This window comes from Micromonospora sp. NPDC049114 (genome assembly GCF_040648635.1).
Taxonomy (GTDB): domain Bacteria; phylum Actinomycetota; class Actinomycetes; order Mycobacteriales; family Micromonosporaceae; genus Micromonospora.
The window spans coordinates 693,812-751,482 of the sequence record NZ_JBEZEA010000002.1 but is presented as its reverse complement, the minus strand read 5'-3'; the positions used below and the strand labels follow the sequence as shown (position 1 = coordinate 751,482).

Sequence of the window (57,671 nt, the reverse complement as noted above, 5' to 3'; positions counted from 1 at the left end):
TCCTGGCCGCCTCGGCGGCGCCGACCCCGCTCTACGGGATCTACCAGGAGCGCTGGCACTTCTCGCCGGTCACGACCACCGCGGTGTTCGCGGTCTACGCGCTCGCGGTGCTGGCGTCGCTGCTCATCTTCGGCAAGCTCTCCGACCACGTGGGCCGGCGTCCCGTCCTGGCCGTCGCGATCGCCGTGCAGATCCTCTCGCTGCTGGTCTTCATCATCGCCAACGGCGTGCCCGCCCTGGTGGTCGCCCGCCTCGTGCAGGGGCTCGCGGCGGGTGCCGCCACGGGGGCGGTCGGCGCGGCGATGCTGGACATCAACCGTGTGCGCGGGACGCTCGCGAACTCGATCGCGCCCGGTCTCGGCACCGGCAGTGGCGCTCTGCTCTCGGCGCTGCTCATCCGCTACCTGCCCGCGCCGACCCGGCTGGTGTACGTCGTCCTCGTTGCGGTCCTGCTGATCCAGGCCGTCGGGGTCGCCCTGATGCCGGAGACCGTCACACCGATGCCGGGTGCTCGGCGCAGTCTGCGACCCGAGATCAGGCTGCCGCGCCCCGTACGCGGGCCGGTGCTGGTCGTCGCTCCGGTGCTGTTCGCGGTCTGGGCGCTGGCCGGCTTCTTCGGCGCGCTCGGCCCGGCGCTCGTCCACAGTCTGATGGAGCCGTCGATCGTGGTCGCCGGCCTGGTCCTCTTCGTCTTCGCGCTCTTCGGGTCGGTCGCCGTCCTGGTGCTGCGCAACACCGCGGCGCGGACCGTGATCCTGACCGGGATCGTCGCCCTCATCCTGGGCATGGTCGTCACGGTGCTCTCGGTCATGGCCGAGTCCGTTCCCGGGTTCTTCGTCGGCCTCGCGCTGGGCGGCGTCGGCTTCGGCGGTGGGTTCCAGGGCAGTCTCAAGACGATCATGCCGCTGGTCGAGGCGCACGAACGCGCCAGCGTCCTGTCGCTGCTCTACGTCGTCTGCTACGTCGGCTTCGGCCTTCCCACCGTGATCGCCGGCTTCCTCGTCGTCTACGCCGGCGGTCTGCCGCAGACGGCCGACGAGTACTCGGTCGCCGTCATCCTCCTCGCCCTCGTCGCCCTGCTCGGGGTGCGCAGAGCGGCACGGGTGGCACCCGGCTGATGCGGGAAACGCCGCAACCGCCGCCGGCACAGGACGTAGCGTGGTGATCGCCGACGGCGGTGCCCGCACGCGATCCAGGAGGCCGAGATGAGCCCGAAGGCTGGCGACGCGAGCGCCGCGTCGAATGTCGCAGGCCTCGACGTCAAGGTCGAGGTGATCGTCATCGGAGTCTCGGACGCCGACCGCGCGAAGCGGTTCTACCAGGGCCTCGGGTGGCGACTCGACCAGACGCCGCCGGGCATCGTCCAGTTCACGCCGCACGGCTCCGCGTGCTCGGTGCAGTTCGGCGCTCAGCTCACGTCGGCGACGCCGGGTTCGGCGACGGCGTACCTGGTCGTGTCGGACATCGAGGCGGCCCGCGACGCGCTCGCCTCGGCCGGTGTCGACGTGGGCGGCGTCTTCCACGTGACGCCGGACGGGCCGGCCGACGGCCCGGACCCCGAGCGGCGCAGCTACGTCTCGCGTGCCACGTTCCGCGACCCGGACGGCAACACCTGGCTGATGCAGGAGATCACGAACCGGCTGCCGGGGCGCGTCGAGGGCGACCTGACGTCGTACGGGTCCGCGAGCGAGTTGGCGAGCGCGCTGCGGCGCGCGGCCGCCGCCCACGGCGAGCACGAGAAGCGCACCGGCGAGTGGGACGACAACTGGCCCGACTGGTACGCGACGTACATGGTGAGCGAGCAGTCGGGGGCCACGCCGCCCGAGTGAGCGGTGCCGGCGCACCACCCCACCGTCCGCCGGATCCGGCGCGGCGGTGCTGTTGCGTGCCCACCTCCACCGGCCGTCGACAAGAATCATCAGATGTATTGGCGAGTCGTGTGGACGGCACGTGTGTCCACCGTGGCCGCCTGCCCCCGCCACCGTTCCGGGCGAGTCCGAACTCTCCTGATTAGGGTCGGGTCGCCGCCCGTGATCCTCCGGGCTATCGACCGTTGCCTATTGCGTGACACCGGAGTAATCTTCCCGAAACACATCGGACGTTTGACCGTCCGAGGGTCTGCCGACGGCCTGCGCAGCGAGGCCGGTGCCACCGCGCGGATCCACTATCGGGGGTCGTCGTTGTCGCGCGTGGGTGGCCGTACCGGTCACCGTTTGGAGGATCGATGTCAGACCTGACCCGGCGGCAGGCCCTCAAGATCGGCGCGGCCGGCGCGGGTGGCGCCCTGCTCCCGCTGCCCTGGACGGCCACCGCCCAAGCTGACTCCGTCGCGCCGCCGCAGGTGCTGGCGGCCAACGACCTCGCCCTCTGGTACGACGAGGGCGCCGGCACCGACTGGCTGCGGGCCCTGCCGATCGGCAACGGCCGGCTCGGCGCGATGGTGTTCGGCAACGTCGACACCGAGCGACTCCAGCTCAACGAGGACACCGTGTGGGCCGGCGGCCCGCACGACCCCAGCAACACCCGAGGCGCCGCCGCGCTGGCGGAGATCCGGCGACTGGTCAACGCCAACCAGTGGACCCAGGCCCAGGACCTCATCAACCAGACCATGATGGGCAACCCCGGCGGGCAGTTGGCGTACCAGACCGTCGGCAACCTCCGGCTGGCCTTTGGTTCGGCAAGCGGGGCGTCCCAGCACAACCGCACGCTGGACCTCACCACCGCCACGGCCACGACGTCGTACGTCCTGGGCGGCATCCGCTACCAGCGTGAGGTCTTCGCCAGCGCGCCGGACCAGGTCATCGCGATGCGACTGACCGCCGACCGCAGCAATTCGATCAGCTTCACCGCCACCTTCGACAGCCCCCAACGTACGACGGTGTCCAGCCCGGACGGCACGACGATCGGCCTCGACGGCGTCTCCGGCAGTCAGGAGGGCGTCACCGGGCAGGTCCGCTTCCTCGCCCTGGCCAACGCCACCGTCAGCGGGGGCACCGTGTCCAGCTCCGGCGGCACCCTGCGGGTCACCAACGCGACGAGCGTGACACTGCTCATCTCGATCGGCTCCAGCTACGTCAACTACCGCAACGTCGGTGGCGACTACGGGGGCATCGCCCGCCAGCGCCTCAGCGCGGCGCGCGCCTACAGCTACGACCAGCTGCGCAGCCGGCACGTCGCCGACTACCAGTCGCTGTTCGGGCGGGTGACCCTCGACCTCGGCCGCACCTCCGCCGCCGACCAGACGACCGACGTCCGCATCGCGCAACACAACAGCGTCAACGACCCGCAGTTCTCCGCGCTGCTGTTCCAGTTCGGCAGGTACCTGCTGATCTCGTCGTCGCGGCCCGGCACCCAGCCGGCGAACCTCCAGGGCATCTGGAACGACTCGCTCACCCCCTCCTGGGACTCGAAGTACACGATCAACGCCAACCTGCCGATGAACTACTGGCCGGCCAACACGACCAACCTGGCCGAGTGCCACAACCCGGTGTTCGACATGGTCCGCGACCTGTCGGTGGCCGGCGCGCGCACCGCCCAGGTGCAGTACGGCGCCGGCGGCTGGGTCACCCACCACAACACCGACGCGTGGCGGGCGACCGCCGTCGTGGACGGCGCGTTCTGGGGCATGTGGCAGACCGGCGGCGCCTGGCTGTCCACGCTGATCTGGGACCACTACCTGTTCAACGGTGACGTCGAGTTCCTGCGGACGAACTACCCGGCCATGAAGGGCGCCGCGCAGTTCTTCCTCGACACCCTGGTGACCGAGCCGACCCTCGGCTATCTGGTGACCAACCCGTCGAACTCGCCGGAGCTGAGCCACCACGCGAACGCCAGCGTGTGCGCGGGCCCGACCATGGACAACCAGATCCTGCGCGACCTCTTCGACGGCGTCGCCCGGGCCAGCGAGATCCTCAACGTGGACAGCACCTTCCGGGCCCAGGTCCGCGCCACCCGGGACCGGCTCGCGCCGATGAAGATCGGCTCGCGGGGCAACATCATGGAGTGGCTGTACGACTGGGTGGAGACCGAGCCCAACCACCGGCACATCTCGCACCTCTACGGGCTCGCGCCCAGCAACCAGATCACCAAGCGCGGCACCCCGCAGTTGTTCGAGGCCGCCCGCCGTACGCTGGCGCTGCGCGGCGACGACGGCACCGGTTGGTCGCTGGCCTGGAAAATCAACTTCTGGGCGCGGATGGAGGAGGGCAAGCGGGCCCACGACCTGATCCGCTACCTCGCCACCACCGCCCGGCTCGCCCCCAACATGTTCGACCTGCATCCGCCCTTCCAGATCGACGGCAACTTCGGCGCCACCGCCGGCATCGCCGAGATGCTGCTCCAGAGCCACATCGGCGAGCTGCACATCCTGCCCGCGCTGCCGCCGGCCTGGCCCAGCGGCCGGGTGACCGGCCTGCGCGCCCGCGGTGGGCACACGGTCAGCATCACGTGGGCGAGCGGCGCGGCCACCGAGGTGCTGGTGCGACCGGACCGTGCCGGCACCGTCCGCCTGCGGTCGCGGTTCCTGACCGGCACCGTCAGCGTCGTCGACACCGCCGACGGGACGTCACCGCGGGTCACCCGGATCGAGTCCGACCTGGTCGAGGTGACCGTGCAGGCGGGACGCACCTACCGGGTCAGCAGCACGGGTGTCGCCACGCCGACGCTGGAGCAGAGCTTCACCAACGCCGGCATCAGCAACGACAGCAACACCAACGTCGCGAACTTCGACGGCAACGGCGCGAGTCTCTCCGCGCAGGCCCTGGCGCAGGCCGGCGCCAGCCCGGGCGGCACGGTGAGCCGCAACGGTGTGAACTTCCGCTGGCCCAACGTCAGCCCCGGTACGGCCGACAACGCCATCGCCTCGGGCCAGACCATCGGCGTCAGCGGCACCGGCAGCACGCTCGGCTTCCTCGTGACCGGCACCTACGGCGCCGTGTCGGGAACCGGCACCGTCGTGTACGCCGACGGCACCCGCCAGACGTTCACGTTGAGCACGCCCGACTGGTACGGCGGGCCGCAGTCCGGGGCGACCGCCGCGATCGTGTCCGCCTACCAGAACCGGCCCAACAACGCCCGCCAGGCCACGGCGGCCTGCATCTACTACGTGGGCGTCGCGTTGCAGAGCAAGGCGGTGACCCAGGTCGTGCTGCCCAACATCAGCGCACGGCCCGCGGCGAACGTGCCGACCATGCACGTCTTCGCCATCGCCATCGGGTCCTGACACCGGGCTCGCGCCGCGCCGCCGGGACGGCACGGTCACCGGCGGCGCGGCGTGATCAGTCCCGACTCGTACGCCCACACGACCAGCTGGGCCCGGTCACGGCAGTGCAGCTTCGTCATCGCCCGGTTCACGTGGGTCTTGGCGGTCAACGGGCTGATCACCATCCGCACGGCGATCTCGTCGTTGGTCATCCCTCGGGCGACGAGCTCGACGATCTCCTGTTCGCGGGCGGTCAGCACGTCCCGGCCCGCCCCCGGTACGGCCGGCGGTGGGCCGGCCACGAACTCGCTGATCAGCGTACGGGTCACGGTCGGGGCGAGCAGCGCGTCGCCGCGCGCCACGACGGCGACGGCCTGCAGCAGGTCGGCGGGGTCGGCGTCCTTGAGCAGGAAACCGCTGGCGCCCGCTCGCAGGGCGGCGAAGACGTAGGAGTCGAGCCCGTAGTTGGTGAGGATGAGGATCCGGATCGCGGCCAGGTCGGGATCCACGGCGATGCGTCGGGTCGCCTCGATGCCGTCGAGCCCCGGCATCTGCACGTCCATCAGTACGACGTCGGGGCGCAGGCGTCGCGCGAGGTGCACGGCCGACGTGCCGTCGGTGGCCTCGCCGACGACCTCCAGGTCGTCCTCGGCCTCCAACAGCGCCCGGAAACCGGCTCGCATCAGCGCCTGGTCGTCGGCGAGCAGGACCCGGATCATGCCGGCTCGTCCAGGGGGAACGTGGCCCGCACCGTGAACCCGTGGTCGTCGCGGGCGGCGGCCTCCAGTGTGCCGCCCAGTCCGGTGACCCGTTCCCGCATACCGCGCAGTCCCACCCCCGGTGTCGGGGGTCGTGCCGGCGACGCCCGCCCGTCGTCGGTGACCGCCACGGTCAGCCCGGCCGGGGCGTACTCGACGTGAATGTGCGCGGACGCCGGGCCGGCATGGCGGGCCACATTGGTCAGGGCCTCCTGCACGACCCGGTAGCCGGCCTGGTCGACCTCGTCGGGCAGGCTCCGGGGCCGACCGCTGACGGTGACCTGGACCGGCACGCCGACCGCCCGGGTCCGCTCGGCGAGTTCGTCCACCCGGGCCAGCCCGACCCGGTCGTCGTCGGGCGCGCGCAGGATGTCGAGGGTGGTGCGTAGTTCCCGCATCGCGGCGCCACTGGCCTCCTGGATCGCCAGCAGCGTGGCCGACGGTTCCTCGCCGTGCTTACGGGCCAGGTGCACGGCGATCCCCGCCTGCACCTTGATCACCGAGATGCTGTGGGTCAGGGAGTCGTGCAGGTCGCGGGCGATGCGCAGCCGCTCCTCCCCGGCCCGCCGCAACGCCATCTCCTCGCGGGTGCGCTCGGCCTCGATGGCCCGCTGTTCGACCTGCTCCAGGTACGCCCGGCGTTGCCGACCGACGAGCCCGGCGACGTTGGCCGCCACGAACCATCCCAGCAGCAGGGCCGTCCGCTCGACGATCAGCTGGTTGGGGCGGTCGGCGGGCGCCACCGAGAAGTCGCGGGCCAGAAAGCCACCGAGGAAGGCGAGGCTGGCCACGGCGGCGGCCGCCCGGCGACCCCGCCAGGCGGCGAGGTAGACCACACCGAGAACGGGGAACGCGGCGGACACCCCGGAATGCACCCGGACGTGCACGGCCAGCATGGCGGCGGTCACCACGCCCAGCGCGACCACCGGGTACCGCCGGCACACCGCGAGGGCCGCCGCCATGGCCAGGACCAGGGCGACGTCGAGGGCCCCGACCGTCGCGGCGTCGGGCGCGAGCGCGGCGTTGCCGAGCAGCAGGCCGCCGAGGGCGAGACCACTGAGGGCGTACGGCAGGTCGCGGCGCATGGTCGCACTGTAGAACGGCAGTCGTCCGGGGAGCATCCCGCGCACGCGGTAGATCAGCCGTACCACGGACGCGGTATCGCGCCGGAGCAAGTGTCTGCGGCGGCACGACGTTTTCCCAGCCCGCCGCGGCGAGCATCGACCTCATGACATACCGCTTCTTCACCCCCGTTCCCACGAAGGCGGTCACCGGCCGCACCGCGGAGGTCTACCAGCAGTCGCGTGAGGACTTCCTCGGGCCACTGCCCACCTTCCAGGTGCTCTCGGCCGTGCCGGAGGTGCTGGCCGCGACCTGGTCACTGCTGCGCGAGGCCCTGCTCGCCGGGGACGCGTCCCGGGTCGAGCGCGAACTCGTCGCGGCGGCCGTGTCCCGAGCCAACCGCTGTCAGTTCTGCATCGACGCCCACGTGCTGCTGCTGCACGCCCTGGGCGAGCACTCGCTGGCCGAGGTGGTCGCCCGGGGCGGGACGCCAGCCGACCCGAGGCACGCCGAACTCGCCCGCTGGGCCCAGGCCAGCCGCAGCCCCCGGGCCGCCGACTGGCGCAGCCCGTACGGCCCGGAGGTCACCGGCACCCTGCTCGCCTTCCACTTCATCAACCGGATCGTCTCGGCGCTGCTCGACCCCGACCTGCTCCCCGGCGGCCTGCAACGCGCACCGCTGGTGCGTTCGGTCGGGGGTCGCCTGTACGCCAGGGCCGCCCGGGAGCCGAGGGAACCCGGACGCAGCCTGCCGCTCCTCGATGCCGGTCCGACGCCGCCGCCGGCCTGGGCGGGGGACAGCCCCGTCGGTCTCGCCTACGCCTCGTTGCGAACCGCCGCCACCCGGGGCGGGGACCTGCTGGGCGACGTGGCCCGCCAGACCGTGACGGCAACCGTGCGCTGGGAGGACGGGCGGTTCCCGGCCCGGCCCGCCGACTGGGCCGTCGACCTCGTCCGGGACGTGCCGGGACGGGACCGCATCGGAACCCGGATCGCGTTGCTGGCGGCGTTCGCGCCCAGCTCGATAAGCGTGGGGGACGTCGCCCTCTGGCGGCTGTCGCACCCCGCCGACGCCGACCTCGTCCGGCTGGTCGCGTACGGCGCGATCACCGCCACCGACCACGTCGCCCAGGCCCTGGCCTCGGCGCACCTCTAGGAGCCCACCATGCGTAAGGCATTCGTCGTCAGCGCCGCACTCCTGCTCGTCGCGTTCGCCGTCCAGTTCGTCTTCGCCGCCGTCGGCGCGTTCACGAAGCCCGGGGGCGACGGCGCGTACGCCCTGCACAGCGCCAACGGCATGGCGGTGATCCCCGTCCTCACAGTGCTCACCGCCCTGTTCGCCGCGTTGGCGAGGGCGCCGGGCCGACTCGTCGGACTGGCGATCCTGCCGTTGGGCCTCGTCGTCGTGCAGGCGCTGCTCGCCATGCTCGCCAACGGCTCCACCGACGCCGCCGGCGTCAGCACCGTGCTCGGCCTGACCATCGGTGGGTTGCACGCGATCAACGGCATCGTCGCGGTGCACGTCGTGGTCGGCGTCCTGCGGGGAGCGCGGAGGCTGGGCGGTCCGGCGCCGGTGGGCGACATCCGCGCGGCCGTCCGGGAGCAGGAGCTGGCATGACCACCGGCTCGCTGCTCGTGGCGGACCTCGTGCTCGCCGTTCTCACCGCCGCCGGATGGCTGGGCGGCGGCGCCGCGGCGGCCGCCCGACGCCGTCCGCTCGCCCTCGGGCTGGCCGCCCTCGCGCTGCTCGCCACGCTCGGCCGTGCCCTCACGGTGATCGCGCTCGCCCGCGCCGGCTGGTGGTTCGCCGCGGAGAAGGTCCTCGTCGCCGCGCCCCTGTCGCTCGCCGCGGTGATCGTCGCCGGGCCGCGGCTGCTGCGGGCCGCGGGCGACATCAGGTCCGTCGCGGTCCCGCTCCTCTTCGCCGGGTACGCCGTGAGCGGCGCCCTGCTCGTGACGATCCTGCACGGCTATCCGGCGTCGCCGTCGACGGGGTTGCTCGCGGTCGCCGGGATCGGCTCGGCGACGGCGGTCACGTGGCGCTTTCTCGACGCGCGCCCGTCCCGGACGGTGTCCCGCGCGGCCACCGTGACGACGGTCGCTGCCCTGCTGGCCGGAACCGGGCTGGCCGTCGCACCGGACACCGCGACCGCCGTACCGCATGATCATGGCTATCCGCAGATCCGGACCACCGACGAACCCACTCGGCGGTTCACCCTGACGGCCGGGACGGCCACGGTGAACGTGGGTGGCCGCGACGTAGCGGCATGGGCGTTCAACGCGCAGGTACCCGGGCCGGAGTTGACCGCCACCGTCGGCGACGTCGTGGAGGTGACGCTGCGCAACCGGGACATCGGGCGGGGCGTCACACTGCACTGGCACGGGTACGACGTGCCGAACAGTCAGGACGGGGTGCCCGGCGTGACGCAGGCAGCGGTGCTGCCCGGCCAGGAGTTCGTCTACCGGTTCCGTGCCGATCAGGCCGGGACGTACTGGTACCACACCCACGCGGTGTCCGACGTCGGTGTGCGGATGGGCCTCTACGGCGTCCTGGTGGTGCGCCCGGGGCCGACGACCGGCCTCGACGTCACCGTGCCGGTGCACACCCTGGCGGGTCGTCCACTTCCCGCGGCGAGAGTGGAGCGGGTCGAGGCCGGTGTGCCGGTACGGCTGCGTCTGATCAACACCGACAACACGACGCACCGCTACGCCCTGGCCGGGACCGCCTTCCAGGTGGCCGCGATCGACGGCTTCGATCTGCGGGGTCCGACGCCGCTCGTGGACACCGCGGTGCTGATCCCGGCCGGGGGCCGCTACGACCTGGTGTTCACCGCGCAGGCCACCCCGGTGGCGCTGTTCGTCGACGGACGGGTGGTCTGGTCCACCGGGGAGGTGTCGACGGCGACCGGCGGGTGGCCCGTCCTGGACCCGCTCACCTACGGCGTGCCGGCTCCGGCGCCGTGGACCGGGTTCGACCGGGAGTTCACCCTCGTCCTCGATCGTGGTCTCGACCTGCACGGACTGCTCCCGCGATACGCCCACACCGTGAACGGCGCGGCCGATCCGGACATCCCGCCGCAGGTCGTGCACCGCGGCGACGTCGTCCGCTTCACGATCGTCAACCGGTCGCAGACCGTGCACCCGTGGCATCTGCACGGCCACCACGTCCTCGTGCTGTCCCGTACCGGCTCGCCGGCGATCGGAAGTCCGCTGTGGCTGGACTCGTTCGACGTCCGGCCGGGTGAGGTGTGGGAGGTGGCGTTCCGGGCCGACAACCCGGGGATGTGGGCCAACCACTGCCACAACCTGGGGCACGCCGACGCCGGGATGACGCTGCACCTGATGTACTCGTGATCTCCCGTGCGGTTCCCGGTTTCGGCCCCACCCTGGCGGGAACCCCGTCGCCGCCCGTGCAGCGGAGGCAGGCGACGAGGAGGCGGCTATGACGCTGGCCAACCCGGCTCCGGACTATTTCGAGCCCGAAGACGGCATGTTCCTGGCGACCCTGCTCATCGTCCGGGACATCGATCGGTCGCGCGAATACTACGAGCGCGTGTTCGGGGCGACGTGCGTCCACGACGCGAACCCGCTGATCATGAAGTTCTTCAACAGCTACATCATTATCAACGTCGAGGGCGGCCCGACTGACGACAAGCCGACGGTCCAGGCCAAGGCCCCGACGGACTCCAACACCCTGAGCTGCGCGATGAACGTCCGCGTCCGGGACATCCGCACGCTCTACGCCGAATGGAAGGCCCGGGGCGCGGATTTCCTCACCGAGCCGAAGGACCACGGCACCGAGATCCGTTGTTACCTCCGCGACCCCGACGGCTATCTGGTGGAGATCGGCCAGGGGCTCTAGTCGCGAGTCCCATCGCCGGCCGCCGGATCGGACAGGCGCAGCACCCGGCCCCGTCGCGTGGCGGCGGGGCCGGGTGTCGGTGCGCGGAGTCGGTCGGGATCAGCTGGTTCCGCAGGTGACAGTCGGCCAGTTCCAGTTGCCGTTGGCCATGACCGTTATGCCGAAGTTGTTGCCGTTGCCGTTCGGCCTGGCGGTGACGGTTCCGCTGGTGCCGCTGACGGAGGCGTTCCAGCTGTTCTGAATGCTCTGGCCGCCGCCGAGACCGAGTCGGACGACCCAGTTGTTGGTGCCGCTGACCGCGACGTTGAGATTGAAGCGGTCGCCCCACTGCTGACCGGCGGAGAGCGTCGCGTTGCAGGTGCCGTTCCCGGGGTTACCGGTGGTGGGTCCGGAGGTGGGCCCGGAGGTCGGGTTGCCGCCGCCGCCCTCCTGGACGGTGACGTCGGAGCTGCCGCTGCTCTGGTAACCCTCGGTGGCCATGATCTGGTAGCTGTGGTTGGTGCCGAGGTTCAGGCCGGCGCGGGCCCAGGCGTCGAAGTGGTTGGCGGTGGTGATGGTGCCACTCGAGCGCTTGTTCTGACGGACGCTCCAGTACTGGTAGAACGTCTGGTTTCCGTCGATCGACGGAGCGTTGACCCGCTGGCTGCGCAGGATGTCGTAGGTGCCGCCGTCAGTGGTCACCGTGCCCAGTCGCTGGGCGCCGCTGCTCGGGTTGTAGCTGCCGAAGTTCTCCACCACGTAGTACTCGATGAGCGGGTTGCGCGTCCATCCGTACAGGGCGAGGTAGGTGTTGTTGTTCCCCGGGTTGTAGTTGGCCGAGTAGCTGACCGTCCGCCGCGAGCCGGTGGCCCAGCCCTTGCCGCCGACCCAGTTGTTGGTGCTGCGGTCCCAGCTGCTGGAGTACCGGCCGTTTTCGCGCAGCGTCATGCTGGCGTTGCCGCCGTCCTTCCAGAAGGAGAAGTAGTAGCCGTTGTGCGTGCCGGTCAGGCTCGAGGTGAGCGTCCGGTCGGCCTCGGCGTACGCGTTGGTCGCCGTCACCGTGCCGGCGACGGCCAGGACGGCGGCGCACGCGGCGCCCAGGAGAAGCCGGATGCGGCCGCGCCTCCCTCGCCTGGTGGGGGTGTGGCTGGTGTCGGTCATGTGGGTGGTTCCTCCTCGTAACGGCCACGGCGTGGTGCCGCGTGGTGGTGGTTGGCCGGTCGTCCTGCACGACGACCGGAGGAGTGGGCCGTGGTGGCTGGTGCTGACGGTGATTGAACGTCGTCGATGGCGACCGTATTAACCCGGTCGTCGACTTGTCAACAATTTCCGGAAACGCCGTGGCAACGTCGCGCTGGCCTCCCGCAGCGGAGGGGGCGCGCGTCGAGGCAGGTCAGTAGTCAATCAGAGTTCGGTATCGTCATACGAATGTCGGCGCTGGCGACGGCCGCCCCGGTCGGAAGCCCCCGAAATTTCCGAAGACTTTCCGGACCTTGGCCAGCGGGAGCGCGGGAAGTGGGTCCCGGAGAGGTTGCCGCCACTTCCGCGTGCCGGATCGGGTGAAACTTGATCCGTTCCAAAAAAGTGAGCTAGTGTTCGTCGGGTGATGCCCGACTTCGAGGCGCAACTGCGAGCCGCCTCGCTGCGCGTGACCCGGCCCCGGCTGGCGGTGCTCGCGGCCCTGCGCGACCACCCCCACGTCGGCACCGACGCGGTGATCGCGCTGGTGCGGGCGGAGCATCCCACCGTGTCCCACCAGGCCGTGTACGACGTACTGCGTGTGCTCACCGACGCCGGCCTGGTCCGCCGGATCCAGCCCGCCGGTGCCACCGCCCGCTACGAGTCCCGGATCGCGGACAACCACCACCATGTCGTGTGCCGCTCCTGCGGCGCCATCGCCGACGTCGAGTGCGCCGTCGGTCACGCACCCTGTCTCACCGCCTCGAACGACCACGGCTTCGTGGTCGACGAGGCGGAGGTCGTCTACTGGGGCACCTGCCCCGGTTGCGCGACCGCCCGCACCTCCCAGTGATCCGCCAGTTCGGAAGGAAGTACATGAGCGACACCCAGGACAACCGCCCCGCCAGCGCGCAGGGCGTGGACGAGAAGGCCGCAGCAGGCTGCCCGGTCGCGCACGACTCGGTGACCGCGCACGGCAGCGAGAGCGAGAACCCGGCGATCGACTCGCCGACCCCGAAGACCGGTGGTCGTCCGCGCACCAACCGGGACTGGTGGCCCAACCAGCTCGACCTCTCGGTCCTGCACGCCCACTCGTCCAAGGGCAACCCGCTGGGTGCGAACTTCTCCTACGCCAAGGAGTTCGCCAAGCTCGACGTCGAGGCCCTCAAGCGCGACATCGTCGAGGTCCTCACCACCTCGCAGGACTGGTGGCCGGCCGACTTCGGCCACTACGGCGGTCTGATGATCCGGATGAGCTGGCACGCCGCCGGCACCTACCGCATCGAGGACGGCCGCGGTGGCGCCGGCGACGGCGGTCAGCGTTTCGCCCCGCTCAACAGCTGGCCGGACAACGCCAACCTGGACAAGGCCCGCCGGCTGCTCTGGCCGGTCAAGCAGAAGTACGGCCAGAAGATCTCCTGGGCCGACCTGATCGTGCTCGCCGGCAACGTCGCCCTGGAGTCGATGGGCTTCAAGACCTTCGGCTTCGGCTTCGGTCGCGAGGACGTGTGGGAGCCCGAGGAGATCTTCTGGGGTCCGGAGGACACCTGGCTCGGCGACGAGCGGTACTCCTCGGAGAAGGAGATGGCGGCCGGCGTCGGTTCGACCGAGATGGGCCTCATCTACGTCAACCCGGAGGGCCCCCGCGGCAACGCGGACCCGATGGCGGCGGCGCACTTCATCCGGGAGACCTTCCGTCGGATGGCGATGAACGACGAGGAGACCGTCGCCCTCATCGCCGGCGGCCACACCTTCGGCAAGGCCCACGGCGCCGGTGTCGCCGACGGGCACGTCGGCGCGGAGCCCGAGGGCGCCCCGCTGGAGGCGCAGGGCCTCGGTTGGCTGAGCACCCACGGCAGTGGCAAGGGCGCCGACACGATCACCAGCGGTCTCGAGGTGACGTGGACCGACGTCCCGACGCAGTGGAGCAACCGCTTCTTCGAGATCCTCTTCGGCTACGAGTGGGAACTCACCACCAGCCCGGGCGGGGCGAAGCAGTGGGTCGCCAAGGACGCCGAGGCGATCATCCCGGACCCCTTCGATCCGGCGAAGAAGCACAAGCCGACGATGCTCACGACCGACCTGTCGCTGCGCGTCGACCCGGCGTACGAGAAGATCTCGCGTCGCTTCCTGGAGAACCCCGACCAGTTCGCGCTGGCCTTCGCCAAGGCGTGGTACAAGCTGCTGCACCGCGACATGGGCCCGATCGAGCGCTTCCTCGGACCGTGGGTGGCCGAGCCGCAGCTCTGGCAGGACCCGGTGCCGGCCGTCGACCACGAGCTGGTGGGTGACGCCGACATCGCCGCGCTCAAGGCGAAGGTTCTCGAGTCCGGTCTCACGATCGATCAGCTGGTCTCCACCGCCTGGGCGTCCGCCGCGAGCTTCCGGTACACCGACAAGCGCGGTGGCGCCAACGGCGCGCGGATCCGCCTCGAGCCGCAGCGCAACTGGGAGGTCAACCAGCCCGAGCAGCTCGCGTCGGTGCTGAGCACTCTGGAGGGCATCCAGCAGGAGTTCAACGCCGCAGGTGGGGCGAAGATCTCGCTGGCCGACCTGATCGTGCTGGCCGGCTCGGCCGCGGTCGAGAAGGCGTCGCGCGACGCGGGTGTCGAGGTGACCGTGCCGTTCCGGCCGGGCCGCACCGACGCCACCCAGGAGCAGACCGACGTCGAGTCCTTCCGGGTCATGGAGCCGCGCGCCGACGGGTTCCGCAACTACCTGCGCCCGGGTGAGAAGACCCAGCCGGAGGTGCTGCTCGTCGACCGTGCCTACATGCTGAACCTGACCGCGCCCGAGATGACCGTCCTCGTCGGCGGTCTGCGGTCGCTCGGCGCCAACACCGGCGGCAGCCAGCACGGCGTCCTCACCGACCGGCCCGGTGTGCTCACCAACGACTTCTTCGCCAACCTGCTCTCCCCGGGCACCCGGTGGAGCGCGTCGAAGTCCGACGAGCACGTGTACGAGATCCGGGACCTGGCCACCGACGAGGTGAAGTGGACCGCCACCGCGGTCGACCTCATCTTCGGCTCCAACTCCCAGCTGCGGGCCCTCGCCGAGGTCTACGCCAGCCAGGACGCGCGCGACAAGTTCGTGCAGGACTTCGTCGCGGCCTGGACGAAGGTCATGGAGCTCGACCGGTTCGACCTCGCCTGATCCTGCGTCACCGACGAGCCCCGGCCGATCCGTCAGCGATCGACCGGGGCTCGTCCGCGTCCTGCCGCCGACCGCCTGACGTCCGTCAGTCCAGCCCGGACAGGTACTCGCTGCGTCGCTGCGGCTCGAACTTCTCGATCGCGTACCGCAGCATGACGCGCGGCATGACCCGGTGGTGCCGGGCCAGGAACTCCTCCTCGGCCGCCCGGTCGCGGTTGCCCACCTCGCGCAGCATCCAGCCCACCGCCTTGCGGACCAGATCGTGCGGGTCGTGCAGGAGCCGTTCACCCAGGCGAAACGTCCAGTCGAAGTCACCGACCCTGATGAAGGCGAAGGTCGCCATGATGGCGATGCGCCGGTCCCACACCAGGTCCGACGCGGCCAGGCGATCCAGGACGCTCCGGTCCTTGTCGATCAGCCACGGCCCGAGGATGTACGGGGCGGACGAGTCCACCAGGTCCCAGTTGTTGACGCGGTCCGTGTTGTCCAGCAGGAGACGGACGACGCGGCCCCGTTCCTCCTCGTCGCCCCGGCTGAACTTGCGGACCAGAACGAACAGCGACGTCAACCTCTCCTCGTGCACGTCGCCCGTCAGCAGCTCCGCCGTGTCGGTCAGGGAGAGATCGCGCCAGTACCGGGCGGCGATCCGCCGCTGGTCTGGTACGGAAACGCCGATCGCGCGGTCGCCCTCGCCGTAGCCGCCGGGGACCAGCTGGAGGAGCCGGCTCGATCCGGCCGCCCGGGCCGGGTCGGCGAGGCGCGCGAGGTCGTGGCGGACGTCGGCGGGCGTGGCCATGTCTGGGCAACCTACCGGGCGCGTCCGACAGTTCGGTCGTGTTCGGTGGCGTTCCGTCCGCGGCGCGCGGTGCGAGAGGCCGGTGAGTGTCCGACCAGTTTGGGATGCTGGGGCCGTCTCTCTGCCGACAGCACCTGATCTGAAGGAGCACTGCGATGGCGAAGGTCATCTCCACGCTGTTCATCTCGGCCGACGGCGTGGCCGAGATCGACCCCGACTGGCACTTCCCGTACTTCGACGACAACATGGGCCGCGCCGTCACCGAGGACTACGACACGTCCGACGTGCTGCTCATCGGCCGGGTGACCTACGACAGCTTCGCCGGAGCCTGGCCCGACCGGGAGGCGGCGGGTGGCGAGGACGCCGGGTTTGCCAAGCAGCTCGGGGACGTGCGCAAGGTCGTCGTGTCCCGCCAGCCGCTGGAGTTCTCCTGGCGCAACTCGGAGCTCGTCGACGGCGATCTCCCGGCGGCCGTCGCCGCGCTCAAGGCCGACGCCGGAATCAAGGGCATCCTCATTCCCGGGTCGATCTCCGTGGTGCAGCAGCTCCTCGCCGCCGGGCTGGTCGACGAGCTGCGCCTGCTGGTGCACCCTGTGGCGGCGCGCAAGGGCCGCAGGCTGTTCGACGACGGTGACACCCCGTACCACCTGCGGGTGACGGCGACCGAGGTGTTCCCGACGGGCGTGCTCCGCGTGATCTACGCGCCGACCGACGCGCCCGGCGCGGTCGGCTACGACGAGGTCAAGGACCAGGTGCCCGCAGGAAACTAGGCGACCCGGCCGCCCACCTGGTCGGCCGCCCGACGCCTGGTCCGAGCCGGCCCCGTCGCTGCGCGCGACGGGGCCGGCCCGATCTCGTCCGGGCTCGGACAGCTCAGCCCTGGTGGAGGTCCGCGATCAGGCGATCGTGCAGGTCGCGCCGTTGAGTGTGAACGAGCTCGGTCGGGCGGTGTTGCCGGTGTGCGTGGCCTGGAAGCCGATCGTGACCGATCCGTTCGGCGGGATGCTGGCGTTGTAGGCGACGTTCCGGGCCGTCACCTGGCCGGACGTGGGGGAGTAGGTCGCGTTCCAGCCCGAGGTGATGCTCTGCCCGCCGGGCAGGGTGAACACGAGCGACCAGCCGTTGACGGCGCTGGCACCGGTGTTGGTGATGGTGAAGTTCTCGGTCAGGCCGGTGTTCCAGGCGTTGACGGCGACGCTCACCCGGCACGCGCCGGAACCCGGCGGCGGCGTGGTCGGGTTCGGGGGCGGCGTGGTCGGGTTGGGTGGCGGCGTCGTGGGGTTCGGGGGCGGCGTGGTCGGGTTGGGTGGCGGCGTGGTCGGGTTTGGCGGCGGTGTGGTCGGGTTCGGCGGGGCGGTCAGGCCGAAGAAGGCGACGGCGGCAGCGGCCATGCCGGCGGAGGGCAGGCTGTGCCCGGCCCCCTGGATGCTGTACGCCTCGACCTGAACGGTCCCGCTCGCGTCGGCGTACCGACGCCGGTTCCAGCCGGATTGCGGTGTGTCGGTGGAGGTGGGTGTCTGGCTGAGCCCGAACACGTTGGTCCACTGCTCGATCGTCTCCTGCAGCAGCGAGTACGGCACGAGGGTGTCGCTGGTGCCGTGCCACAACTGCACACGCGGGCGGGGGCCGGAGTAGCCGGGGTACGCCTGACGGACCGCGTCACCCCACTGTTGCGGGGTGCGGTTCATGTTCCCGCCGGTGCACTGGCTGCTCCCCGGTGGATAGTCCGCCGCGTTGGCGAAGCAGTTGTAGGGGACTCCCATGAACGCCGCGCCGGCCTTGAACACGTCGGGATACAGCGCCAGCATGTGGTTGGTCATCATGCCGCCGGACGAGCTGCCGGTGGCGTACACCCGGTCGGGGTCGCCGCCGTACTGCTGCTGGGCGTAGCGGATCATCGAGATGATCGACACGGGGTCGCTGCCGCCGCCGCGGCGCTTGGCGGCGTCCGACCAGGTGTCGAAGCAGTTGCCGAACCCGGCCTGCTGGGTCGCGGTCGGGTAGATCACGATGAAGCCGTACCGGTCGGCCTGGGCGGCGAACTCGCTGCCGGAGTAGAAGCCGGGGCCCGATCCTCCGCAGCCGTGCATGGCGACCACGATCGCGGGCCTGGTCGGGCGGGTGTCGGGCACGTAGACGTGCATGCGCATTCCGCCGGGGTTGTCGCCGAAGCTGGTCACCTCGGTGAGGGATGCGGCGTACGCGGGCTGGAGGGCGGGTGCCACCAGGCCGGCCGCTGCCAGCGACGTGACCAGGCCGAGCAGCAGTTTTCTTCGGATCTTCACGGGGACGACTCCTTCGATCACCTGTGCGGGTTGCGTGTGGTCGCGCGGCGGTCACGGGTGCGCCCGACTGCCCGTGGTGATCGCGCCTCGCCCACTACGTGTGCTTGCCCTGTGCCCGGCTCTGTGCGGCGTCGCGTTGCAGATAGTGTTCCTCGCGGTCGTCGAAGTGTCAATCGACGTACCTCAATTGCACGAGTGGTGGTGACCGCCGCGGCGGTCCCGGCGGCACGGACCGTCCGTCTACAGTCGGTGCACCGTCCCTGAGTCGAGCCGGGAGCGCCTGTGGCAAGCCCCTTCACCATCGAGGAGATCTATCCCGACGACGGGGACGACCCGCCGCGGCTGCCCCGGCGACAGGCCGGCAGCTCGCCGCAGGATCTCGCGGTGACCCTGCTGGCCGACTACACCCTGCGCAACCGCGCGCGGATCCCGTCCGCCGCCCTCGTCGCGCTGCTCGCCGAGGCCGGGGTGAGCACTGCCGGCGCTCGCGCCGCGATCAGCCGCCTGGCCCGTCGGGGTGTGCTGGAGGGCAGCCGGGAGGGGCGGCGCAGCTCCTACCGGATCAGCCGCGCCGCCGCCGCGAACCTGTCCAGCGGCGGCAGATGGATCCTGGCCGCCACCACCGAGGTCACGACGTGGGACGGATGCTGGACCATCGTCGCCTTCTCCCTGCCGCAGGATCACAGCACCCAGCGACGGGCCCTGCGGGGCCAGCTCCGCTGGCTCGGGTACGCGCCGTTGTACGACGGTCTGTGGATCTCGCCGTACGAACTGAGCGCGCAGGGCAGGGCCCAGCTCACCCGATTCACCCTCGGCGCCGTCACGGTGTTTCGCGGGCGGCAGGCCGCGCTCGACGTGATCGGCCAGCGCGCTCCCATCGACGCCTGGGACATCGAGGCGATCGGACGGCACTACGAGGAGTTCCTGCGGCGCTGGACGCCCCTGGTGCCGGTGCTGCGATCCGGAGCCGTCGACGGCGCGGCGGCGGTACGGGCGCGTACCGAGGTCATGGACACCTTCCGGCGGTTTCCCACCCTCGACCCCCGGTTGCCGCTGGAGCTGCTGCCGCCCGGCTGGCTCCGACGGCCGGCCCGGGAGCTGTTCGAAGCCGTCTACGACGGCCTCGCCGAACCGGCCGCGCGCCACGTCCGGTCGGTCGTCGCGCGGTTCGCCGACGGCGCGCAGCCCGGCATCCAGGCGCACACCACCGCCGACCTGCTCGCCGGTGTCTGCGGCGCGGACCCGGCTCCGGACCGGGGCGGCACGTCGGCGCCGGTCGAGAGCTGCGCGACCTGAACGGGGGCTGACGGGGTCTCCCCGCCGGCGGCCAGGTGTGTACCTTGTGGAGAACGCGCAGCACTGGGGAGGCCGGATGACGTCACGCGGTGCAGACCTTTCGGCGACCGACCGGATCGACACCTCGGTCGCGCACCCTGCCCGCCGGTACAACTACCTGTTGGGTGGCAAGGACAACTTCGCCGCCGACCGGGAGTCCGGCGACGCGCTCGCGGCCGCGATGCCCACCATCCGGCTCTCCGCCGTGGAGAACCGGATGTTCCTGCAACGCGCGGTGCGCTTCCTGGCGCGGCACGGCGTCCGGCAGTTCCTGGACATCGGGACCGGCATCCCGACCGCCGACAACACCCACGAGGTTGCCCAGGGCATCGACCCGTCGGCACGGGTGGTGTACGTCGACAACGACCCGATCGTCCTGGCCCACGCCCGCGCGCTGTTGTCCAGCACGCCCGAGGGGCGGACGGCCTACCTCGACGCCGACCTGCGCGAGCCGGAGACGATCCTCGCCCACCCCGATCTGCGCACGACACTGGACCTGACCCGGCCCGTCGCGCTGATGTTGGTGGCCATCCTGCACTTCATCCGCGACGACGAGGACCCCAAGGGCATCCTCGATCGGCTCATCGCGGCGCTGCCGTCCGGCAGCTACGTGGTCGCCTCGCACGTGACCTGGGAATACCTGCCGCCCGCCGTCACCGCCCAGCTCGAAGCCAACAACCGCGACGGCCGGTTCCAGGCCCGGAGCACCGAGCAGTTCGCGGCCCTTCTCGACGGGCTGGAGCTCGTCGAGCCGGGCATCGTGTCGGTGGCGCGCTGGCACGCCGACGACGCGCCGCAGCCGCGCCCGTCCGTAGAGGACGTGTCGTTCAACGCCGCCGTCGCCCGGGTCCGGTGACGACGACCGGCGCCGCGGTCGCTCAGCGAGTCTTCTTCGTCGGCCGCTTGCGGGGCGGCGTCAGCAGGTCGGCGATCGCCGCGATCGCCGACGGCACGATGCGGTAATACGCCCACACGCCGCGCTTCTCGCGCTCGATCAGACCGGCCTCGGTGAGAATCCGCAGGTGATGGCTCACGGTCGGCTGAGAGAGGTTGAGCGGCGCGGTGAGGTCGGTGACCGAGGCCTCGCCCTCCGGGGCGGCCTGGATCAGGCTGAGCAGCCGCAGGCGTGCCGGATCGGCGAACGCCTTCAGCACCCCCGCGAGCCGCTCGGCATCCGCGCGTTTGATCGGCTCACCGGCAAGCGGCGAAATGGCAGGCATGGCAGTCTCGGCAGTTCCCACGACAGCCATCGTTCCACCAACCTGGGGAACAGAGCGGCGGAACCGGACAAATCCCCGAGCGGATGCTGTGCTCATCACGACACCATCGACGCGTGTCGTGGCCGACGCGCCCTCGGTGGGCTCACCGGAGGACGTACGGCTGACGTCCTCCGTCGAACCGGGGCCGCGTGGGCCAGCCGTCAGGGCAGGTTGATCGTGTACTCGGCGGTCTGGACCTTCCCGTCGACCTGGAAGTCGAAGAAGGCCCGGTACCGGCCGCCGCTGGGGACGGTCAGCCAGAACGCGACAGCGCCGTCGACCAGCTCCTGCTCCGGGTGGACGTGCACGTACCCCAGGTCACCCTCGCGAACGACGACCAGGTGCCCGTACGCGCCCAGGTATCGCTGCGGCTGGACCGGCCCGGCGGCGTCGGTGCGCGTGAGCTGGAATCGCACCGGCGCGGTCACCCCGGCGGTGGGCGTCCCGGTCATCGACACCGTGAACGGTCCGGCCGTCGCCTGCGCCTGGGTCGGTGGCAACGCGGCCGGGGCGTACGCGCCCGGCACGTGGTGGTCGACGCCCAGCACGAGGGGCACCTGTCGACCGTCGGGGGCGTTGACGGAGAAGTCGGCGAAGACGCGGTAGCCACCCGGTCGGGCCAGTGTCAGGGGGATGCTCCAGGTGCCGTCGGACGCCATCGTCGGGTGCAGGTGCTGGTAGCCGCCGAGGTCGCGCCCCACCACGATCAGGTGCAACGGCTTCTCGTGCACGACGGCGAAACGCGTCGCCGGCTGCCGGTCGGTCCCGACGATCCGGAACCGGTAGTCCGCGCGTACGCCGGGCGGCTGGGTCCGCTCCAGGGGCTGCAACGTGTAACCGCCCGCACTGACCGTCGTCCCGGTCGCCAGCGTCTCACCCGCGCCGACGTCCCCCGGATGCGAGTGCGGCCCCGTCCCGGGCGCGTGGTCGTGCCCGTTCCCGGCCGACAGGGCCTCCCCGGCGCCGGTCGGCGCCCCGCCGGCGGCCCCGGGCCGACGAGCGTTCCCGGCAGTGGACGCGTCGCCGGCGCCGATGCGGGCGAGCCCGAAGCCGGCCAGCAGAGCCACCATGAGCCCGCCGACGAGCAGCGCCAGGTGGGTGTTGGTCAGTCGTGACCCGCGTGCCCCGGTGCCGTCCTGCGCCTCGGGCCGCGACCGTTCGGCGGGCGACGCGTCCTCGGGCGTGGCCAGGGCCTGCGCGGACGGCGCCGGCGCGGACTCGACCACTACCGGACCTCGCGCGCTGGAGCGCGCGCCGCTTCTCTGCGCCGGGGGTACGGCGGCGCTGCGCTGCCTGCCACCTGCCGCGCGACCGCCGCCCGTGGTCGCCGGGCTCCTGCCGGCGGTCGCCGCGTTCCTGCCGGCGGTCGCCGTGCTCTTGGCGCCGACGGGCTTGCGTGCCGAGGGGGCGACGCGACCGCCCCGGCCGGCGGGAGCCTTCGACGTGCGGACCCGGCCAGGCGATCCACCCGCGGGCGACGAACGACGACGCCAGAGGACGAATCCCGCCACCGCAGCCAGGACCGCGACCGCCCCACCGACCCCGAGCAGCGCGCCCGGGCCGCTTCGCTCCTGCGGGCGTGCGGCGGGCGCCGCAGGCGTCGTGCCGAGCGAGCCGGCGGGCGCCGCCGAGGCCACCGGCTGCTGCCCCGTGGAGGCGTGCTGGTCGATGGCCGCCAGCAGCGCGGGGTCGGGCTGCTGGGTCGGCGGTTGCCAACCCTGCGGAGCCTTGGTCGCCCGGCCGGTGTAGCGGAACGTCATCGTGCCGCGCACCGCGTCACCGTCGGAGGCCACCGACAGGTAGCTCACCGAGTACTGGCCGGCGGCGGGAAGGTGCGCGACCGACACCACCGCCGGAAAGCCTGTCGTGTACTCGCGTGGCTGGAACTGGCCGTCGACCAGGAAGTACTCCCGCACCGGCTTGGTCAGCGGCTTCGGCTCCCCGTACGTCCAGCCGTTGTCGACGCGGACGCCGTTCGGCGCGGTGACCGTGAAGTAGGCGTTGGCGCCGACCTTCTCCGTGAAGTACAGCGCCACCGACGTCAACGGCCCCGGCACCGTGGCGCCGCTCTCGGGAGTGGACATCGCGAACGTCCCGTGAGCTGCGGCGGGCTGAGCGGATGCGAGAAGGGTGACCGCCGTGGCGAGGGCGAGCGCGAGCACGCCCGCGACCAGCCGGCCGAGACTCTGGGGGAGACGACGCATCTGAATATCCTCACCGGGGTGAGGCTTTCTTCACAAGGAGCTGATCTTTTTTCGCCGACGGCAAAAGTTGCGCTCGCTCCGGTCGGCACACTCCGCCGGTGGCCACGACCGTCGCCGCGCGCCACGACCCCGGGCCACGCCCACGCCCACGCGTGGCCCGGGGCCGTCGCTTCAGCAGGTCGCGGGTGGAATGCTCTGCTCGTACTGGAAGACGTTGTGCGGGTCGTACTTCGCCTTGACCTTGCGCAGTCGGTAGAAGTTGGACCCCCAGTAGGCCGACTCCCACTCGGCCATCCCGATGTTCGGCACGTTGACGTAGGCGCCGTCGACGTACGGCCGCAGGGCCTGGCTGAACTCGGCGATCCAGGTCTGGGCGATCGGGGTGAGGGCGTCGCCGCTGTCCGGCTCCCCGCGCGTGCCCCAGCCGACGCCCGGCTCGGAGTAGAAGAGCGCGTCGCGGTGCGGGAACGCGGACCCGCCACGGGGCTCGTGCGCCTGGGCCCCGCGGCCGAACGCCTGGAGGAAGAAGTTGCTGTCGTCCGTGGGTGCCTTGTCCATGAAGGCCCGGACCACACCTATCGCCTTCTTCGGGAACGGCCGGTTGGAGAACTGCGAGAAGAACTTCCAGTTGGCGGGCTCGTCCTCGGTCGGGATCTGGAAGCCCGCGTAGATCTCGCCCCAGCCCCCGGTCTGTACGGTGACCTCGGGGCTGCCGATCGAGAGGATCGGCTCCAGCAACTCCCTCGCCTCGGCCTCCGGACCGTCGGCGAGCACCGCGAACAGCAGGATCTGGGACTTGTGGATCTCGACCTGGGTCCCGAGGCGGTAGTCGGTGAACGGAGCGATGCGCTGCCAGGTGTCGAAGATTTCCTCCAGGTCGCCCAGGCCGTCCCAGGTCGCCTGGACGTAGGCGACGCTGTGCAGCGGCGTCACCCGGTAGGTGAGTGAGGTGACGATCCCGAAGTTCCCGTTGCCCGCGCCGCGCAGGGCCCAGAGCAGGTCCTCGTGGTTGTGCAGGTCCACCTCGATCGCCTTCGCGCCGTTGGTGCCCCACGCGACCACGATCTCCGCCCCGATCAGGCTGTCGCAGGCCATCCCGAGGTAGCGGGTGAGGAAGCCGAGACCGCCGCCGAGGGTCGCGCCGGACAGGCCCACGCTGCCCTCCGTCCCGGTGGTCACCGCGAGGTCGTGCTCACCGAGCGCGGTGACCGCCTCCAGTTGGTTGAGCCCGGCGCCCACCCGCGCGGTGCGGCTTGCGTAGTCGATGTCTGTCGACTTCAGCTCGCTCACGTCGATCACGATGCCGTTGTCGACGTTCGACCAGCCCTCCAGGCTGTGCCGGCCACTGCGCACCCGCAGCGCGACGTCGTTCTGCCGCGCCCAGGTCAGGGCGTTGACCACGTCCTGGGTGTTCTGGGCGAAGACGATGACCAGCGGGTAGCGGACGAACAGCTCGTCCCAGCCGAGGCTCGCGTTCGCGTAGCCGGGATCCTGCGGGCGGACGATGCGGCCGGTCAGCTCCGCCGGCGGGCACTCCGCGGTGGAAGACGGACCCGGGCCGCCGTCGGCCGCGAACCCCGGGGTGCCGGCGGCCACGATGCCGGGAAAGACCGCGGCCCCCGCGCCGACGGCCGCCGTCGCCTTGAGTACTTCGCGACGAGATAGGTCGCGCATGGTCCGATCCTCTCGATGTGGGTTCCGCCAGCGATCGACCAGAGTGGTTCTGGCCCGGTGGCACGCAACTCACGCTATTACGGGAGAGTTATTCGGAGATGGGCGTTTTTGTCCGGAAACCCGGTCGGGTGATCGGGACGGGTCGGTTCGTGGTGTGCGGGACGGCTCGGTCCTGCGTGACGTCAGTCGACGCCACGCAGGACCGTCGCGGCGTCAGCCGGCCGTACAGGAGCGGATCTGCGGTCGGGCGCTGCTGTTGCCGTTGAACATCGTGGTGAAGCCGAACGTGTTGCCGCTGCCGTTGGGGCGCACGGTCATGACGTAGCCGCTGCTGTCCCAGGTGGCGTTGCCGTTCCAGATGGTGGAGACCTTCTGCGGCGCGGTGAGGGCGACCACCACCGTCCAGGTGCTGGTGCCGCTGACGGTGACCGAGGTGTTGTACCGGTCACCCCAGACGTTCGGCGTCGTCGCCGTCGCCGTGCAACTGCCGCCGGACGGGGGCGGGGTCGTGCTGCTGGGCGGGGGAGTCGTGCTGCCCGGCGGCGGGGTCGCGCCATCGGGTGCGACCGCGCGACCGGTGGACGGCGAGATCATGCCGGGGCAGAGATTGCGGCTGGTCAGGTTGGCCACGATCTGGCCGATGGCGTCCCGGGTGTTCTGGATCCCGTCGTGCATGAGGATGACCTGGCCGGCCTGGAGACGGCTGGCGTTCGACACGATCTGGCTGACGCTCGCGCCGTTCCAGTCCTGTGAGTCGACGTCCCAGATCACCTGCCGCATCCCGAGCGACGAGGCGACCGACTGGAGGGTCGAGTTGGTCTCCCCGTACGGCGGCCGGAACAGCTGCGGCCGGCTGCCGGTCGCGGACTGGATCGCCGAACTCGTCTGGGACAGGTCGGACTGCATCTGGGACTGGCTCATCGACGTCATGTGGGCGTGGCTCCAGCTGTGGTTGCCGACCCACATGCCGGCGGCCACCTGTGCCTGCGCCGCCGACCTGTTGTTCTGCGCGTTCTGCCCGATGTTGAACATCGTGGCCCGTACGCCGTTGGCGCGCAGCACGTTCAGCAGGGCGCTGGTGCTGCCGGTCGGACCGTCGTCGAAGGTGAGCCCGACGTAGCCGTTGCAGGTGGCGGCGCTCGACGGGGTCGCGGTGGCCACGACGACGACGCCGCATGTCGCGACGGCGGTGGCGAGGATGGACAGCACCGCACGGAGTCGCCTCGACCGTACGAGCGTGCCAGCGGAGACAGTGCTCATCTGTGCCCCTTCTACCGGGTCGGACGCGCCCCGGTGTGTGTGGGCGGCACGGTCCGGTCCGGACGTGTGGGTGGTGGGTGGGGAGATCGACCGAAGCTCGCCGGAAGCCGGATCGCATCGACCAGAATGGATCGGAGTATTGCAGCGGGAATTCCGACGCGTCAACAATTTCCGGAACCCCGGCCGGAGCCGTCCGGAGCCGCTCTCGTGCTCGACGTGACCCGGGAGCAGCCGGGATGTCGGCGCAAGGGCAACCAGGTGCTCGCAAAGGCCGGACCTTTCGGCCTCGATTCAGGGAGCACTCGATCGCGTGATCCGGAAATCTCCCGGAACTCTCGCCGGAGATCCGACCAATCGATGACGGACGTCGCCGAGGCATCTGTTGTCGACTGATTGATCAGGGCTCTGGCCAGGTTCGACAGGCCGTTCAGCGGGCGACGCTCGTCAGGTGATTCCGCAATGTTTCCGATAAACGTTGACAGTGCGCTGACGTGCTACCAATACTTCCGCCATCGACAGACCTTGACGGATGTCGATTCGGGTCGCTCGCGGCGACCTGGTCTGCCGGGCGGCGACGGCAGCCGGCCGCACCTTGGCCAACGGTCTCACGCAGGGCGAGCTGACCGCCGGCCGGATCGCCCCGCACGGCGGGCTGGGGCGGTCCGGCCGCCGGGTCGGATCACCGCCGGCGCCCCGCGCGCCTGTCCCGACCGGCGGCGGCGACCCCGTTGATCGGTTTGTCCCCGATCGAACGACATCGTTTGACATGTGCCGCGAATCCATCTTTGATGGTCGATGTTGCTTCTCGTCGGTCCGGTCGGGCGCTGGGTCGTCCGGCGTGGGGTCGGGCCGTTCGATGCCCCGACCCTGGAGGACGGATGCGAAACTTCGCCCGAGTCAGACCACGACGGCTGGTGCCGGCGTTCGCCGTGGCGGTGCTGCTGGCCGCGGCGGTCGGTGTGCCGGCGTCGGCGGCGGGCCCGTCGACAGTCGTCGGTGTGGCGTCCGGTCGGTGCCTGGACGTGGTGGGCAACTCACGGACACCCGGCGCCGGCATCAACATCTACGACTGCGTCGGCCAGGCCAACCAGGCCTGGACGTTCACCGCGGCCGGCGAGTTGCGGGCGTACGACGCGACGATGTGCCTCGACGTGGTCGGCCAGGACACCAGCGCGCCGGCCGCGCTGCAGATCTACGGCTGCACCGGCGGTGCCAACCAGCGCTGGCGGATCAACGCCGACGGGAGCATCGTCGGTGTCCAGTCCGGGCTCTGCCTGGACGTGACCGGCGGCGGCACCGCCAACGGCACGACTGTCGGCCTCTGGACCTGCAACGGGCAGGCCAACCAGCGCTGGACGTCATCGCTGGGCAGCACCGACAGTCAGCCGCCCACGCCCCCGGGCAACCCCCGGGTGAGCGGGCTGACCTGCAACTCGGTGACGTTCGCGTGGAACGCCTCGACGGACAACGTCGCGGTGGCGTTCTACGACATCTACCACGACGGCCAGCTCATGACCTCGGTGAGCGGCGGCACCCTGTCGGCCAGCCTCACCGTCGTCCCCGGAGCGACCTGGGGCCTGTACGTCAACGCGCGCGACGCCGCCGGCAACGTGTCGCAGGCCAGTGCCACCGTGACGATCACGCCGCCGCCCTGCCAGGCCGACACCGTGCCGCCGAGCACGCCGACGCAGCTCACCGGCACCGCGTCGGGGACCACTGTGACCCTGCGGTGGACCGCATCGAGCGACAACGTCGGGGTCCGGGCGTACGACGTCTACCGCAATGGCGTGAAGATCGGCACTGTCACGGGCGCCCCGCCGGCCACCACCTTCACCGACAGCGGCCTGGCGGCGAACACCACGTACCAGTACCAGGTCCTCGCTCGCGACGGGCAGGACAACGCCTCGGCGCGCAGCGCCTCCGTCGCGGTGAGCACCGGCGGCGCCTGCGCCAACCCGGTGTGCACGGTGCGGCAGGTCACCACCGACACCGACGTCCCGTGGGGCCTGGTGACGCTGCCGGACGGCACCGTCCTCTACAACCGCCGCGACGCGCACGACATCATCCACCTCAACCCCACCACGGGGACGAAGACCACAGTGGGCACCGTGCCGAACGTGCAGAGCACCGACGGTGAAGGTGGTCTGCTGGGCCTCGCGATCTCGTCGAGCTTCGCCAGCGACCGGTGGCTCTACATCATGCACACCTCGCCGAGCGACAACCGGATCGTCCGGATCAAGATGGAGAACGACCGGCTCACCACCGCCAGCGAACAGGTCCTGCTCAGCGGGATCCGGCGCAACAAGTACCACAACGGCGGTCGGCTGCGCTTCGGCCCGGACGGCAAGCTGTACGCCAGCACCGGCGACGCGCAGAACGGCGCGTACGCCCAGGACCGCTCCAGCCTCGAGGGCAAGATCCTGCGCCTCAACCCGGACGGCGGCGTGCCCTCGGACAACCCGTTCGGCAACTACGTGTGGAGCTACGGTCACCGCAATCCGCAGGGGCTCGCGTTCGACTCGCAGGGCCGCCTGTGGGAGCAGGAGTTCGGCAACTCGATCATGGATGAGACCAACCTGATCACGCGGGGCGGCAACTACGGCTGGCCGGCCTGCGAGGGCACCAGCGGCACCTGCGGCACGGCCGGCTACATCGCGCCGGCCCGCACCTACCCGACCGCCGAGGGCTCCTGCTCCGGCATCGCGATCGTGCGCGACGCGCTCTACGTCGCCTGCGCCCGCGGTACGCGGATGTACCGCGCCGTGATCAGCGGCAGCAGCCTGACGAACGTGCAGACGTACTTCAGTGGCACCTACGGCCGGTTGCGGACGGTGGAGCCGGCGCCCGACGGGGGACTGTGGCTCACCACCACCAACACCGGCGACAAGGACAGCACCCCGAACAACAGCAACGAACGCGTCCTGCACGTCACTCTCGGCGGTTAGCCGGGACGTTCGCCGACGGTCACCGCGCTTCGGCGCGGAGGCCGTCGGCGAGGCCGGGACGCGGTCCCCGCAGCTCTGAGGTTCGACGAGCGTTCACACAACGCTCGTGGCGAGGTCACCGTGCCGGATCGGCTTCCACCTAGCCTCACCAGGGCATCTGCACCCCAAGAGCTGAGGTTTGCACCATGTCCCTGCGTCACGTTCTGGCGGGCCTCGCCGTCCTGCCCGCGCTCGCCGCTCCGGTAGCCGCGCACGCCTCGACAGTCGACAGCGCCAGCGCGCTGCACCCCCAGAAGACCCATTTCGACCTCCAGGCCCACCGCGGCGGCATCGGCATGACCACCGAGGAGTCGCTGGAGGGCTTCGGCAAGGCGATGCGCCTCGGTGTCACCACGCTGGAGCTGGACACCCAGATCACGAAGGATCAGAAGGTGGTCGTCAACCACGACCGCCAGATCAGCGCCCAGAAGTGCGCCGACACCGCACCGGTCCGGGCCGGTGACCCGATGTACCCGTACGTCGGCAAGTACATCAAGGACCTCACCCTCGCCCAGCTCAAGACCATGGACTGCGGCTACCAGCAGCTTCCGGGCTTTCCCGAGCAGGAGCAGGTCAAGGGCTTCCGCATGGTCGAGTTGAAGGACGTCCTCGGCCTCGTCAAGAGCTACCGGGCCAAGCAGATCACCCTCAACATCGAGACCAAGGTCGAGGCGGGAGCGCCCGAGCAGACCGCGCCGCGTGAGCTGTTCGTCCGGCGGGTCTTCGAGGAGATCCACGCCTCCGGCATCGAAAAGCAGGTCACCATCCAGTCGTTCGACTGGGGTGCGCTCAAGGCGATGCACCGGCTCGCGCCGAAGTGGCCGCTGGTGGCCCTCACGAACTACGACTTCCTCCAGGTCGGCCAGCCGGGCGCGTCCCCCTGGCTGGGGGGAATCGACGCTGACGACTACGACGGTGACTTCGTGAAGGCGGCCGCCGCCATCCCCGGCGTCACCGCCCTGTCGCCCAACTACGGATTCCCGCAGAACGGGACCATCAGCGACCCGAACTTCCGCTTCTACCCGGACGCGACGATGGTGGCCGAGGCGCACGCCCGGGGCCTGAAGATCATTCCGTGGACCTGCGACGACCCGGCAACCGTGTCCGCGTTGATGGACATGGGCGTCGACGGGATCATCACCAACTACCCGAACCGGGTCCGGGAGATCATGGCCGAGCGGGGCATGCGGCTGCCGAAGAGCTACCAGCCCCGCCACTGACCCGTACGCCCGATCCGGGGCCGGTCCCGTGAGCCGCCTGGCGCGCTCGTGGGGCCGGTCCCGTCCGGCGCGCGTGCCGCGGCTCGGCCGGCGACGGCCCGGGCGGTCCGGTCAGGCCGGATGCTCAATGAGTCTCCTCGGATTCCCCCTCCGCTGCGCCGGCACGCCTGTCGGTCGGTGGGCGCCGCCCAACTCCGTCGTCCACGGCCGGGCCTGCGCGGCCGGGGCCCGCCACCGGGCCAGTGCCCCAGGCGGCGAGTCGGCGTGCTGCCCGCCGCCGGCCCCGGCGGGCCCCGCGTCGGGGTCGGTCGCCTCGCCGCCGGCCGGCGCGATGCCCAACTCCCGCATCCGCTCGACGTACGTGCGGTAGCGCCGCTGCGCCTCGCCGTGCCGCCCGGCCGCGCGCAGCACCTGCACCAACTCCAGGTGGGCGTCCTCGTCGTACGGGTCCCGGTGCACCAGCCGCATCAGGTAGACCAGCTTCTGGTCCGTGTCCGAGGCGTGCTGGGCCAGAGCCCGCAGCACGCTGGTGTGGGCGACCTGCGCCTCCTCGCGCAGCGGCTGCGCCCAGTCCTCGTACGGGTCGTCGGCGAGGAAGTCCCCGCCGTACAACTCGTCGGCCCGGACCAGCGCGCGGGCCGCGTCCGGGTGTCCGCCCCGCAGGGCGACCTGCGCCTCCTCGGCGGCGGTCAGGAACGTCTCGACGTCCACGTCGATCACGTCCAGGTCGATCGCCACCGAACCCCGGTCGGCCAGCACCGCGCCCCGGCCGCTGGTGCGGCGTCCGGTGCCGAGCACCCGGCGCAACGTGGACAGCAGCACCGACAGCCGGTTCGCGGTACGCGACGGTGACTCGTCCGGCCAGAGCAGCTCCATCAGCCTGGCCCGGGGCACGGCGCGTCCCCGGTGCGCGACGAGGATCTTCAGCAGGTCCCGTGCCTTCTTGGACTGCCACTCGCCGTACGGGACGACGGCGCCGGCCCGGAACACCCGGAAGTCGCCCAGCGTGTGGATGACCACCGCCGGTACGCGCAGCGTGATCGCGGTGAGCCCGTCGGCGACGCCCGGGTCCAGGCGTACCCCGCAGCGGCGCAGCTTCTGCCCGGCGCCCTCGGCGCCCCGGCGGGCCTGCCGCCCCTGCAGTCGCGCGGCGATCAGCGCGACGGTGGCCTCCTCGGCCGGGTCGCCCAGTTCCCGGCAGAGCGCGGCGGCGTCGTCGAGCAGCCCGGCTGACGCGCGCGGGTCGTCCGCCGCGAGCACGGTGAGTTGAAGTGCCTCGACGAGGGTGGCGCGTCGCCGCCCGACGGTCGCGCCGGTGCGGGCCTCGGCGGCGTCGAAGTGGGCGGCGGCGGTGTCACCGCGCAGCAGCGCCACCCAGCCACGGGCCAGCAGGGCGTACGGTCGTTCGGGCTCCCGCGCCATGGTGACCGCCCGTTCGGCGAGATCCTGCGCGGCGCACAGGTCGTCGGCCGCGCGGATCCGCGCCAGCTCGGCCAGGACCCAGGCGGGCGAGACGATGCGCGGCTGACCGCTGCCCACCGCGGCCAGGGCGCTCTCCAACGCCTGCCGGGCCTGCCGCGGCTCCCGCCGGCGACGGTGCACCATCCCGAGGGCGGCGAGCGAGATCGCCTCGTCGGCGGCGACTCCCGCCAGTTCCCGCAGGCGAAGCCCTGCCGCCCCGTCGGCGAGGGCCTCCTCCAACCGGCCGAGCTGACACTTCGCCACCGCGGCGAGGGTCAGCGCGTACGGCTCGAAACCCGTGTCGCCCGCCACCTCGGTCAGTCGGACGGCCGCCTCGGCGTGCCGCAGCGCGTCGGTGGCGTCGCCGGCCCACAGCAGGTGGCCGGCCAGGTCCAGGTGGACCATCAACCGCAGCAGGTCGGCGTCCGCGCGGCGCAGCCCGTCGGTCGCCTCCGCGCGCCCGTGGGTCGCCGTCGCGTCGCCGGTGGCGGCGGCGAGCAGCACGACCATCCGGGCGTACGCCCGGTGGGCGGTCGGGACGCCGCACGCGTGGGCGGCCCTCGCCGCCTCCTCGACGTCGGCGCTGGCCCGCTCGATGTCGTCGTCGAGCAGGTGGTGCACGGCCGCGTGGCAGTACATCTGCACGGCGTGTGGGCCGGTCGCGCCGATCGGCGCGGTCGCCAGGCGGGCCGCCGCCAGGTGCGGTTCCCCGGCGAGGTGGTGCCGCAGCGCCGCGCGCCAGATCTCCGCGACCGGCGCGTCGGCCGGGTCGGGTGTCGCGGCGAGGAGGTCGGGCTGGGTGGCGAGCCACAGGTGTGCGGCCGCGCGGTCGCCGGCGGCGGCGAGGTGACGCAGCGCCCGCCCCGGGTCACCACCCGCAGGGTGTCGTTCCGCTGTCGATGCCTCGTCCCCACCTTCGCTGCGAGCCGGCGTCGACGGGCGCCAGGCATGGTTGACATTGTCTCCGGACATTCACCGCTCCTGTGTTCTCTCGTGGAGGCTCAGGCGAGCGAAGAGACAACCGGGCACTACGAGTCGTCGCCCCCGGCGTGGCTTCCCCCCGGGCACGATCATTGCCTTCATCGAGCGGCATCGCCATAACCAAAAGAGTCGGTGTACTTACTGACTGCAATGCGCTATCGGCATAAAGGCGCACTCAGGTTTCCCTCAGACCGCCGCAACGACACCCGAACGGCCCCTACAAGCAACTGGCACGGGCCCGGTCCAGACTTCCCGACATTGCGTGTCACCCGCCGATCGGAGCTGAGATCCGATGACCGAACAGACAGTTCGCCCTGGCCTTTCCGCCTTTTGGGAACGACAGCTCACGGACCTTCCGGAGCCGCCGGACCTGCCCTTCGCGCCATCCACCGACCCCGCCGTGGACACCCCCGCCGAGCTGCCCTGTGACCCGGTCGAGCCGCAGGTCAGCTCGCTGGCCGGCCTGTTCGCGCTGCTGCACCGCTGGGTCGGTGGCCGGGACCTGCTCGCCGAGACGCCGGCCGCGCCGACCGGCTCGGGACGATGGCTGCCCGTGCGGGTCCGGTTGCCCGAGGATCCCACGTGGACCGAGCTGCGGGACCTGGTCCGAACGGCTCTGCGCGAGGCCCGGGAGCACGACGCGGAATTGCCCGAAACGGTTCCCGACTATCGGCCGGTGGTATCGATTAGCTCCGATCAAGCGTCTCCCGGTTTTCGGGGTGCGGTGCGGCTGTTGATCGACGACACCGACGAACGGCCGGCGGCCACGGTGAGCCACCCGCACGCGACGTCGATCGGGGCGGCGCTGGCCGTGCTCCTCGCCCGGGCGCAGGAGCGGCCCGGCGCGCGCCTGTCCGACCTCCCGCTGCTCGACCCGGCGACGGAACGGCAGGTGGTGATCGACTGGAACGCCACCGACACCGACTACCCGCGCGAAAGGTCGGTGCCCGACCTGTTCGCCCAGTGGGTGCGGCAGACCCCGGACGCGCCCGCGCTGCGCGACGGCGAGCGGATCCTGGCCTACCGGGAGGTGGACCGGCGTGCCAACCACCTGGCGGGGCGTCTGCGCCGGCTGGGGATCGGCGCCGAGACGCTCGTCGGCATCTGCCTCGCCGACACGACCGCCTGGGTGATCGCCGCGCTGGCGACGCTCAAGGTCGGCGCCGCGTACCTGCCGCTGGACCCCGGATACCCACCGGAACGGCTGGCGTTGATGTGCCGCGACGCCACACCGGGAGCGATCCTGCACACCGCCGCGCTGGCCGACCGGCTCCCGGACGACAACACGCCCCGGATCGTCGTGGACCGGCTGCCGGCCGACGACGGCCCGGCGGACCCGCCGGCGGTGGCCATCCACCCCGACCAGCTCGCGTACGTGATGTACACGTCGGGCTCCACCGGCCGCCCCAAGGGCACCGGCGTCAGCCACCGCAACATCGTCCGGCTGGTCCGCGACACCAACTTCGTCGACGTACGCCCGGACGACGTGATGGGACAGGCCGCCACGATGTCGTTCGACGCGGCGACCCTGGAGGTGTGGGGCGCCCTGCTCAACGGCGCGTGCCTGGCGGACCTGGACATCAACGACGTGATCGTGCCGGACCGGTTGCGCGCCCGGCTGCGCGACACCGGCGTGACGATGATGTTCCTGGCCACGTCCGTGGCCCGCCAGGTGGCGACCGAGGCGCCGGACGCCCTGGCCGCGCTGCGCTACCTGACGTTCGGCGGCGAGCAGGCCGACCGGACGGCAGTGGACCGGCTCCGGGTGGCCTGCCCGGACACGACGCTTGTCAACGGGTACGGCCCGACCGAGGCCACCACCTACACCACGACGTACGACTGCGCCCGGCTCACCGCCGCGGACCCGATCGTGCCGATCGGCGGTCCGGTCGCCAACACCCGGGTGTACGTGCTGGACCAGCTCCTGCAACCGGTGCCGCCCGGGGTGCTCGGTGAGCTGTACATCGGCGGGGACGGGGTGGCCCGCGGCTACCTCGGCCGTCCCGACGCGACGGCCGAGAAGTTCGTGCCCGACCCGTTCGGGCCGCGCACCGGTGGTCGCCTCTACCGCACCGGCGACGTGGTGCGGCAACGCCCGGACGGGCTGATCGAGTTCGTCGGCCGCTCCGACCACCAGGTGAAGATCCGTGGGTACCGGGTCGAGCCGGGGGAGGTGACCGAGGCGCTGCGCGCCGGTGGGCTGCTGCGGGACGCGATCGTGCGCGCCGACCGCGACGCCGCGGGCGACGCCCGGCTGGTCGCGTACGTCGTACCCGACGACGGGGTGCGCGTCGAGGCGGTCCGGGAGCGGGCCCGCGAGCAACTGCCCGACCACCTGGTGCCGGCCGTGTTCGTGGTGCTGCCGCGGCTGCCGCTCAACCGCAACGGCAAGGTGGACCTCGCGGCGCTGCCCGCGCCCGACACCACCGCGACGGCCGATGACGACGCCGCTCTGCGGACACCCACCGAGCGGGCGGTCGCCGAGATCTGGCAGGACGTCCTCGGCGTGCCGGTGCGCCGCCGCGACGACGACTTCTTCGACCTCGGCGGACGGTCCCTGAAGGCGACCCGGGTCCGCTCCCGGCTCGCCGCCGCGATCGGCGCGCAGGTGCCGCTCCGGCTGATCTTCGACCACCCGACGGTGGCCGCGTTGGCCGCCGCGGCCGACGAGATCGGCGGGGTGCCGGTAGCGCCCACCGAGGCGGCCGTGCCGCTCGCGCCGGACGGGCCGCCGCCCGCCGACCTCGCCGGCCTGCTCGACCAGCTCGAACAGGGGATCGCCCGATGATCGGAGCCCTCACGCCCGGGCAGTTGCGCCAGCGCGTGGACGCCCTGCCGCCCGAACGGCGGCGGGCGTTCCTCGCCGCGATCCGCGCCGACGGCGACCGGTACGGCATCCACCCGCTCACCGCCGCCCAGGAGTGGATGCTGCTGCTGGCGCAGCTGCGCCCGGACAGCCCGGCCTACCACGTGCCGTACCGGGTGGATCTGCGCGGCGAGGTGGACGTGGCCGCGTTGCGCGGCGCGCTCGACGAGATCGTGGCGCGGCACGAGGCGCTGCGCACGGTGTTCGTGCCGCTGGACGGGCAGTCGTACCAGATGGTCCTGCCGCCGACCGGCCTGCCGCTGGTGGTCGAGGACGTCGCGCCGGAGCGGATCGATGAGTACGCCGCCGCCGAGGCGGTACGCCCGTTCGACCTGGCCCGGGGGCCGCTGGTGCGGGCCACCCTGTGCCGCACCGGCCCCACCGACTGCACGCTGCTGCTGTCCCTGCACCACGTGGTGTGCGACGGCTGGAGCATGGGTCTGCTCTTCGAGGAGCTGTCGACGGCGTACGCCGCAGTGCGGGAGGGACGCCGTCCGGCGCTGCCGCCGGCGCCCCGGGACGTACCGGCTGCGCTGGCCCAGGACCTGCTGCTCGGCCCGGCCGAGCTGGCCCGACGCCTCGACTGGTGGTGCGACGCGTTGACCGGCGCACCGCCGGGGCTCGACCTGCCCACCGACCGGCCCCGCCCGGCCGAGCTGGAGGACGCCGGCCACGAGATCGAATTCTCCTGGCCCCCGGAGCTGGCCGACCGGGTCGCCGAGGCGGGCCGCCGCACCGGCGCGACACCGTACATGATCTTCGCGGCGGCCTGGGCGGCGTTGCTGCACCGACGCAGCCAGCAGCCGGACCTGCTGATCGCCACCCCGGTGGCGAACCGGCAGACGCTCGACAGCGAGACCGCTGTCGGCTTCTTCGTCAACACCCTGGTGCTGCGCAGCCGTGTCGACAGTCGACTGACCTTCGCCGCGCTGCTGGACCGGCTGCGGGACTCCGCGCTGACCGCGCTGACCGACCCGGTGCCGTTCGACGCCCTGGTGCAGGAGCTGCGCCCGGTCCGCGACGCCGGCCGCCACCCGCTCGCCCAGGTGATGTTCGCCGTCGAGGACGGCTGGGAGCAGCGGCTGACCCTGCCCGGGGTGAGCGTGCTGGCCAGCGGTGAGACGCACACCGGGACGTCCATGTTCGACCTGACGCTTACCGTCATCCCGCACGACTGCCGCATCGACGGGCGGATCGAGTACCGGACGCGGCTCTTCGACGAGTCCACCGCCCGGGCGCTCGCCGACCAGCTCGACACCCTGCTCACCGCCGCGCTCGCCGCCCCGGACACCCCCGTGGACCGGCTGCCCCTGCTCGACGCGACCGCCGGACGGGACCTCATCGACCGCTGGGCCGCCACCGCGCCCGCGCCCAGGGACCAACCGACCCTGCCCGAGCTGGTCGCCCGCCAGGCCGCGGCGGCACCGGAGACTGTCGCCCTGGCGTACCGCGATCAGGCCCTGACCTACCGGGAGCTGGACGCGCGGGCCGACCGCCTGGCCCGGACCCTCGCCGCCCGGGGCGTGCGGGCCGAGACGACGGTCGGGGTCTGCCTGCCCGCCGGCCCGGACTGGGTGGTCACCTTCCTCGCCGTGCTCCGCGCCGGTGGGGTCCACCTGCCCCTGGACCCGCAGTTGCCGGCGGCCCGGCTGGCGCACCTGCTCACCGACTCGGCCGCCGCGCTGGTGGTCACCACTGCCGACGCGGAGTTGGCGCTGCCCACCACCGACGTGCCGCTGCTGCGCCTCGACGAGCAGCCGTCGGCCGTCGACGCCGCGCTCCCGACCGCCGTCCACCCCGACGCCGCCGCCTACCTGATCTACACGTCGGGCTCGACCGGGCTGCCCAAGGGCGTCGTCGGCACGCACCGGGGGCTGAGCAACCTCGCCGCGGCGCAGGCCCGGCTGGTCGGCGTAGAGGCCGGCGATCGCGTCCTACAGTTCCACTCGATCAGCTTCGACGTGGCGCTGTCCGATGTGGTCACCGCGCTCACGGCGGGCGCGACGCTGCGCCTGCTCGGCCCGGACGAGCGCACCCCCGGCCCCGACCTGGCCGCCGCGCTCACCCGGCACCGCGTCTCGGTGGCCGACCTGCCACCGGTGGTCCTCGACGCGTTGGACCCCGCCGCCGTGCCCGACCTGCGGATACTCACCGTCGGCGGCGAACCCTGCGCCCCGGACGTCGCCGCCGCCTGGTCGCGCGACCGGCTCCTGATCAACGGGTACGGGCCGACCGAGGCCACCGTCACCGCCACCGCCGCCCACTGCGCACCCGCCGACACCGAGCTGCCGATCGGCCGGCCGCTGATCGGGGTCCGTGCCTACGTGCTCGACACCGAGCTGCGGCCGGTGCCGCCCGGGGTGCCCGGCGAGCTGCACCTCGGCGGCGCCGGGGTGGCCCGCGGCTACCACGGCGACCCCGCGCTCACCGCCGGGCGTTTCCTGCCCGACCCGTACGCGCCGACACCTGGCGAGCGGATGTACGCCACCGGCGACCTGGTCCGCTGGCGTGCCGACGGGCAACTGGTCTTCCTCGGCCGGGCGGACAACCAGGTGAAGATCAACGGCTACCGGATCGAGCTGGGTGAGGTGGAGGCCCAGCTGCGGCAGTGCGCGGGGGTGCGCCGGGCCGCCGCCGTGGTGCGGACCGACGCGCCCGGCGGTCGACGACTGGTCGGCTACCTCGTCGGCGACGGGTTGGCGATCGACGAGCTGCGCCAGAGCCTGCTGCGGCGGTTGCCCCGCTATCTCGTGCCGAGCGCCTTCGTGGTGGTCCCCGACCTGCCGGTGACCGCCAGCGGCAAGCTCGACCCGTCCCGGTTGCCCGCCCCCACCGTGGCCCGCGCCGACCTCGGCGCCGCGTACGTGGCACCCGACGGCGCTGTCGAAAGGGCCATCGCCGACACCTGGCGGCAGGTGCTCGGCGTCGACGACGTCGGCGCGGACGACAACTTCTTCGACCTGGGCGGCACGTCACTGCTGCTGGCGCGGGTGCAGACCCGACTCGCCGAACGGCTCGGCCGGCCGGTGCCCGCCGTCGAGCTGTTCCGCTACCCGACCATCGCGCTGCTGGCCCGGTTCCTCGACGGCACGGCCGCCCCGACAACCGCACCGGCCGGCGGCCGGCGACGGGACGAACGCAAACAGGCGCTGGCCGAGCGGGCTCGCCGGGCCCGCCCGGTGCCGGCGGGGGAGGGACGAGCGTGACCGACCAGGAGACCGGACTGGAGATCGCCATCGTCGGGATGGCCGGCCGCTTTCCCGGCGCCGCCGACGTCGACGAGTTGTGGCGGCGGATCCTCGCCGGGGAGGAGACCATCACCCGGTTCACCGACGCGGAGCTGGCGGCCGCCGGCCTCACCGAAGACGAGCGGCGACACCCCGACCACGTGCCGGCGCACGGCGCGCTGCCGGACATCGACCGGTTCGACGCCGGCTTCTTCGGCTACTCGCCCCGCGACGCCCGGCTGCTCGACCCGCAACAACGACTCTTCCTGCAGGCCGCCTGGGCCGCGCTGGAGAGCGCCGGTCACCTCGCCGGGAACCCCGACCGGTTGGTCGGCGTGTACGCCGCCGCCGCGGCCAGCGGCTACCTCCTGCACCACCTGTTCCGCAACCCGCGGCTCGACTCGGTCTCCGAGTACGAGCTGATGCTCGCCAACGACAAGGACTCGTTGCCCACCCGGGTGGCGTACCACCTGGACCTCCGGGGACCCGCCGTGGCGGTGCAGACGGCCTGCTCGTCGTCGCTGGTCGCCGTGCACCTCGCCGTGCAGGCCCTGCTCGCCCGCGAGTGCGACGTCGCGCTCGCCGGCGCCGCGCACGTCCTGTTGCCCACCGGCACCGGCTACCGGCACGAGGCCGGCGGCATCATGTCCCGCGACGGGCACTGCCGCCCGTTCGACGTGCGCGCCACCGGAACCGTGGGAGGCGACGGCGCCGCAGTGGTCGTCCTGCGCCGACTGGCGGACGCCCGCGACGACGGAGACACGGTGTACGCCGTGATCCGCGGCTCCGCGATCAACAACGACGGCCGGATGAAGGTCGGCTTCACCGCGCCCGGTGTGGACGGGCAGGTCGCCGCGATCCGGGCCGCCCAGGAGGTCGCCGAGGTCGACCCCGCCACCATCGGCTACGTCGAGGCGCACGGCACCGGCACCGAGCTGGGCGACCAGATCGAGCTGCGCGCCCTGGCCGAGGCGTTCCGGGGCGCAGACGCGAGCCCGGGCCCGCACGACGGTCGGGGCGCCGGCGGGGTCCGGTGCGCGCTCGGCTCGGTCAAGTCGATCCTCGGTCACCTCGACGTCGCCGCCGGGGTGACCGGGCTGATCAAGGCCACGCTGGCGCTGCACCACAAGGTGGTGCCGCCCAGCCCGTACTGCACCGAGCCCCACCCCGAGCTGGCCGGTGGGCCGTTCCACGTGCCGACCACCGCGCAGCCCTGGCCGGACCTGGGCACGCCGTCCCGGGCGGCGGTCAGCTCCTTCGGCATCGGCGGCACCAACGCCCACGTCGTGCTCCAGGCCGCCGAACCGGCGGACCACAGCCCCGGCGACGACCGGTCCGCGCATCTGCTGGTGCTCTCCGCCCGGGACGCCGACGCGCTCGACCGGGCCCGCGACCAGCTCGCCACCCACCTGAGCGAGCACACCGACGTGCCGCTGGCCGACGTCGCGTACACCCTCGCGCGCACCCGACGGGAGTTCGGCCACCGGCTCGTCACCGTCGCCCGTGACGCCACGACCGCCGCCGCCCAGCTCGCCGACCGCGGGTCGCCGCTGGTCCGCACCGGCGTCGCCACCGGTACGCCGCCCGGTGTGGCGCTGCTCTTTCCCGGCCAGGGCGCGCAGTACGCGGGGATGGGCCGCACCCTCTACCGCACCGAGCCGGTCTACCGGGCGGCCTTCGACAGCTGCGCCGACCTGCTGCGCCCGCACCTCGACGTGGACCTGCGGACCCTGCTCTGCCCACCCGGCGACGCGGTCCCGGCCGCACCCGAACTGGACGAGACCCGGCTCACCCAGCCGGCCCTGTTCGCCGTCGAGTACGCCCTCGCCGAACTGCTGCGCCACCACGGCGTACGTCCGGCCGCGATGGCGGGACACAGCCTCGGCGAGTACGTGGCCGCCTGCCTGGCCGGCGTCTTCACCCTGCCCGACGCGCTCGCCACCGTCGCCGTGCGCGGCCGGCTCATGCAGGCCCAGGCCCCCGGGTCGATGCTCTCGGTGGCTCTCGGCGTCGACGAGGTGACGGCGCTGCTGCCCGCCACAGTGGAGGTGGCCGCCGCCAACGCGCCGCACCTCACCACCGTCTCCGGCGAGACCACCGCCGTCGCCGCGCTCGCCGCCGACCTGCGCGGGCGCGGGGTGGCCTGCCGGGAGGTACGCACCTCCCACGCCTTCCACTCGGACCTGATGGACCCGGCTCTGGCCGGCTTCGCCGCGCACCTGCGGGAGGTGCCGTTGCGCCCGCCCACCGTGCCGGTCGTGTCGAACGTGACAGGCGGCTGGCTCACCGACGACGAAGCCACTGACCCCGACTACTGGGTACGACAGCTGCGCCGCCCGGTCAACTTCACCGCCGCCGCCGAACTGCTGCTCGACGAGCGGTACGCGTTGCTGGAGGTCGGCCCGGGTCGCACCCTGGCCACCCTCGTCCGCCAGCACGACGCCGCACGCGGAGTGCCGGTGCTGACCAGCCTGCCCGCCGGTCGCACCCCGGCCGGCGAGGACGATGCCGTCGCCCTGGCCGTCGGCCGGCTCTGGCTCGCCGGGACGCCCCTGCGCTGGCCCGACGGCCGCGCCGACGGACGACGACGGGTGCCGCTGCCCACGTACCCGTTCGCGCGTGAGCGGCACTGGGTCGACGCGTACCGGCCCGAATCCGCCGCCCCGGCCGCGGTCACGCCGGTCACCCCGGTCACCGCGTCACCGCCACCGGTCTCGGTGGAACCGGCGGCGGCCTCGACGGCGATCGCGCCGAGCGACGAGCCGTATGAGGTGGTGCGGCGGATCTGGGTGGATCTGCTCGGGGTGGACGAGATCGGCCCCGACGACGACTTCTTCGAGCTGGGCGGGCACTCGCTGCTCGGCACCCGGGTGGTGGCGCGACTGCGCGACGCGCTCGGCGTCGACCTGCCACCCGCCGCGATCTTCGAGTCACCCACGCCCGCCGCGTTGGCCCGTACCGTCGCCGCGCTGGCGGGGCCGGCTCCCGCCGTACCCCCGGCGGTTTCCCCGCCCACGGACAGCGACCTCACCGACCTGCTCGCGGAGATCCGGGCGCTGTCCCCGGAGAGCCTGGCCCGCGAGCTGCACCTGGCCCGACACGAGGAAGGCAACCCCGATGGCTGACGAGCACCGCGTGGTGATCAACGACGAGGAGCAGTACGCCCTGTGGCCCCGGCACAAGGAGGTGCCGGACGGCTGGCGGGACGCCGGCTGCGCCGGCAGCCGCGAGGAGTGCCTGGACTTCGTGACGCGCACCTGGACCGACATGCGCCCCCGCAGCGTGCGGGAGCACCTCGCAGCCCGCTGAACGTCCGGCTTGGTGGTGGCCGGGCTTGGTGGTGGCCGGGCGGTGGCCCTGCCGGGCGGTGGCCCTGCCGGGCGGTGGCCCGGTCTGGCGGTGGCCCGGTCTGGCGGTGGCCCGGTCTGGCGGTGGCCCGGTCTGGCGGTGGCTCGCCCGAGGGTGGCAGGTGCCCTGTGCTGCCTGTCGAGCTGCCCCAAAAATGGGGCAGCTCGACAGGGCCGCAGTGGAGTGGGGCCACCCCCTCGCAGGGCTCCTGTGGTGCAGGCGCTCGCGGTGCCAGGTTCTGGCGCGGCCGGGCGCTCGCGGGGCTGGACGCCGGTGTCGGGCTTTCGCGGCATCGGGCGCTTGAGGCGCTGGGCTCACGCCGCGCTGGGCTCATACCGCGCTGGGCGCTTCCGATGGCCGGGCCTCGCGGTATCGGGCTCGCGGGTCGAGCGTTCGCCGTGCCGGGCCGAGACGGTGGCGAGTTGTCAATGTAATGTTGACGCGATGACGACGCCGTTGGTCGGCCTGGCTGAGGTGCGTGCCGCTCGTGGCCGCCTGGACGAGCGGGAGGCGGAGCTGATCGACCGGGCGCGTCACGACGGCGCGACCTGGGCGCAGGTCGCGACGGCGCTCGGGCTCGGCAGTCGGCAGGCCGCCGAGCAGCGCCGTCAGCGCCTCGCGGCCGCTCGGCGTGCGCGGCGGCAGGACCTGGATCGTGGCTACTCGCCGCAGATCGCGGCGTTGCGAGCCGCGGTGGCCGAGGTGGAGCGTTGGATCGCGACGGACCGGCGGTGGGACTCCCGCTTCCGTCGGGCGGCTCTCGTGCGGAACACGGTCGACGCGGCTCTGGACGCCGACCCGGGCTCGCTCTACGCGCTGGCGCTGCACCTGCGGACCGATCTCGACGACGCGGGCGACCGGCTGCCGCCGCCGGTGCGAGCGGTCGCGGCGACGTTGACGACCGCGTTGTCAACGCGAGATTGACGTCTGCCGAGGGCATTGCCTGGGTGCGGCTCAAGAATCAGGATGTGAGTCAATTCGACTCAACCTGGAGGGCGCATGCGGCGCAACGCGGGTCTGTTCGTGGCGATCTCGATGCTGTCCGGCTTCGGCAGCAGCGCCATGTCCCTCGTGTCCGGCGTCTGGATCCTGGACCTCACCGGCTCCACCGGTCTGGCCGCTCTCGCCGGGCTCTGCGTGTACGCCCCGGTGCTCGCCGGCCCGTGGCTCGGCGGCCTGCTCGATCGGGCGTCGCGACGACCGCTGGTGATCGCCGTCAACCTTTTGCTGGCGGCCGCGCTGCTGACGCTCCTCGCCGTGCGTGGCCCGGGGCAGACGTGGGTCATCTTCGCCGTCTCGGGCGCCTACGGTGTCAGCTACGTGCTGATCGACGCGGGGGAGACCGCGCTGCTGCCGTCCGCGCTGTCGGCCTCGGAACTGGGCGATGTCAACGGGTGGCGCTCCAGCGCGCAGGAGGGCATGAAGCTGGTCGCGCCCCTGGCCGGCGCGGGCCTGTACGCCTGGCAGGGCGGCCACGCGGTCGCCGTGCTGAGCGCGGCGATGCCGATCCTGGTCGCCGTCCTCTACCGGGCGGTCCGCCTGAACCGGACGCCATCCGAGCGACCGACGTCGTGGGACCATGACCTCCGTACCGGGCTGGCGGTCCTGATCGGACAGCGGGCCACCCGCGTGCCGGTCCTGCTCGCGGCGACGTCGATCGCCATGTCCGGCTTCGGGACCGCCGCCGTCTACGCGATCGTCGTCGCGGAGCTGCGTCTGCCGACGACCTTCCTGGGTGTGCTGGCCGGTGCCCAGGGCGCGGGATCCATCCTGGGTGGACTGGTCGTCGGCCGGTTCCTCACCCGACGGGGTCCCGTCGCCGTCGGCGTCGCCGGCACTGTGCTGTTCGCCGTGGGTTGCCTGGTCCGCTGCCTACCCTGGTGGCCGGCCACGGTCGTGGGCGCCGTCGTCGCCGGCATCGGGCTGCCGTGGACCCTCGTCGCGGCGGTGACCGCCGTGCAGACGCACACCCCGGCGGCGCTGCTCGGCCGGGTCGCCGCGACTGCCAACACCGCGATGTTCGGCCCGCTCGTCCTGGCGATCCCGCTCGGTTCCGCCGCCGTCCACCTCGGCGGCCGTCCCCCGCTGATCGCCGCCGCCGTGCTCTGCCTGGCCGCCGCGGTCACCCTGCGCGTGCCGAAGCCACGACGACCCGAAGAGAGCGCCCCGCTCGTGATCGTTGGCAGCTGAGCGGCGTGACACGCCGGCCCCGCCACCGCTCAGCCGCCAACGATCACGGCAGAGGGTTGCGCGAGGTCAGCCGTCGACGGCACCGTGTGGATCGCGTACCGGATGGGTGGCCTGGAAGGCGAGCCGGCGGTCCGCGTCGGCGGCGATCCGGTCGAGGACGTCGTCCAGGTCCAGGAACACCGACCATCTCTCGCGGCCGGTGGCGTCGGCCAGGCGGTCGACGAGCAGCCCCTCCAGGTCGGTGACCCGCTTGCCCTTCCACACCTTGTCGGCCAGGCTGACCAGCAGATCGTCGACGCCTATGCCGTCCTGGCGCCACGAGGCATGGGTGCATGCGAACCGGGCCAGCGACGGCGCGACACCGTGGCGCAGCAGCAGTTCGTAGCCGGCGGGTTCGTGGGACGAGCCGGGCCCGGACAGCTCCTGCGGGTGCAGGACCTTGCCGATGTCGTGGGTGGCGGCGCCGAACAGCACCGCCGATCGGTCGACGGGCAGCTGCGGAAACCGGTCCGCCAGCGCGTCGGTGAGCTTCGCGGCGACATCGTGGACGGCGCGCAGGTGCGCGGCCAGGCGCGGTGGCGCGTGCACCGTTTCCAGCATTGCGACGACCTGGTCGGGGAGGGGCCGCAACACGGGGTCGCCGGGTGCGGTGAGGGCGCGGCGCAGAGCAGCGGAGATCACCGCGCCAAGGGTACGACGGACTGCGGGGGGCCGAGATCGATTCGTGGCCGTACCGCCGCTGGAGAGGTATCGGCAGTCGTTAACGTTTCGTCATGCGTCCAGCCCTGTCGCCCCACCCACCGTCGGTTGACCCACCTCCGAAGGCCCGGCGCACCACGTGGATCGTCGCGGGCGCCGTCGTCGTCGCGTGCCTGGGGGCGCTGGCCCTGCCCGTCGGCGGCTTCCTGCTGTGGATGTACGCCGGGCCGGACGTGGACAAGTCGCGCGCGGCGGCCGACCAGTTCGTCAGTCGACTGGAGACCAACGACGACGCCGCGGCTCACGAATCTCTCTGCCCGGCGATGAGGGAGAAGGTCGACCTGGCGGTGTTCACCGCGGCGGTGGAGCGCCTCGGCCGGCCCGTCTCCCACACCACGGGTGAGGCCGGCTTCGGGAACGAGGCCGGAACCAGCGCCTTCGTGACCGTCGAGCTGACCGGCCGGACGGGCCGGACCACGACACTCGACCTGCACCTGACGTTGGGCTCGGCCTGGCATGTGTGCGACGACGCCTTCGCGTGACCGCCGCGCTCTACTCCTCGGCGAGGTGGTCGGGGGACTCCAGGGCCGCCTTCACGGCCTGCAGGAACGCGACCGCCTCCCGGCCGTTGACCACCCGGTGGTCGTAGACGGCGCTGAGGTTGACGAACCGGCGCGTCACGACCTGACCGTCCGCGTCCAGCGCCAACTCGTCCTGGGTGCCGCCGATCGCCACCACGCAGGTCTGGCCGGGAAAGACGATCGGCCCGGCGAGCACCACGTCGGGGTCGGTGTGCAGCGAGACGACGATGGTGCCGCCGGCCAGCTCGCCGGCCCGGAAGCCCTCACCGCCGGCCCGGGACCGGAAGTCCATCAGCGTCTCGGCGATCTCCGCGCAGGTCAGCTCCTCCACATCGCGGATCACCGGGATGAACAGCCCCGTACCGACGTCGATGGTGACGCCGACGTGGGCCGCCTCGGCCAGTCGTACGCTGGCGCCGTCGCCGGGTGCGGCGAAGAGCAACGGGTGGTCCTCGCGCAACCCGCCGATGGCCTTGACCAGCAGCTCCGGCAGGCCGACAAGGGTGCGGGTGGAGCGGGTGAGCTGCCGGGCCACCGCGAGGGCGGCGTCGGCGCGGACCTTGACGACGGCGAGCGCCGCCGGCACCTCCCGGTGGGACTCGGTGACCACCGCGGCGACGGCGCGCTGCGCGCGCGAGAGCGCGTGCACCGGGCGCGGATCGTCCGGCTCCGGGCCGTCGCCGGCCGCCAGCGCGGCGGCCGCGGCCACCACCACCGGCTCGGTCGCCGCCGCGGGCGCCGACGACCGGTCGGCCAGCAGGCGTTCCACGTCGGGACGCCGCACGACCGCCTTGCCGAGGCCGCGCAGCTCGTCGTCGCCGAGGCCGTGCGCGGCCGCGAGCTCCCGGGCCGAGTCGGTGAGCACCGGCCCGCCGGGGGAGACGTCCGGCAGCTGTACGACAGCCGGGGCGACCGCCTCGGCGAGGAAGCGCTGCCGGGCCTCCTCGCTGTCGAAGACGCGACCGATGACGTCGCCCGGGGCGCACTCCTGATTCACCTCGACGAGCCGGTGCAGGACACCGTCGCCGTCGCTGAGCAGCTCCTCGGCCGCCTTGGAGGTCTCCACCTCGGCGATCGGCTCGCCGGCGCGCACCCGCTCGCCGTTCTCGGCCAGCCAGTCGAGCAGGACGTACGTCGTGTCGTTGTTGTTGAGCTTGGGGACGACCAGGTCAGTCACCACTGACGACCTCCTTCACGGCCTGGTGGATGTCGGTGTCCTGCACCAGCACGGTGCGTTCGAGATGCGCGGCGGTCGGGATGACGCTGTCGGCGGAGTGCACGAGGCGTACCGGCGCGCGCAGCGATCCCCAGAGCCGCCGGTGCACGACCTGCGCCAGCTCCGCGCCCCAGGTGCCGCCGGCGGTGCTCTCCTCGGCCACCACCACCCGCCCGGCCCGCGCGATCGGCGGCAGCAGGGTGTCGGTGTCCAGCGGCCAGAGCCGTGACGGCACCAGCACCTGGCAGACGATGTCGTCGCGTAGCAGCAGCTCCCGGGCCACCGACACCGCCCGGGCGGCCAGCCCGCCGGGTACGACCAGCACGCAGTCGGCCTGCTCCTCCTCGTCCACCCGGATCCGGGCGACGTCGGCGTCCGGGCCGATCAGGTCGTAGCGGAACAGCTCGTCCACGACGCCGTCGGCGTACATGCGTGTGGTGTAGAGGACCTTGTCCTCGAAGAGCAGACCCGGCCGGCCGGTGGCGAGCATGCCCGCGAGCACCGCCCGGTTGTCGTGGAACGGCGACACCTCGTGCACGCTGAGGCCGGGGATGCCGATGAAGTGCTTCAGCGGGCTCTGGCTGTGCGTCGGGCCGTAGCCCCGGTTGCCGCCGCTCGGGCAGCGCACCACAAGCCGCATCGGCACCCGCCGGCCGTACATGGCTGTGGACTTGCTGGCGAAGTTGAGAAGCTGGTCGAACGCCAGCGCCACGAAGTCGCTGAACATGATCTCGACGATGGCGCTCTGCCCGGCCAGGGCCAGCCCGCCGGCCACGCCGACGATGCCGCCCTCGCTCAACGGGGTGGACAGCACCCGCTCCGGCCAGCGCGCCGACAGGCCCCGGGTCACCTTGAACGCCCCGCCGTACGGGTCGACGAGATCCTCCCCGAGCACTGTCAGCGCGGGGTCGTCGGCAAGCAGCGCGTGCAACGCCTGGTTGAGGTTCTCCACCACCCGCTCAGCCACGGCTCTCCTCCGCCCAGCGGCTCGCCGGTCGGCCGGCGACGTCGGCCACCACCTGTGCGACGTACGCCCGCTGCCGCTCGTCGTGCGCGCCGAACTGCTCCGGGTACGCCTGCGCGTACCGGGCGTACCAGTCGTGCGCCCGCGCGTGCGCGATCTCCTCCGGTCGGCGGCTGTCGTCGCCCTTGCTGTGCGGTCCCACCCGGTGCGTGAGCAGTTCCACCACGTACGGCGTGGACCGCTCGCGGACCCGGCGCAGCACCGGCGTCAGCGCGGCCCGGACCACCTCGGTGTCGGTGGAGGTGACCCGCAGGTGGTCCACCCCGAACGCCCGCGCCCGCCCGCCGATGCTGCCGGCGAGCTGCGCGTCGGTGGGCGTGGACTGGGCGATGCCGTTGTTCTCGACCACCAGCAGCAGCGGCAGGCCCCACAGCGCGGCCATGTTCAGCGCCTCGTAGACGGCGCCCTCACCCCAGGTGCCGTCGCCCAGGTAGACGAGCGCCAGCCGGCCCGGTTCGGTGCGCTTGAGGTGCAGCGCCACCCCGGCGGCCACCGGGGCGCTCTCGCCCTGCACGCCTGTCGACAGGTAGCGGTCCCGCAGGATGTGCTGGCTGCCGCCGACGCCGTGGCACACCGCGCCCTCGCGGCCCATCACCTCGGCCAGCAGGCCGTGCGGGTCGTCGAACCGGGCCAGGTAGTGCCCGTGCCCGCGGTGGTTGCTGAACACGAAGTCGCCGTCGTCGAGCAGCGGGCGCAGCGCCACCGGCACGTACTCCTGGCCCAGGCAGGTGTGGGTGGTGCCGTGCAGTTCGCCGCGGCCGAACATGTCCAGCAGGGCCAGCTCGAAGTGCCGGATCAGCAGCAACAGGTCCAGGTCGGCGTCGGCGAGGCGGGTCGGCGCGATCGGCGGCGCCTCGGTGCGGGTGGCGGTCACCGGGCGACCCCGTCCCGTTCGCGGGCGACCAGGTCGACCAGCTCGCCGACCGCGGTCACCGCCAGGTACGTCCGCAGGTCCAGGCGTACGCCGAGGTCATCCTCGAGCGCGGAGAGCAGCCGCAGCGCCTCCAGGCTGGTCCAGTTGGCCAGCGACGCGAACCGGACGTCGGGCGCGATCTCCTCGGCCGGCACGTCCGCGACCTGCTCGATGAGGTCCGCGACGGTGGTGAACAGGTCAGGCACGGATGTCTCCCTCCTCAGTGGCGATCCACGCCGGCAGCAGCCGGGGCGGGGGGTGCAGCGGCAACACGTGCCGGGTGGTGCCGTCGTCGACGGATGCCACGGTGAAACCGGCCGAGGGCCAGACGGTCCCGCCGGGCTTGTTGCGGGCGGTGGGCCGGAACAGGGCCTCCAGCCGGGTCGCGCCGGCCGCTCGGGCCAGCTCCGCCACCCGGTGCAGCGCCGCCTGCTCGACGCCGCGGGAGAAGACCCGGCAGCTGAGCACGAAGTTCTCGATCACCCAGGCGTCCGGGTCGGTCCGGTCCAGCCACAGGCCGCCCACCAGCCCTTCGGCACCGAACCGGTCGGTCACCTCGACGGTGAGCACCAGGTGGTCGGGGGAGTCGGCGCGCGCCCGGGTCTGCGCCTCGGTGTGTGCGCGCTCGGTCATCGTGAACTGGTTGGTGCGCAGCCCGAGCTGCGCGAGCCGGGGCAGGCTGTGCTCGTCCACCTCCCGGACGGTGACGCGCAGCTTCAGCTCGTGCAGATAGTCGGCCGCCGAGTCGAACGTGGCGGCGAAGCGCTCCCGCCCGGCGCGGGCCCGGTACAGCGCGGTGCGTTCCCGGTCGGTCGCGCCGGTGGCCAGCACGGTGAAGTGCCCCTCGGTGAGCAGCCTGGTCGGGAAGCCCGCCGGGTCGCCGGCCAACTCCACCACCCGTACGGTCGGCAGCTCGCGGCGTACCAGGTCGCACTCGAACGGGCTGTCGTCGGCGAACACGACCGCGTCCAGGCCCAGGTTGAGGGTGGTGGCGAGCTGGCGCAGGTTCTCGTCCTTGCGTCCCCAGTTCACCGCCTGGGCGACGAAGTCGTCGGAGCGCAGCAGCAGGTCCGGGTGCTGCGTGAACGCCTCGGCCACCAGGTCGGGGTCGTTCTTGCTGCACACCGCGAGCAGCACGCCCTGCCGGCGCAGCGCCAGGGCACGACGCTGCACGTCCCGGTGGCAGTTGCCGGGATAGTCGCTGCCCAGCCGGATGCCGGTGAGCCCGTCGTCGCCGAGCACGCCCGCCCAGAGGGTGTTGTCCAGATCCAGCGCGAGCACCTTCGCCGTCCGACCGAGGACCGCGCGGCAGAAGGTGGCGGCCTCGTGGGCGTACCGGCGCTCCACTGTGGGCGTCCACGCCATGCTGGCGAACCGGTACAGGCGCTCGTCGCGAACCGGACCGTCGTGGTCCACCAGCAGTGTCTCCAGATCCAGGGTGTACGTGGTGTCCCGCCCGCCCAGCTCCAACAGCTGGGAGTTCAGCTCCCGCCAGACGCGGCCCAGCTCGGCCCGGCCCCGGAAGCTGACCAGGCCACGGTGCTCCAACGGCGACAGCGGCACGGTGTGCAGCAGCACCGCGCCCTCGGTGCGCGTCGCGTAGCCGCGCAGCGCGGCGGCGAGCACGCCGGCCCGTTCGCCCAGCACGTCGGCGAGGCCGGCCAGGTCGCCGGGGTCCCACTCGGCGGGCAGGAACCAGCCGTCGTGCAGCAGGCAGAGCGTGACGTCGGCCCGGAACTCGGCGAGCGCCGAGCGCGGATCGCTGAGGTCGAGCACGAGCTGGTCGAAGCCGGAGACGTGGATCTCGGCGGCGATGCCGATCCGCAGCAGGGCCACCCGCAGCAGCGGTTCCAGCGTGCCCGGCGTGAACGTGCCGGTGACCGCGACCCGCAGCGGGCGCAGTGGGAAGTCGGGACTGGCCAGCTTCTCGACGGGCACGTCGGCGAGCAGCCGGCCGGCGGACGCGACTGTGGTGACCGCCGCGTCGTCCAGGTGGACCAGGCCGGGCGCCAGCTCCGGATCGGCGGCCGCGTCGGGTCGGCGCAGCCGGCGGATCCGGTGCAGGACCTCCTCGACTCTCATGTTCGGTGTTCCTTCCCGTCGGATTGGTGCGGCCGGTCAGACCCGCAGCAGGGTGCAGACCCAGTGCATGCCGCTGCCGGTGCTGGTCAGGGCGACCACGTCGCCGTCGGTCAGCTCGCCGCTGTCGAGGTGGCGTTCCAGGCCGATGAGCTGGTCGGCGCAGCCGATGTGGCCGTGGGCGAGGGCCAGCTCGACGTTGGTCCGCTCCAGCGGGACGCCCAGGTCCTTGGCCAGCTCCGCGAACTGCCGGGCGTTGTCGTGGAAGTGCACGAACCGGTGGACGTCGGCAAGCGTCACGCCCGCCCGGGCGCACGCCGTCTCCACCACCTGCCGGTTGCGCTCCCGGATGGTCGCGACGAACCGGAACATCCGGCGTACGTCCCCGGCGAAGAACTCGTTGAGCCGGTCGGCCGGGTCGCCGACGCGAGGGGTGCCGCCGTCCGGGGTGAACGGCTGCGCCGCGCCACCGACGGGCATGCGCATGAAGCCCGCGTACCGGCCGTCGGTGATCGTCTCGGTGGCCAGCCAACGGCACCGGTCGTGGTCCCGCACCAGCACAGCCGCCGCCGCTCCGTCGGAGAAGACGCTCGTGTTCACCTCCATCCGGTTCCAGTACGGCTCGCACACCCGGTTCCCGCCGATCAGCAGCGCCGTCCGGTATTCGGGGTGGGTGGCGAACCGCCCGGCCACCGTGTCGAACGCGGCCACCCCGCCGCCGCACGCCTGGTTGAGCAGCACCGCCTCGGCCCGGTGCGCGCCGAGGCGGGCCTGGGTGTGCGCTGCCGGATCCCAGTAGAGGTACTCGGCCAGGTCGGGGATGGCCAGCACCACCAGGTCCACGTCGGCGGCGCTCAGCCCGGCCCGGTCCAGGGCCGTGCCGCCGGCCACCACCGCCAGGTCGGTCACCCCGACGCCGGGGCCGGCCCGGTGGAACGCGCGGTACTCCCAGGACCGCAGGCGGTCCAGATCCTGGGTGTACGCGGCCGCGGCAGCCGCCACGTCGACAGGCTCGCCGAGGACGTGGGCCAGGGCGGCCACTCCGACGCCGACCGGCGGCCCGCTCATCGCCGTACCGCCGTGGCTGTCAGCGGTGTCGATGCCGTCGCCGTCGCCGCCGGCGATCCTGGCGTCGGGTCGTCGGCGGACGTCTGGGCGGCGTGCAGCCGGACCCGGGGGTCGGCGGGCGCGACACCGTCCAGATCGGACAGGAAGCGTCGGGCGGTGCCGTTGCGGCCCGTGTCGGTGAAGCGGACCAGCACCTCACCGGCGCCGGCCGCGCCCGCCCGCCGGGTCACCTCCCGCAGCACCGCCGCCTCGACGCCCTTGCCCAGCACGGGGCAGGAGAGGGAGAAGACGTCGACGGTCCAGCGGTCGGCGGTCCGGTCCAGCGCGACGAGGCCCGAGGTGCCGTAGTCGCCGAGCCGGTCGCGTACCCGGATCGCCAGCAGGTCGGCGGCCCGCCCGGCCAGCGCGGCGGCCGGCGGGGCGGGCGCCAGCGCGAAGTCGTGCGCCCGGGCGACGACCTCGGCGACCTCGGCGACGCTGTCGGCGGCCACCGGTCGGTAGTCGACGTGGACGTCCAGGCCGGCCACGAAGTCGTCCAGGGACAGCTCGACGGGCGCGACGGAGGGTCGGGACGTGCCGCCGGTCCACCGTCGGATCGGCAGCCGGTCGGTCAGTCCCGCCGCCCGCAGCTCGTCCGACCAGAGCGCGGGATCGGACCCGAGCGGTACCTGTCGCGGCGGCGCCTGCGCGGGGCCGGTGCCCGCCAGCACGAGCTGGGCCGGCGTGACGTCCAGCTCGTCGGCGATCTCGGCGAGCTGGTCGGCCAGGGGCCGCCCGTCGGTGACCCAGCCGTCCAGCACCGCCAACAGGTCCGTGGCGTCGGCGCTCGACCACCAGTCGGTGCCGGTGGCCCGCAGCGCCACGCGTACGCCGGCGGCGCGCAGCTCGCGCAGCGCCGGCAGCAGGTGCGCCGCCCCGGTCAGGCCGTCGCCGTCGAGCACCAGCGCCCGGCAGCCCGCGCCGAACCAGGTGGCCACCAGCGCGGCGACGGTGGCACCGAGCCGCGCGAAGACCTCCTCGGTGTACGGCACCTTCGCGAAGCGGAACAGCGCCGGGTGGTACGCCCGCTCGTCCCCGACGGCGCGGACCGCCTCGTCGGCGTCGACGAGCAGCACCCACGGGTCGCCGGCCAGCCGATCGCGCAGCCGTTGCCGGACGGCGGTGCCGCTGGCGGTCACCCCGTCGGCGTGCATCGCGTCGGCCCGCCCGTACGGGCGGGAGGCGGGGACGGCCGGCAGGACGTACACCAGCAGGGCCCCGTGCCGGCGCGCGGCGGTGACGGCCGCCTCGGCCCCGGCCAGCAGCTCCGCCGCCCACGCGTCGCCGGCCGGACCGGGGTCGCCGGCCTCCTCCAGGCGCTGCGCCACCACCAGCACGTCGGGCCGAGCCTCGGCGAGGAAGCCGTCGGTGGCGAGGCACTGCTGCACGACCTGCTGGAACGGGCCGACGGTGAGCGTGGCGCTCAGAGCGGTGTCGTGCAGGCCCAGGCCCAGGTACGGCACCAGCGGGTCCACCGTGTAGCTGGCCAGCAGCGCGACGCGCAGCGCCGGGGTCGGCCGCTGGCGGGTGAGCGCCTGCCAGCGGGTGCGTCGGGTGAACAGAACGGCGCTCATCGCGTCTCCGTGCCCTTGGCGCGCAGCACGGTGCGCAGCTCGCCGACGCTGCGCACGTCGCGGATCTCCTCGAAGGCGAAGGAGAGCCCGTAGACCTCCTCCAGGGTCACCACCAGTTGCAGGTGCCGCAGGCTGGTCCAGGTGCCGATGGTCTGCGGCCCGGACTCGTCGGTCACCTCGGCCGGGTCGACCTCCAGGACCCCGGCCACCACCTCGGTCAGCGTCACTTCGCCACCACCGCGCGGTCGTCGGTCAGCTCGTCGGTGCCGCTCGGCGACGGCAGCGGGGCCGGCGGGTCGGTCGGCTCGTCGTAGTCGGGCAGGTCGACCTCCATCCGGCGGATGCTCGGCGACGCGAAACCGGCCGCCGAGACGCCGATGCCGAACAGGCCGACGATCACGAAGATCAGGCCCATTCCGGCGCCCGGTCCGCTGCCGACCAGCCACCCGAAGTACGGCACCCCGGGCCCGCCGTCGCGCATCATCGGCTCGAACCAGCGGTCCGCGGCGATGCCGGCCAGGGCGGTACCGCCGGGGTACGCGAGGTCCTCGATGAACTGGCGGGCGGCGAAGACCCGGCCCTGGTGCGACGGCTCGACCTTCTCCTGCCAGACCGACTGGGCGTACCCGTCGATGAAGGGGATGGACAGGTGCAGGAAGAGCAGCGCGACCGACCAGACGATGATGCTGTCCCCGACGCCGTAGACGATCCGCCCGAGGACGCTGAAGACCAGGATGGCGATGAGCATCCGGCGGATCTTGTGGCGGGTGTTGGGCAGCAGGCCGAGCAGGAGCGCGCCGGCCACACCGCCCACCGCGCCGATCGTCTGCACCAGGCCCACCGCGTTGGTGCTGCTGTCGGTGCGGGCCAGGATCTGCGGCACCAGCAGGGCGAAGCCGACAGCGGCGAGCACGTTGATGGCGAACATGATCGCCTCCAGCCCGGTGAACGCCCGACTGGCCAGGATGTAGCGGAAGCCGTAGATCGTGTCGTACCAGAAGCCGCCCTCGTCGGGCTGCGTCGAGCGGGGCAGGGGTGGGAGCTGCACCAGCAGCACCGCGCCGATCGCCACCAGGTAGGACAGCGCGTCGATGAACAGGATGACCTTGATGTCCATCAGGCCGAGCAGCGCGGCGGCGAAGCCGGGGGCGAAGATCACCGGGATGGTCCGGACCGCGAACATCATCGCGTTGGCCCGCGGGTACTGGCCCTTCTCCATCATCACCGTGATGGTCGCCTGGTACGCCGGCAGCTGGAACGCGAGGAACGCGCCGGTGACCAGGTTGACCAGGTACAGGTGCCACACCTCGACCGAACCGGTGAGGAACAGCAGCAGCACGACCGCCGTGGTGATCGCCGAGCCGACGTCACTGAGCACGATGGTCAGTCGTCGTCCCCACCTGTCGACGAGCGCGCCGGCGATCGGGCTGAAGATCACTGTCGCGCCGAACGCGAACGCCATCAGCATGGTCAGGTCGAAGGCCCGGCCGGTGGCGTCCCACACCCAGATGCTCAGGGCGAAGTTCGTCATCCGGGTGCCGAGCGCCGACAGCAGCTGGCCGAACCAGATCGTGGTGAACCCGGCGAACCGGGACGGGCGTCGGAACGCCATGGGGTCTCCTCCTACTGCCGTGGCGGTTGCCCGTGGTTCCCGACCAGGCGCAGAAGGCTGGTCCGGATGCCGTCGAGCAGGTTCTCAGCGGTCTCCGGCCGGAAGGCCGGAGTGGCGTAACTCAGATCGACGCGCAGCGCGGGGCCGGTGAGCGACCCCGTCACGTCGAAGGGGAAGGGCCAGTGCCCGTCGGGGTCCTCGGTCGGCCCGAACGGCGCCGCGCAGACATCGAGGAGCTGGTTGGCCGGGGCGACGTCGTCGAATCCGAAGCCGCCCATGTAGTTGACCGCGACCTGCGGTGGCGGTGTCGCGGCCAACCGGGCGCGTACGTCGTCGTCGGGGCAGAGGTGGCGCAGCAGCGAGTACCCGATGCCGTTGTCCGGGACCCGGCCGAGCTGGCGGATCACCGAGCGGGCCGAGCGCGCCGCGTCGGTGGTGGTGGGCAGCTCCAGCCGCAGCGGATACAGCACCTGGAACCAGCCCGCGGTGCGACTGACGTCGACGTCGTCGAAGAGCGGTTCCCGGCCGTGGCCGGTCGTGGCGACGGTGACCGCGCCACCGGTACGCCCCGCGACGGTGGCCACCACGGCCCACACGAGTAGGTCCCGCACGCTGGCGCGCAGCCGGCGGGCGGCGGCGTGCAGTCCCCGGGTCGCCGCCTCGTCCAGCGTCACGGTGGCCAGGCCCAGGTCACCGAGGCGGAACGGCGCGGCGGCCGGCTCGTCGGTCAGCCGGGCCAGCACACGGTCGTCGGCCTGCGCCAGCCAGAACGGCAGCTGCTCGCGCAGGTGCGGCGAGCCCGCGTACCCGGCCAGTCGCCGCGCCCAGGCCCGGTACGACGTGGTCTTCGCGGGCAACGTCGGCTCGGCGCCGCGTTCGAGCTGGTCGCAGAGCGTCTCCAGGTCGGCCAGGAGCACGCCCCGGGAGACCGCGTCGACGACGAGGTGGTGGTTGACGAGCAGCAGCCGGTCGGGCAGCTCCGGGCCGAGCCGGAAGTGCGCCACCCGGGCCAGCGGGCCGGCCGTGAGGTCCAGGCCGGTCTGCGCCTCGGCGCAGCGGGCCTCGACTGCCGCCTCCCGCTCGTCGGGCGGGAGTCCGGTCAGGTCGTGGCTGACGAAGGGAACGGCGTCGGCGGGGTCGGCGTGGTGCTGACGCCAGCTCCCGTCCGGCTGACGGGTCAGGCGCAGCCGCAGGGCGTCGTGGTGGGCCACCAGCCGACGGACCGCCTCGCGGAGCAGGTCCGCCGGCAGCGGGCGGGCCAGCTGGAGGTAGTAGGGGTGGTTGAACAGGGCGGGTCGGCCCATGGTGGGGGCGACCACGTCGGTGAACCAGCGCTGCGCGCCGGTCAGCGGCGCGTCGCCGTGCACCTCGCCCTGTTCGGCGTCCAGCGCCACAGTCGACTCCCCGAGGCTGGCGGCCAGCTCGGCGACGGTGGGATGCCGGACGAGCTGTCGCGGGGTGACCTGGATGCCGGCCGTCGCGCAGCGGGCGACGAGCTGCATCGCGAGCAGCGAGTCACCGCCGACGGCGAAGAAGTCGTCGTTGATGCCGAGCTGGCTGGTGCGCAGCAGCTCCGACCAGATCGCCACGAGCTGACGTTCCCGGTCGGTGCGCGGCGCGGCGGCGGCCCGGTCGGCCGAGCGCCGGTACCCGTCGGTGACCGCAACGCGCAGCGCCGCCGCGTCGCCCAGCTCGGTGGCCACCTCGGCGAGCAGGCCGGCGGGAATCCGGTCGACAGGCGCGTCGGCGGCCCCGGAGACGTCCGCGTCGAGGGACCAGAGGCCACGCAGCACGTCCACCGGCCCGTTCGCCGGGTCGACGGGCAGCGCCGTGGCGTCCGGTGGCGCGGGCTCGGTGACCGGGTGCAGGACCAGCGTGGCCGCGTCGGTGGGCGGGGTCGGGGCGTACCGGATGATCCCGGCGGTGACCAGCGCGGACAGCTCCGCGCCCTGCGGCATGGTGGTGAGCAGCACCTCGCGCCCGGAGCGGGCCTGGGCCGCGAGCAGCCGGGCCAGCTCCGCCTGCCGGTGCGCCGGCCCGGCCGGTACGACCAGCCGGCGCAGGGCCGGGTGCCGGACCGCCCGCCGCACCACCAGGGTCCCGGTGACCGCCGCCAGCTCCGGCGACCAGGCGTCGCCGGCGAACAGCTCGTGCACCCGGTAGCGTCGCGCCCACGCCTGCACCGCGACGACGTCGACGTCGGGCCGGGCCTCGGCCAGCCGCGCGGTCAGCTCGGTGAAGACCGCGTTCCACGGCGACGTCCGGTACTCCGGCGACGACGGGCACACCACGAGCGTCAGCGCCGCCGCGCTGTGCTGCCGGTGGACGTCAAGTGCCGCCAGCAGCTCGGTGTGGAAGTCGCGCAGCCCGACGATGCCCGCGCCGAGCGGGCCGGGTGTCCGGCGGTCCTCCCAGCGCAGCATCAGCACGTTGTGGTCCCGTCGCCCGGCCGCCAGGCCGGCGGCCGGGTCGCGCAGCAGCCGCAGCAACGCGCCGGCCGGCAGCTGTTCGAGGGCGTGCGGCAGGCCCAGCAGCCCCGTCCAGAAGCGGACGGTCGCCGCCAGAGCGGGCACCTCGACGGTG

General features: G+C 72.6%; 42 protein-coding genes (2 of these 42 running past the window's edge). 21 read left to right on the top strand and 21 right to left on the bottom strand.

Annotated features, from left to right (window positions below):
• From AB0B39_RS10935 to AB0B39_RS10925, 3 genes are all read left to right on the top strand, one after another.
• Window positions 1-1,118, top strand: partial view of an MFS transporter gene (locus tag AB0B39_RS10935; RefSeq protein WP_357492744.1) — the 3' portion only. The gene continues 73 nt to the left of window position 1, outside the view; 1,118 of the gene's 1,191 nt are visible here — the last part of the coding sequence; its start codon lies off the left edge, out of view; its stop codon occupies window positions 1,116-1,118.
• Between the two features lie 87 nt (window positions 1,119-1,205).
• The gene (locus AB0B39_RS10930) at window positions 1,206-1,829 is read left to right on the top strand and encodes a VOC family protein (RefSeq protein ID WP_357574173.1); all 624 of its coding nucleotides are present in this window, start codon (window positions 1,206-1,208) and stop codon (window positions 1,827-1,829) included.
• A 395-nt stretch (window positions 1,830-2,224) separates the two neighbouring features.
• On the top strand, window positions 2,225-5,221 hold the full coding sequence (locus AB0B39_RS10925; RefSeq protein WP_357492740.1) for a glycoside hydrolase family 95 protein: 2,997 nt from the start codon (window positions 2,225-2,227) through the stop codon (window positions 5,219-5,221).
• A 35-nt stretch (window positions 5,222-5,256) separates the two neighbouring features.
• Here AB0B39_RS10925 and AB0B39_RS10920 read toward each other — a convergent pair whose 3' ends face one another.
• Window positions 5,257-5,919 carry a response regulator transcription factor gene (locus AB0B39_RS10920; RefSeq protein WP_234581198.1) on the bottom strand — a complete coding sequence of 221 codons (663 nt, stop codon included), beginning with the start codon at window positions 5,917-5,919 and terminating at the stop codon, window positions 5,257-5,259.
• Entirely contained in the window at window positions 5,916-7,043 is a 1,128-nt protein-coding gene (locus tag AB0B39_RS10915; protein WP_357492736.1) for a sensor histidine kinase, read from the bottom strand. The genes AB0B39_RS10920 and AB0B39_RS10915 overlap by 4 nt, the downstream gene beginning before the upstream one ends.
• A 143-nt stretch (window positions 7,044-7,186) precedes the next feature.
• Here AB0B39_RS10915 and AB0B39_RS10910 point away from each other — a divergent pair, with 143 nt between their 5' ends.
• From AB0B39_RS10910 to AB0B39_RS10895, 4 genes are all read left to right on the top strand, one after another.
• Window positions 7,187-8,176, top strand: a complete 990-nt coding sequence (locus AB0B39_RS10910; RefSeq protein ID WP_357574172.1) for a carboxymuconolactone decarboxylase family protein — start codon at window positions 7,187-7,189, stop codon at window positions 8,174-8,176.
• Between the two features lie 9 nt (window positions 8,177-8,185).
• Window positions 8,186-8,638: a DUF6220 domain-containing protein gene (locus tag AB0B39_RS10905; protein ID WP_357574171.1), complete on the top strand. Its 453-nt coding sequence runs from the start codon at window positions 8,186-8,188 to the stop codon at window positions 8,636-8,638.
• Window positions 8,635-10,374 carry a multicopper oxidase family protein gene (locus tag AB0B39_RS10900; protein WP_357574170.1) on the top strand — a complete coding sequence of 580 codons (1,740 nt, stop codon included), beginning with the start codon at window positions 8,635-8,637 and terminating at the stop codon, window positions 10,372-10,374. Before AB0B39_RS10905 ends, AB0B39_RS10900 begins: the two co-directional genes overlap by 4 nt.
• A gap of 88 nt (window positions 10,375-10,462) precedes the next feature.
• On the top strand, window positions 10,463-10,882 hold the full coding sequence (locus tag AB0B39_RS10895) for a VOC family protein (protein ID WP_357492728.1): 420 nt from the start codon (window positions 10,463-10,465) through the stop codon (window positions 10,880-10,882).
• Between the two features lie 99 nt (window positions 10,883-10,981).
• On the opposite strand, the gene AB0B39_RS10890 is transcribed toward AB0B39_RS10895, so the two are convergent.
• Window positions 10,982-12,022, bottom strand: a complete 1,041-nt coding sequence (locus AB0B39_RS10890) for a glycoside hydrolase family 11 protein (RefSeq protein ID WP_357492726.1) — start codon at window positions 12,020-12,022, stop codon at window positions 10,982-10,984.
• A gap of 442 nt (window positions 12,023-12,464) precedes the next feature.
• Between AB0B39_RS10890 and AB0B39_RS10885 the strand changes: the two genes are divergently transcribed.
• Both AB0B39_RS10885 and katG read left to right on the top strand, forming a co-directional pair.
• Window positions 12,465-12,893, top strand: a complete 429-nt coding sequence (locus tag AB0B39_RS10885; protein ID WP_357574169.1) for a Fur family transcriptional regulator — start codon at window positions 12,465-12,467, stop codon at window positions 12,891-12,893.
• Between the two features lie 23 nt (window positions 12,894-12,916).
• Window positions 12,917-15,193, top strand: coding sequence for a catalase/peroxidase HPI (gene katG / locus AB0B39_RS10880; RefSeq protein ID WP_357492722.1), 2,277 nt, complete (start codon window positions 12,917-12,919; stop codon window positions 15,191-15,193).
• Between the two features lie 85 nt (window positions 15,194-15,278).
• Here the strand turns inward: katG and AB0B39_RS10875 are convergent, their stop codons facing one another.
• Entirely contained in the window at window positions 15,279-15,989 is a 711-nt protein-coding gene (locus AB0B39_RS10875; protein WP_357574168.1) for a DNA alkylation repair protein, read from the bottom strand.
• Between the two features lie 155 nt (window positions 15,990-16,144).
• Between AB0B39_RS10875 and AB0B39_RS10870 the strand changes: the two genes are divergently transcribed.
• The gene (locus AB0B39_RS10870) at window positions 16,145-16,759 is read left to right on the top strand and encodes a dihydrofolate reductase family protein (RefSeq protein WP_357492718.1); all 615 of its coding nucleotides are present in this window, start codon (window positions 16,145-16,147) and stop codon (window positions 16,757-16,759) included.
• Between the two features lie 126 nt (window positions 16,760-16,885).
• On the opposite strand, the gene AB0B39_RS10865 is transcribed toward AB0B39_RS10870, so the two are convergent.
• Entirely contained in the window at window positions 16,886-18,274 is a 1,389-nt protein-coding gene (locus AB0B39_RS10865) for a PHB depolymerase family esterase (RefSeq protein WP_357492716.1), read from the bottom strand.
• A gap of 282 nt (window positions 18,275-18,556) precedes the next feature.
• Here AB0B39_RS10865 and AB0B39_RS10860 point away from each other — a divergent pair, with 282 nt between their 5' ends.
• Both AB0B39_RS10860 and AB0B39_RS10855 read left to right on the top strand, forming a co-directional pair.
• Window positions 18,557-19,570 (top strand): PaaX family transcriptional regulator C-terminal domain-containing protein, encoded by a 1,014-nt coding sequence (locus tag AB0B39_RS10860; RefSeq protein ID WP_357574167.1) that lies wholly within the window; start codon window positions 18,557-18,559, stop codon window positions 19,568-19,570.
• A 76-nt stretch (window positions 19,571-19,646) separates the two neighbouring features.
• Entirely contained in the window at window positions 19,647-20,465 is an 819-nt protein-coding gene (locus AB0B39_RS10855; RefSeq protein WP_357574166.1) for an SAM-dependent methyltransferase, read from the top strand.
• A 22-nt stretch (window positions 20,466-20,487) separates the two neighbouring features.
• Here AB0B39_RS10855 and AB0B39_RS10850 read toward each other — a convergent pair whose 3' ends face one another.
• The 4 genes from AB0B39_RS10850 to AB0B39_RS10835 all read right to left on the bottom strand — a co-directional run bounded on the left by AB0B39_RS10850 (window position 20,488) and on the right by AB0B39_RS10835 (window position 26,006).
• Window positions 20,488-20,859 (bottom strand): metalloregulator ArsR/SmtB family transcription factor, encoded by a 372-nt coding sequence (locus AB0B39_RS10850; protein WP_007461709.1) that lies wholly within the window; start codon window positions 20,857-20,859, stop codon window positions 20,488-20,490.
• Between the two features lie 170 nt (window positions 20,860-21,029).
• The gene (locus tag AB0B39_RS10845; protein WP_357574165.1) at window positions 21,030-23,072 is read right to left on the bottom strand and encodes a copper resistance protein CopC; all 2,043 of its coding nucleotides are present in this window, start codon (window positions 23,070-23,072) and stop codon (window positions 21,030-21,032) included.
• A gap of 171 nt (window positions 23,073-23,243) precedes the next feature.
• Window positions 23,244-24,746, bottom strand: coding sequence for an FAD-binding oxidoreductase (locus AB0B39_RS10840; protein ID WP_357574164.1), 1,503 nt, complete (start codon window positions 24,744-24,746; stop codon window positions 23,244-23,246).
• Window positions 24,747-24,959: 213 nt separating this feature from the next.
• Window positions 24,960-26,006: a polysaccharide deacetylase family protein gene (locus AB0B39_RS10835; protein WP_234581226.1), complete on the bottom strand. Its 1,047-nt coding sequence runs from the start codon at window positions 26,004-26,006 to the stop codon at window positions 24,960-24,962.
• 878 nt (window positions 26,007-26,884) lie between these two features.
• Here AB0B39_RS10835 and AB0B39_RS10830 point away from each other — a divergent pair.
• On the top strand, window positions 26,885-28,951 hold the full coding sequence (locus AB0B39_RS10830) for a PQQ-dependent sugar dehydrogenase (protein WP_357574163.1): 2,067 nt from the start codon (window positions 26,885-26,887) through the stop codon (window positions 28,949-28,951).
• 185 nt (window positions 28,952-29,136) lie between these two features.
• A complete protein-coding gene (locus AB0B39_RS10825; RefSeq protein ID WP_357574162.1) occupies window positions 29,137-30,210 on the top strand; it encodes a glycerophosphodiester phosphodiesterase family protein in 1,074 nt (357 codons plus the stop codon).
• 111 nt (window positions 30,211-30,321) lie between these two features.
• On the opposite strand, the gene AB0B39_RS10820 is transcribed toward AB0B39_RS10825, so the two are convergent.
• Window positions 30,322-32,643 (bottom strand): BTAD domain-containing putative transcriptional regulator, encoded by a 2,322-nt coding sequence (locus AB0B39_RS10820; RefSeq protein WP_357574161.1) that lies wholly within the window; start codon window positions 32,641-32,643, stop codon window positions 30,322-30,324.
• Between the two features lie 409 nt (window positions 32,644-33,052).
• On the opposite strand from AB0B39_RS10820, the gene AB0B39_RS10815 reads away from it, so the two are divergent.
• The 6 genes from AB0B39_RS10815 to AB0B39_RS10790 all read left to right on the top strand — a co-directional run bounded on the left by AB0B39_RS10815 (window position 33,053) and on the right by AB0B39_RS10790 (window position 44,283).
• A complete protein-coding gene (locus AB0B39_RS10815) occupies window positions 33,053-35,440 on the top strand; it encodes a non-ribosomal peptide synthetase (protein ID WP_357574160.1) in 2,388 nt (795 codons plus the stop codon).
• On the top strand, window positions 35,437-38,724 hold the full coding sequence (locus AB0B39_RS10810; protein WP_357574159.1) for an amino acid adenylation domain-containing protein: 3,288 nt from the start codon (window positions 35,437-35,439) through the stop codon (window positions 38,722-38,724). The genes AB0B39_RS10815 and AB0B39_RS10810 overlap by 4 nt, the downstream gene beginning before the upstream one ends.
• Window positions 38,721-41,870: a beta-ketoacyl synthase N-terminal-like domain-containing protein gene (locus tag AB0B39_RS10805; protein WP_357574158.1), complete on the top strand. Its 3,150-nt coding sequence runs from the start codon at window positions 38,721-38,723 to the stop codon at window positions 41,868-41,870. The genes AB0B39_RS10810 and AB0B39_RS10805 overlap by 4 nt, the downstream gene beginning before the upstream one ends.
• A complete protein-coding gene (locus tag AB0B39_RS10800; protein WP_357574157.1) occupies window positions 41,863-42,054 on the top strand; it encodes an MbtH family NRPS accessory protein in 192 nt (63 codons plus the stop codon). The genes AB0B39_RS10805 and AB0B39_RS10800 overlap by 8 nt, the downstream gene beginning before the upstream one ends.
• Before the next feature lie 483 nt (window positions 42,055-42,537).
• Window positions 42,538-43,017, top strand: a complete 480-nt coding sequence (locus tag AB0B39_RS10795; protein WP_357574156.1) for a hypothetical protein — start codon at window positions 42,538-42,540, stop codon at window positions 43,015-43,017.
• Between the two features lie 75 nt (window positions 43,018-43,092).
• Complete coding sequence (locus AB0B39_RS10790) at window positions 43,093-44,283, top strand: MFS transporter (protein WP_357574155.1); 1,191 nt, start codon at window positions 43,093-43,095, stop codon at window positions 44,281-44,283.
• Between the two features lie 66 nt (window positions 44,284-44,349).
• Here the strand turns inward: AB0B39_RS10790 and AB0B39_RS10785 are convergent, their stop codons facing one another.
• The gene (locus tag AB0B39_RS10785) at window positions 44,350-44,964 is read right to left on the bottom strand and encodes an HD domain-containing protein (protein ID WP_357574154.1); all 615 of its coding nucleotides are present in this window, start codon (window positions 44,962-44,964) and stop codon (window positions 44,350-44,352) included.
• Window positions 44,965-45,056: 92 nt separating this feature from the next.
• Here AB0B39_RS10785 and AB0B39_RS10780 point away from each other — a divergent pair, with 92 nt between their 5' ends.
• A complete protein-coding gene (locus AB0B39_RS10780) occupies window positions 45,057-45,524 on the top strand; it encodes a hypothetical protein (protein ID WP_357574153.1) in 468 nt (155 codons plus the stop codon).
• Between the two features lie 10 nt (window positions 45,525-45,534).
• Here AB0B39_RS10780 and AB0B39_RS10775 read toward each other — a convergent pair whose 3' ends face one another.
• The 10 genes in view from AB0B39_RS10775 to AB0B39_RS10730 are tightly spaced (at most 36 nt apart) and all read right to left on the bottom strand, a layout consistent with a single transcriptional unit that may run on beyond the window.
• Window positions 45,535-46,740 (bottom strand): 2-oxo acid dehydrogenase subunit E2, encoded by a 1,206-nt coding sequence (locus AB0B39_RS10775; protein WP_357574152.1) that lies wholly within the window; start codon window positions 46,738-46,740, stop codon window positions 45,535-45,537.
• Window positions 46,733-47,746 carry a transketolase C-terminal domain-containing protein gene (locus tag AB0B39_RS10770; protein WP_357574151.1) on the bottom strand — a complete coding sequence of 338 codons (1,014 nt, stop codon included), beginning with the start codon at window positions 47,744-47,746 and terminating at the stop codon, window positions 46,733-46,735. Before AB0B39_RS10770 ends, AB0B39_RS10775 begins: the two co-directional genes overlap by 8 nt.
• Window positions 47,739-48,677, bottom strand: a complete 939-nt coding sequence (locus tag AB0B39_RS10765) for a thiamine pyrophosphate-dependent dehydrogenase E1 component subunit alpha (protein WP_357574150.1) — start codon at window positions 48,675-48,677, stop codon at window positions 47,739-47,741. Before AB0B39_RS10765 ends, AB0B39_RS10770 begins: the two co-directional genes overlap by 8 nt.
• Window positions 48,674-48,922, bottom strand: coding sequence for an acyl carrier protein (locus AB0B39_RS10760; protein WP_357574149.1), 249 nt, complete (start codon window positions 48,920-48,922; stop codon window positions 48,674-48,676). The genes AB0B39_RS10765 and AB0B39_RS10760 overlap by 4 nt, the downstream gene beginning before the upstream one ends.
• Entirely contained in the window at window positions 48,915-50,798 is a 1,884-nt protein-coding gene (locus AB0B39_RS10755; protein ID WP_357574148.1) for an HAD-IIIC family phosphatase, read from the bottom strand. Before AB0B39_RS10755 ends, AB0B39_RS10760 begins: the two co-directional genes overlap by 8 nt.
• A 36-nt stretch (window positions 50,799-50,834) precedes the next feature.
• Window positions 50,835-51,863: a 3-oxoacyl-[acyl-carrier-protein] synthase III C-terminal domain-containing protein gene (locus tag AB0B39_RS10750; protein WP_357574147.1), complete on the bottom strand. Its 1,029-nt coding sequence runs from the start codon at window positions 51,861-51,863 to the stop codon at window positions 50,835-50,837.
• Window positions 51,860-53,476 carry a hypothetical protein gene (locus AB0B39_RS10745; RefSeq protein WP_357574146.1) on the bottom strand — a complete coding sequence of 539 codons (1,617 nt, stop codon included), beginning with the start codon at window positions 53,474-53,476 and terminating at the stop codon, window positions 51,860-51,862. Before AB0B39_RS10745 ends, AB0B39_RS10750 begins: the two co-directional genes overlap by 4 nt.
• On the bottom strand, window positions 53,473-53,703 hold the full coding sequence (locus tag AB0B39_RS10740; protein WP_234591281.1) for an acyl carrier protein: 231 nt from the start codon (window positions 53,701-53,703) through the stop codon (window positions 53,473-53,475). The genes AB0B39_RS10745 and AB0B39_RS10740 overlap by 4 nt, the downstream gene beginning before the upstream one ends.
• A complete protein-coding gene (locus tag AB0B39_RS10735; protein WP_357574145.1) occupies window positions 53,700-55,088 on the bottom strand; it encodes an MFS transporter in 1,389 nt (462 codons plus the stop codon). The genes AB0B39_RS10740 and AB0B39_RS10735 overlap by 4 nt, the downstream gene beginning before the upstream one ends.
• 11 nt (window positions 55,089-55,099) lie before the next feature.
• Window positions 55,100-57,671, bottom strand: the end of a protein-coding gene (locus tag AB0B39_RS10730; protein WP_357574144.1) for a condensation domain-containing protein. The gene runs 4,073 nt beyond the window's last position; only the last 2,572 of its 6,645 coding nucleotides appear in the window; its start codon lies beyond the right edge, outside the window; it ends in the stop codon at window positions 55,100-55,102.

What these genes read in the sequence shown, in the direction of transcription:
- AB0B39_RS10845 (WP_357574165.1), bottom strand. Translation starts at nt 23,072, where the DNA reads ATGCGTCGTCTCCCCCAGAGTCTCGGCCGGCTGGTCGCGGGCGTGCTC.
- AB0B39_RS10915 (WP_357492736.1), bottom strand. Translation starts at nt 7,043, where the DNA reads ATGCGCCGCGACCTGCCGTACGCCCTCAGTGGTCTCGCCCTCGGCGGC.
- AB0B39_RS10825 (WP_357574162.1), top strand. Translation starts at nt 29,137, where the DNA reads ATGTCCCTGCGTCACGTTCTGGCGGGCCTCGCCGTCCTGCCCGCGCTC.
- AB0B39_RS10905 (WP_357574171.1), top strand. Translation starts at nt 8,186, where the DNA reads ATGCGTAAGGCATTCGTCGTCAGCGCCGCACTCCTGCTCGTCGCGTTC.
- AB0B39_RS10920 (WP_234581198.1), bottom strand. Translation starts at nt 5,919, where the DNA reads ATGATCCGGGTCCTGCTCGCCGACGACCAGGCGCTGATGCGAGCCGGT.
- AB0B39_RS10890 (WP_357492726.1), bottom strand. Translation starts at nt 12,022, where the DNA reads ATGACCGACACCAGCCACACCCCCACCAGGCGAGGGAGGCGCGGCCGC.
- AB0B39_RS10835 (WP_234581226.1), bottom strand. Translation starts at nt 26,006, where the DNA reads ATGAGCACTGTCTCCGCTGGCACGCTCGTACGGTCGAGGCGACTCCGT.
- AB0B39_RS10930 (WP_357574173.1), top strand. Translation starts at nt 1,206, where the DNA reads ATGAGCCCGAAGGCTGGCGACGCGAGCGCCGCGTCGAATGTCGCAGGC.
- AB0B39_RS10875 (WP_357574168.1), bottom strand. Translation starts at nt 15,989, where the DNA reads ATGGCCACGCCCGCCGACGTCCGCCACGACCTCGCGCGCCTCGCCGAC.
- katG (WP_357492722.1), top strand. Translation starts at nt 12,917, where the DNA reads ATGAGCGACACCCAGGACAACCGCCCCGCCAGCGCGCAGGGCGTGGAC.
- AB0B39_RS10855 (WP_357574166.1), top strand. Translation starts at nt 19,647, where the DNA reads ATGACGTCACGCGGTGCAGACCTTTCGGCGACCGACCGGATCGACACC.
- AB0B39_RS10870 (WP_357492718.1), top strand. Translation starts at nt 16,145, where the DNA reads ATGGCGAAGGTCATCTCCACGCTGTTCATCTCGGCCGACGGCGTGGCC.
- AB0B39_RS10850 (WP_007461709.1), bottom strand. Translation starts at nt 20,859, where the DNA reads ATGGCTGTCGTGGGAACTGCCGAGACTGCCATGCCTGCCATTTCGCCG.
- AB0B39_RS10910 (WP_357574172.1), top strand. Translation starts at nt 7,187, where the DNA reads ATGACATACCGCTTCTTCACCCCCGTTCCCACGAAGGCGGTCACCGGC.
- AB0B39_RS10925 (WP_357492740.1), top strand. Translation starts at nt 2,225, where the DNA reads ATGTCAGACCTGACCCGGCGGCAGGCCCTCAAGATCGGCGCGGCCGGC.
- AB0B39_RS10790 (WP_357574155.1), top strand. Translation starts at nt 43,093, where the DNA reads ATGCGGCGCAACGCGGGTCTGTTCGTGGCGATCTCGATGCTGTCCGGC.
- AB0B39_RS10810 (WP_357574159.1), top strand. Translation starts at nt 35,437, where the DNA reads ATGATCGGAGCCCTCACGCCCGGGCAGTTGCGCCAGCGCGTGGACGCC.
- AB0B39_RS10830 (WP_357574163.1), top strand. Translation starts at nt 26,885, where the DNA reads ATGCGAAACTTCGCCCGAGTCAGACCACGACGGCTGGTGCCGGCGTTC.
- AB0B39_RS10800 (WP_357574157.1), top strand. Translation starts at nt 41,863, where the DNA reads ATGGCTGACGAGCACCGCGTGGTGATCAACGACGAGGAGCAGTACGCC.
- AB0B39_RS10820 (WP_357574161.1), bottom strand. Translation starts at nt 32,643, where the DNA reads ATGTCCGGAGACAATGTCAACCATGCCTGGCGCCCGTCGACGCCGGCT.
- AB0B39_RS10735 (WP_357574145.1), bottom strand. Translation starts at nt 55,088, where the DNA reads ATGGCGTTCCGACGCCCGTCCCGGTTCGCCGGGTTCACCACGATCTGG.
- AB0B39_RS10900 (WP_357574170.1), top strand. Translation starts at nt 8,635, where the DNA reads ATGACCACCGGCTCGCTGCTCGTGGCGGACCTCGTGCTCGCCGTTCTC.
- AB0B39_RS10745 (WP_357574146.1), bottom strand. Translation starts at nt 53,476, where the DNA reads ATGAGCGCCGTTCTGTTCACCCGACGCACCCGCTGGCAGGCGCTCACC.
- AB0B39_RS10750 (WP_357574147.1), bottom strand. Translation starts at nt 51,863, where the DNA reads ATGAGCGGGCCGCCGGTCGGCGTCGGAGTGGCCGCCCTGGCCCACGTC.
- AB0B39_RS10780 (WP_357574153.1), top strand. Translation starts at nt 45,057, where the DNA reads ATGCGTCCAGCCCTGTCGCCCCACCCACCGTCGGTTGACCCACCTCCG.
- AB0B39_RS10895 (WP_357492728.1), top strand. Translation starts at nt 10,463, where the DNA reads ATGACGCTGGCCAACCCGGCTCCGGACTATTTCGAGCCCGAAGACGGC.
- AB0B39_RS10795 (WP_357574156.1), top strand. Translation starts at nt 42,538, where the DNA reads ATGACGACGCCGTTGGTCGGCCTGGCTGAGGTGCGTGCCGCTCGTGGC.
- AB0B39_RS10755 (WP_357574148.1), bottom strand. Translation starts at nt 50,798, where the DNA reads ATGAGAGTCGAGGAGGTCCTGCACCGGATCCGCCGGCTGCGCCGACCC.
- AB0B39_RS10840 (WP_357574164.1), bottom strand. Translation starts at nt 24,746, where the DNA reads ATGCGCGACCTATCTCGTCGCGAAGTACTCAAGGCGACGGCGGCCGTC.